This window comes from Anthropogastromicrobium sp. (assembly GCF_037349415.1).
Taxonomy (GTDB): Bacteria; Bacillota; Clostridia; order Lachnospirales; family Lachnospiraceae; genus Anthropogastromicrobium; species Anthropogastromicrobium aceti.
This window is the reverse complement of the sequence record NZ_JAXWCK010000060.1, coordinates 1-44,727: the sequence shown is the minus strand read 5'-3', so window position 1 is coordinate 44,727 and position 44,727 is coordinate 1. Positions and strand designations below refer to the sequence as shown.

At 43.1% G+C, this 44,727-nt stretch carries 40 protein-coding genes; 35 read left to right on the top strand and 5 right to left on the bottom strand.

Features of this window, described 5'->3' with window-relative positions:
* Nucleotides 1–135 precede the first annotated feature (135 nt).
* Both WJP93_RS13525 and ychF read right to left on the bottom strand, forming a co-directional pair.
* Entirely contained in the window at nucleotides 136–2,010 is a 1,875-nt protein-coding gene (locus WJP93_RS13525) for an ATP-dependent helicase (protein WP_337548758.1), read from the bottom strand.
* Between the two features lie 11 nt (nucleotides 2,011–2,021).
* Complete coding sequence (gene ychF, locus WJP93_RS13520; RefSeq protein ID WP_337548757.1) at nucleotides 2,022–3,119, bottom strand: redox-regulated ATPase YchF; 1,098 nt, start codon at nucleotides 3,117–3,119, stop codon at nucleotides 2,022–2,024.
* A gap of 343 nt (nucleotides 3,120–3,462) precedes the next feature.
* On the opposite strand from ychF, the gene rsmH reads away from it, so the two are divergent.
* From rsmH to WJP93_RS13435, 17 genes are all read left to right on the top strand, one after another.
* Nucleotides 3,463–4,398: a 16S rRNA (cytosine(1402)-N(4))-methyltransferase RsmH gene (gene rsmH, locus WJP93_RS13515; RefSeq protein WP_227101692.1), complete on the top strand. Its 936-nt coding sequence runs from the start codon at nucleotides 3,463–3,465 to the stop codon at nucleotides 4,396–4,398.
* Nucleotides 4,399–4,421: 23 nt separating this feature from the next.
* Complete coding sequence (locus WJP93_RS13510; protein WP_066563262.1) at nucleotides 4,422–4,937, top strand: hypothetical protein; 516 nt, start codon at nucleotides 4,422–4,424, stop codon at nucleotides 4,935–4,937.
* Complete coding sequence (locus WJP93_RS13505) at nucleotides 4,918–7,518, top strand: penicillin-binding transpeptidase domain-containing protein (RefSeq protein WP_337548756.1); 2,601 nt, start codon at nucleotides 4,918–4,920, stop codon at nucleotides 7,516–7,518. Before WJP93_RS13510 ends, WJP93_RS13505 begins: the two co-directional genes overlap by 20 nt.
* A 118-nt stretch (nucleotides 7,519–7,636) precedes the next feature.
* Nucleotides 7,637–9,391, top strand: coding sequence for a penicillin-binding transpeptidase domain-containing protein (locus WJP93_RS13500; protein ID WP_337548755.1), 1,755 nt, complete (start codon nucleotides 7,637–7,639; stop codon nucleotides 9,389–9,391).
* Between the two features lie 127 nt (nucleotides 9,392–9,518).
* On the top strand, nucleotides 9,519–10,886 hold the full coding sequence (murD, locus tag WJP93_RS13495; protein WP_118612988.1) for a UDP-N-acetylmuramoyl-L-alanine--D-glutamate ligase: 1,368 nt from the start codon (nucleotides 9,519–9,521) through the stop codon (nucleotides 10,884–10,886).
* 58 nt (nucleotides 10,887–10,944) lie between these two features.
* Nucleotides 10,945–12,087 (top strand): FtsW/RodA/SpoVE family cell cycle protein, encoded by a 1,143-nt coding sequence (locus WJP93_RS13490; RefSeq protein ID WP_337548754.1) that lies wholly within the window; start codon nucleotides 10,945–10,947, stop codon nucleotides 12,085–12,087.
* Between the two features lie 57 nt (nucleotides 12,088–12,144).
* Nucleotides 12,145–13,398: a UDP-N-acetylglucosamine 1-carboxyvinyltransferase gene (gene murA / locus WJP93_RS13485; RefSeq protein ID WP_262537112.1), complete on the top strand. Its 1,254-nt coding sequence runs from the start codon at nucleotides 12,145–12,147 to the stop codon at nucleotides 13,396–13,398.
* 114 nt (nucleotides 13,399–13,512) lie between these two features.
* The gene (locus WJP93_RS13480; RefSeq protein ID WP_337548753.1) at nucleotides 13,513–14,214 is read left to right on the top strand and encodes a hypothetical protein; all 702 of its coding nucleotides are present in this window, start codon (nucleotides 13,513–13,515) and stop codon (nucleotides 14,212–14,214) included.
* 145 nt (nucleotides 14,215–14,359) lie between these two features.
* Entirely contained in the window at nucleotides 14,360–15,505 is a 1,146-nt protein-coding gene (gene ftsZ / locus WJP93_RS13475) for a cell division protein FtsZ (protein WP_082868706.1), read from the top strand.
* A 69-nt stretch (nucleotides 15,506–15,574) separates the two neighbouring features.
* Nucleotides 15,575–16,444, top strand: coding sequence for a sigma-E processing peptidase SpoIIGA (locus tag WJP93_RS13470; protein WP_337548752.1), 870 nt, complete (start codon nucleotides 15,575–15,577; stop codon nucleotides 16,442–16,444).
* 237 nt (nucleotides 16,445–16,681) lie between these two features.
* A complete protein-coding gene (sigE, locus tag WJP93_RS13465; protein ID WP_262537374.1) occupies nucleotides 16,682–17,353 on the top strand; it encodes an RNA polymerase sporulation sigma factor SigE in 672 nt (223 codons plus the stop codon).
* 202 nt (nucleotides 17,354–17,555) lie between these two features.
* Entirely contained in the window at nucleotides 17,556–17,954 is a 399-nt protein-coding gene (locus tag WJP93_RS13460; protein WP_118612982.1) for a hypothetical protein, read from the top strand.
* 31 nt (nucleotides 17,955–17,985) lie between these two features.
* A complete protein-coding gene (locus WJP93_RS13455) occupies nucleotides 17,986–18,894 on the top strand; it encodes a DUF5685 family protein (RefSeq protein WP_118612981.1) in 909 nt (302 codons plus the stop codon).
* Between the two features lie 8 nt (nucleotides 18,895–18,902).
* Nucleotides 18,903–19,631, top strand: coding sequence for a J domain-containing protein (locus WJP93_RS13450; protein WP_337548751.1), 729 nt, complete (start codon nucleotides 18,903–18,905; stop codon nucleotides 19,629–19,631).
* A 174-nt stretch (nucleotides 19,632–19,805) separates the two neighbouring features.
* Nucleotides 19,806–21,224 (top strand): MBOAT family O-acyltransferase, encoded by a 1,419-nt coding sequence (locus WJP93_RS13445; protein WP_337548750.1) that lies wholly within the window; start codon nucleotides 19,806–19,808, stop codon nucleotides 21,222–21,224.
* Between the two features lie 25 nt (nucleotides 21,225–21,249).
* Nucleotides 21,250–22,701, top strand: coding sequence for a DHHW family protein (locus WJP93_RS13440; RefSeq protein ID WP_066563285.1), 1,452 nt, complete (start codon nucleotides 21,250–21,252; stop codon nucleotides 22,699–22,701).
* A 34-nt stretch (nucleotides 22,702–22,735) separates the two neighbouring features.
* Nucleotides 22,736–23,212: a small multi-drug export protein gene (locus WJP93_RS13435; protein ID WP_066563291.1), complete on the top strand. Its 477-nt coding sequence runs from the start codon at nucleotides 22,736–22,738 to the stop codon at nucleotides 23,210–23,212.
* Nucleotides 23,213–23,403: 191 nt separating this feature from the next.
* On the opposite strand, the gene sigG is transcribed toward WJP93_RS13435, so the two are convergent.
* Entirely contained in the window at nucleotides 23,404–24,180 is a 777-nt protein-coding gene (gene sigG / locus WJP93_RS13430; RefSeq protein WP_066563292.1) for an RNA polymerase sporulation sigma factor SigG, read from the bottom strand.
* Nucleotides 24,181–24,376: 196 nt separating this feature from the next.
* Between sigG and WJP93_RS13425 the strand changes: the two genes are divergently transcribed.
* From WJP93_RS13425 to WJP93_RS13400, 6 genes are all read left to right on the top strand, one after another.
* Complete coding sequence (locus WJP93_RS13425) at nucleotides 24,377–25,027, top strand: HAD family phosphatase (protein ID WP_227101704.1); 651 nt, start codon at nucleotides 24,377–24,379, stop codon at nucleotides 25,025–25,027.
* Between the two features lie 80 nt (nucleotides 25,028–25,107).
* Nucleotides 25,108–26,898: an oligoendopeptidase F gene (pepF, locus tag WJP93_RS13420; protein WP_262537126.1), complete on the top strand. Its 1,791-nt coding sequence runs from the start codon at nucleotides 25,108–25,110 to the stop codon at nucleotides 26,896–26,898.
* A 14-nt stretch (nucleotides 26,899–26,912) separates the two neighbouring features.
* Complete coding sequence (locus WJP93_RS13415; RefSeq protein WP_337548749.1) at nucleotides 26,913–27,683, top strand: nitroreductase family protein; 771 nt, start codon at nucleotides 26,913–26,915, stop codon at nucleotides 27,681–27,683.
* A gap of 63 nt (nucleotides 27,684–27,746) precedes the next feature.
* Complete coding sequence (locus tag WJP93_RS13410) at nucleotides 27,747–28,979, top strand: D-alanyl-D-alanine carboxypeptidase family protein (RefSeq protein WP_337548748.1); 1,233 nt, start codon at nucleotides 27,747–27,749, stop codon at nucleotides 28,977–28,979.
* Nucleotides 28,980–29,005: 26 nt separating this feature from the next.
* Entirely contained in the window at nucleotides 29,006–29,248 is a 243-nt protein-coding gene (locus WJP93_RS13405) for a DUF3343 domain-containing protein (RefSeq protein ID WP_337548747.1), read from the top strand.
* Between the two features lie 11 nt (nucleotides 29,249–29,259).
* Nucleotides 29,260–30,513, top strand: coding sequence for a polysaccharide deacetylase family protein (locus WJP93_RS13400; RefSeq protein ID WP_337548746.1), 1,254 nt, complete (start codon nucleotides 29,260–29,262; stop codon nucleotides 30,511–30,513).
* Between the two features lie 78 nt (nucleotides 30,514–30,591).
* On the opposite strand, the gene WJP93_RS13395 is transcribed toward WJP93_RS13400, so the two are convergent.
* The gene (locus WJP93_RS13395; RefSeq protein ID WP_337548745.1) at nucleotides 30,592–31,986 is read right to left on the bottom strand and encodes an aminopeptidase; all 1,395 of its coding nucleotides are present in this window, start codon (nucleotides 31,984–31,986) and stop codon (nucleotides 30,592–30,594) included.
* 203 nt (nucleotides 31,987–32,189) lie between these two features.
* On the opposite strand from WJP93_RS13395, the gene WJP93_RS13390 reads away from it, so the two are divergent.
* The 9 genes from WJP93_RS13390 to rpsA all read left to right on the top strand — a co-directional run bounded on the left by WJP93_RS13390 (nucleotide 32,190) and on the right by rpsA (nucleotide 41,701).
* Nucleotides 32,190–33,629 (top strand): carboxyl transferase domain-containing protein, encoded by a 1,440-nt coding sequence (locus WJP93_RS13390; protein WP_066563317.1) that lies wholly within the window; start codon nucleotides 32,190–32,192, stop codon nucleotides 33,627–33,629.
* Between the two features lie 79 nt (nucleotides 33,630–33,708).
* Nucleotides 33,709–34,461 (top strand): OadG family transporter subunit, encoded by a 753-nt coding sequence (locus tag WJP93_RS13385; protein ID WP_337548744.1) that lies wholly within the window; start codon nucleotides 33,709–33,711, stop codon nucleotides 34,459–34,461.
* A 32-nt stretch (nucleotides 34,462–34,493) separates the two neighbouring features.
* Nucleotides 34,494–34,859, top strand: coding sequence for a biotin/lipoyl-containing protein (locus WJP93_RS13380; RefSeq protein ID WP_337548743.1), 366 nt, complete (start codon nucleotides 34,494–34,496; stop codon nucleotides 34,857–34,859).
* 63 nt (nucleotides 34,860–34,922) lie between these two features.
* Nucleotides 34,923–36,071, top strand: coding sequence for a sodium ion-translocating decarboxylase subunit beta (locus tag WJP93_RS13375; RefSeq protein WP_066563327.1), 1,149 nt, complete (start codon nucleotides 34,923–34,925; stop codon nucleotides 36,069–36,071).
* Between the two features lie 201 nt (nucleotides 36,072–36,272).
* Nucleotides 36,273–37,700, top strand: a complete 1,428-nt coding sequence (locus WJP93_RS13370; RefSeq protein ID WP_227101711.1) for an oxaloacetate decarboxylase subunit alpha — start codon at nucleotides 36,273–36,275, stop codon at nucleotides 37,698–37,700.
* 128 nt (nucleotides 37,701–37,828) lie between these two features.
* Nucleotides 37,829–39,058, top strand: coding sequence for an NAD(P)/FAD-dependent oxidoreductase (locus WJP93_RS13365; RefSeq protein ID WP_337548742.1), 1,230 nt, complete (start codon nucleotides 37,829–37,831; stop codon nucleotides 39,056–39,058).
* 75 nt (nucleotides 39,059–39,133) lie between these two features.
* Nucleotides 39,134–39,799, top strand: a complete 666-nt coding sequence (gene cmk, locus WJP93_RS13360; protein ID WP_227101713.1) for a (d)CMP kinase — start codon at nucleotides 39,134–39,136, stop codon at nucleotides 39,797–39,799.
* Complete coding sequence (gene ispH, locus WJP93_RS13355) at nucleotides 39,799–40,665, top strand: 4-hydroxy-3-methylbut-2-enyl diphosphate reductase (RefSeq protein WP_337548741.1); 867 nt, start codon at nucleotides 39,799–39,801, stop codon at nucleotides 40,663–40,665. Before cmk ends, ispH begins: the two co-directional genes overlap by 1 nt.
* Entirely contained in the window at nucleotides 40,634–41,701 is a 1,068-nt protein-coding gene (gene rpsA, locus WJP93_RS13350; RefSeq protein ID WP_066563337.1) for a 30S ribosomal protein S1, read from the top strand. Before ispH ends, rpsA begins: the two co-directional genes overlap by 32 nt.
* Before the next feature lie 85 nt (nucleotides 41,702–41,786).
* Here the strand turns inward: rpsA and WJP93_RS13345 are convergent, their stop codons facing one another.
* On the bottom strand, nucleotides 41,787–42,908 hold the full coding sequence (locus WJP93_RS13345) for a ribonuclease H-like domain-containing protein (RefSeq protein ID WP_337548740.1): 1,122 nt from the start codon (nucleotides 42,906–42,908) through the stop codon (nucleotides 41,787–41,789).
* A 307-nt stretch (nucleotides 42,909–43,215) separates the two neighbouring features.
* On the opposite strand from WJP93_RS13345, the gene WJP93_RS13340 reads away from it, so the two are divergent.
* The 3 genes from WJP93_RS13340 to WJP93_RS13330 are packed head-to-tail and all read left to right on the top strand — an operon-like array spanning nucleotide 43,216 to nucleotide 44,691.
* Nucleotides 43,216–43,725 (top strand): hypothetical protein, encoded by a 510-nt coding sequence (locus tag WJP93_RS13340; RefSeq protein ID WP_337548739.1) that lies wholly within the window; start codon nucleotides 43,216–43,218, stop codon nucleotides 43,723–43,725.
* Nucleotides 43,722–44,312 (top strand): signal peptidase I, encoded by a 591-nt coding sequence (gene lepB / locus WJP93_RS13335; protein ID WP_337548738.1) that lies wholly within the window; start codon nucleotides 43,722–43,724, stop codon nucleotides 44,310–44,312. The genes WJP93_RS13340 and lepB overlap by 4 nt, the downstream gene beginning before the upstream one ends.
* A 19-nt stretch (nucleotides 44,313–44,331) precedes the next feature.
* Nucleotides 44,332–44,691 (top strand): hypothetical protein, encoded by a 360-nt coding sequence (locus WJP93_RS13330; RefSeq protein WP_337548737.1) that lies wholly within the window; start codon nucleotides 44,332–44,334, stop codon nucleotides 44,689–44,691.
* Nucleotides 44,692–44,727 lie beyond the last annotated feature (36 nt).

The window sequence follows — 44,727 nt, the reverse complement described above, 5'->3', positions numbered from 1 at the left end:
TGCTGAGAAAGTAGTACACGACGTATGAAATCCCATCAGCATAAATCCTGAACACTGTGGCTATATTTCAGTCTATAGGGTTGGATGACGCTACAAGAATCTAAGGAATCCCACGGTTTTAACCGTGGGAGTATGTCAAATTTCATTTAGTTCTTCTAAAAATCTGCTTGGAAACTTTTCCTTTCCAGAGGCTTCACCGACACAGTACAAATGAAGATGTTCCTTTGCTCGTGTAATGCCAACATAAAAAAGTCGGCGCTCCTCCTCAAGATCGGCATCAACAGCAGCACGAGCATGAGGAATATTGTCTTCATTTATATCAGGAATGAAAACAATCGGATACTCTAATCCCTTTGCACAGTGAAGTGTGCAAAGACAGACACCGCTTTCATTATTTGCATCCTTTGAAGCAGGGCTTTTTGCCTGCTTTTGCAGTTCATCTGTATAAGTGTCAATATAAGTAAACCACTCGGCAAAGGTGCGGCATGACTGGCTGCTTTCGTGAACGGCATTTAGCACATCAAGAAGTTCCTGTTCATTAATGTGATGCTCCTTAGCATAGTCTTTTAGATAATCCTGATACTTCATTGCATTGGACAGATAGTGGATTGCAGCATAGGGCGACATGCGTTTCATGATCGAAAGATCATATTCAAGACGGTCAAGGCGCTCAAGCATCCAGTCCTTATCCTGATAATATGCTTTTAATTGTGCTACGCTGATATCGGATGTAAAAGGCGCAAGAGCCTCACGCTTAATATATCGGTTAGGGCGATTCATAATGCGAAGCCAGTTCGCCCTTGTGTTTCCAGTACCAGAGACAAGGCGAAGATAAGCAATTATATCAAGTGAAATCCAATGGGCAAAAAGATTCGGTATGGCATCCTTCATGTGAAATGGTATTCCGCCTTTCATAAGCGCATCCATAACAAAGCGGATTCCAAGATTAGTACGAAATAAAATTGCCATTTGCTCATAAGCATAGCCTTGTGCATGATAATCGCGAAGCTGTGCTGTCAGATATCTGTTTTGTTCAGCAGGATCACGGCAGGGCTTTAACAGGACAGGGAAGGCTGCCTGATGAGAAGCACGGATTTTCTTTGGAAAACGAGCCGTGTTATGCACGATTAAATGATTGGCAGCTGCCACAATGTAGGCATCTGAGCGATAATTTATATCAAGCAGGATGCGGATGGCATTTGGATAATCCTTCTCAAAACCAAGCATGATCTCAGGCCTTGCACCGCGAAAGCGATAAATTGACTGATCATCATCGCCAACGATAAAAAGATTATTTTTCGGTGCAGCGAGCAATTGAATTGTTTTATACTGCACAAGATTTATATCCTGAAACTCATCAATTAGAATGTACGAAAAGCGCTGGCGCCAGGCATCTAAAATATCACGCCGTTTAGACAAAAGGTCATAGGTCATTGTCAAAATATCATCAAAATCGACTTTGTTAGCCTGACGAAGCTTTTTTTCATAAAGGCGGTAAACACGGCGAAACACATTTTCAGGGCAGCTTTTTGCATAGTAATAGTCAAGTGACAGACAGTTGCTTTTGACAGCAGAGATCTCTCCGAGCAGGTTAGAGGCAAGCTCATTAAAATCAGGTGCGTCCATATCAAGTTCATCGATGATACTCTCAATCATTTTATACTGTTCCTTTTGCGTCAAAATGTTGGAGGCATCATATTGGTAGGCATGCTTTAAAATGCGGTAGAAAACAGAGTGAAAAGTGCCAAAAGTAACGCCCGTGGAGCGTGCTGCATCCAAACGGGCGTTTCTCTTCTGGTAAAGGGTAAAAAAACGGCTCTGCATTTCTTGTGCCGCAGCTCTTGTAAAGGTGATAACAAGAATACGGGATCCCGGAATATTATAGCGCTCAAGGAGCGTCACAATCCTGTTTGTGATCACAGTTGTCTTGCCGGAGCCAGGTCCTGCAAGAACAAGAGCGGGGCCATCTTTATGCGCGATGGCCTGCGTCTGGGTATCAGAAAAAGCCATGAAAAACCTCTTTATACGTTGAAACGGAACAAAATGACATCGCCATCCTGAACCACATAGTCCTTTCCTTCAAGACGAACAAGACCTTTTTCTCTTGCGGTTACGTAGGACTGGCAGTCCATAAGATCCTGATAGCTTACAACCTCTGCGCGGATGAAGCCTCTCTCAAAATCAGAGTGAATCTTTCCGGCAGCCTGTGGTGCCTTAGTTCCCTTTGTGATGGTCCAAGCTCTTGTCTCATCAGCACCAGATGTCAGATAGCTGATCAGACCAAGCAGAGAATAGCTTGCAGAAATCAGCTTGTCAAGACCAGATTTTTCAAGACCAAGATCCTCTAAGAACATCTTCTTTTCATCATCGTCAAGCTCAGAAATTTCAGCTTCGATCTCAGCACAGATAACAAATACCTCACTGCCTTCCTTAGCAGCAAACTCGCGTACAGATGCAACGTGAGGATTGGAAGCACCGTCATCAGCCAAATCACTTTCAGATACATTTGCAGCATAGATAACAGGCTTGCTTGTTAAAAGATTTAAGCTTGCGATAAAAGCAGCCTCATCCTCATCATCCGGCTCAACAGTCTTAGCCTGACGGCCCTCTGTTAAAGCATCCATCAGCTTCTTTAAGGTAACAAGCTCCTTTGCAAGACTCTTATCATTCATAGCACTTCTTGTTGTCTTTGCAATACGGCGCTCAAGAACTTCCTGATCAGCAAAAATCAGCTCAAGCTCGATAGTTTCAATATCATCAACTGGATCAATATGACCATTTACATGGATGATATTAGAGTTTTCAAAGCAACGTACAACATGTACAATTGCGTCAACCTCGCGGATATTTGCAAGGAACTGGTTTCCAAGACCCTCACCCTTAGATGCGCCCTTTACAAGACCGGCGATATCAACAAACTCAACAACTGCCGGTGTAACCTTTGCGGAGTGATACAGCTCACCTAAATTTTTAATACGCTCATCCGGAACTGGAACAATACCAACATTTGGGTCAATGGTACAGAACGGATAGTTTGCAGATTCCGCACCTGCTTTTGTCAAAGAGTTAAATAAAGTACTCTTGCCGACATTCGGCAAGCCTACGATTCCTAATTTCATAGTAAAAATCCTTCCTGTCTGGTCATGTAGTACATGTGACCAGTAACATTTTTAATTCTAGCATATAAAAAAAAGAAATACAACCGTTTCTGTCGGAAGAAATTCTGAAAAAAGTATTGTCATTTTTAATAAACTAATATAAAATAGATTTCATAATCAGAGATAGCATTTTGCCGTTTTTGATAAATAATATAGCAGAAATGACGGGAAGAAAAAATGGTTCTTATGACGAAAGACAGGAGCCGTGTTTTTTGCCGTGCTTTTTTAACAAATACAGTTAGTGACCATGCACAAAAAAGTGAGTGGTTAATTTTAATACACAGCGAAAGAAAAAAGGAGTAACATGGAATTTGTTCATAAATCAATATTGCTGGATGAGGTGATAGAAAACCTAAACATCCGCGAGGATGGATGTTATGTAGATGGAACGCTCGGAGGTGCCGGCCATTCCTATCAGATCTGTACGCATCTGGGAGAGAAAGGAAGACTTGTCGGAATAGATCAGGATGCGGATGCTATACAGGCAGCGACAAAGCGTCTTGAACCATATAAGGACAAGGTAAGCATCGTAAGAAGCAACTATGTAAATTTTGACAATGTTTTAGATGAGCTTGGAATTGATAAGGTAAATGGAATACTCCTTGACCTTGGAGTTTCTTCCTATCAGCTTGATGAGGCTTCACGTGGCTTTACATACCGCGAGGACGTGCCGCTTGATATGCGTATGGATCAGAGAAATCCAAAGACGGCGGCTGATATTGTCAATGAGTACAGCGAGATGGAGCTGTATCGCATGATACGCGATTACGGAGAAGACCGCTTCGCAAAAAATATTGCAAAGCACATTGTTCGCGCACGCGAGAAAAAGCCAATTGAGACTACTGGTGAGCTGTGTGAGATAATTAAGGCAGCAATTCCGGCTAAAATGCGTGCCGGCACAGGTCATCCGGCAAAGCAGACATTTCAGGCGCTTCGAATTGAATTAAATCATGAGCTTGATGTGCTGACACAATCAATTGACGGTATGATTGACCGTTTAGCACCGGGTGGACGTCTTTGTATTATTACATTCCACTCGCTGGAAGATCGAATTGTAAAAACGAGATTTCGCACGAATGAAAATCCGTGCATCTGTCCGCCGGGCTTTCCTGTCTGTGTGTGCGGACGCATTTCAAAGGGAAAGGTGATTACAAGAAAACCAATTCTTCCTTCAGAACAGGAGATGGAGGAAAATAGCCGTTCAAAGAGCGCGAAGCTTCGCGTTTTCGAAAAGGCATAAAAAAGGTAGAAAGGACTGGAGTCATGCAGGAAGGGGAACCGAAAAATGGATACCGCGAGCAGGAAGCCGCAGGCGGAACCTATGCGCCAAAAAAAGTGCCAGAGCTTGAAAGACAGCGCCAGGCACGTATTAAAAGACTCCAGGAACTGGAGCGTCAGCAGATAGAACTGCATAAACAGCGAATTATAAATGGCACACTGAGCAGGCGTTATAATGCAAGAGCATATGATGGACTGACTGCCATAGTCGCTTTTTTGACGGCAGTATTGCTGCTTTGGTCAGCAATAGGCTATGTGGGGAGGAATGCACAATTAAATGCAAGTAATAAAAAGGTGGCATCGCTCAAGGAGACTTATCAAGAGCTGCAGACGGATAATGATAACCGTGAGGCACTTTTATATGCTTCTGTCGATGCAAAACAGATTTACCAGATCGCGACACAGAGGCTTGGCATGAGCTACCCTGAAAAGCATCAGGTAATCACCTATCATAAAACAGAGAGTGGGTACGTTGCACAATATGAAGACATTCCGCAGTGATGAGAATCAAATAAAAAATAAGACAAAGACAACGAAGTCAGCCGATAAAAAACGTAATGCAAAGAAAAAAAAACCTGCAAAAAAGATTTACAGAACTAATGCAAAGAAGGATACGGGCAAACTTGCAAACCGTATAAACAGCAGAATGAGACTTGTAGCAGGTTTAGTTGCATTTTGTATGGCTGCGCTTGTCGTTTACATTGGTATACGCGCTGCACTTACAAATGAAGTGTATGAGCGAAAGGCACTCAGCCAGATGAATTACAGCAGCTCAACTTTAGTTGCAAAGTCTGGCGAAATTTATGACACAAATATGACGCCGATTGCAGTCAGCAACCGTGTTTATATTTTGATTATTGATCCAAAGGTAATCATGGAAACAGAGGCAATTGAGGGGCGAAAGGGAACGCTTGAAACAACTGTTAAGGCGATTGCGCAGTGTTTTGACTTAGACGAAGCTGCGCTTACGAATACAATTACCCAGTCAGCCGATAAAAATTATATTCGTTATGTGCCAGAAGGTTGGACAAGCAAAAAATATCTTGTTACAGAAAGCCAAAAGGAAGCATTCGATGCGCTTGAAGAAAAGGTAAACAGCACAGAAAAAAAGAAAGAAACAAAAACAACCCAAGCCCAAAGTGTGCAGGAAACAGAAGGCGCCTCATCTGCAGATGAGGAGTTTGAAAGCCCTGAGGGTGCTAAGATTGTAGGTGTTTGGTTTGAGACAGAATACCAGCGCTATTATCCATATGGCAATTTAGCAAGTAAGGTCATAGGCTTTACGACAAAGGACAGCTCTGAGGGTATTTGGGGACTAGAGCGCTACTACAATGAAGAACTTCGCGGAACAAATGGCAGAAGCTACAGCTATATTGACAGCAGCAAAAATCTGATCCGCGATGTGATTGAGCCAACTGATGGCTACTCACTTGTCTCAACGATTGATATGAACCTGACAAAGATACTCAGTGATACAGCCTCAGAGTGGTTTTATGAGACTGATGAAAATGGAGAAAGGGTTCGTACGGCAAAAAGCTACAGTATCCTTGCAATGGATCCGAATACAGGTGCTATAAAAGCAATGGTTACGGACACAGATTATGATCTGAATAATCCAAATGATCTTTCTGTATTCTACACTGATGAGGAGCTGGCTGCATTTGCAGATAATGAAGTAAAATCAGAAGAGTATGAAAAGTATCTGGAAAAGGAGCAGGAAAAGTTAAAGGAACAGGCCGAAGCCTCAAAGGAGAAGGCTGATGACGATTCTTCTAATACACAGGATATAATAGAGATTGCAACGGCATCTCCGTATGCAGCATATTTGAATGAAAAGGGAGAGTGGGATCATAGCGCTTATCCTACAACGACAGATGTACAAAATGAGATTTGGCGAAATGGTATAATCAGTAACTCCTTTGAGCCAGGTTCTACTGGAAAGGTTCTTACATATGCAGCAGCGATTGAGGAAGGACTGATTACAGAAGATACGCAGTTTGATGACACTCATGGCTACTTAGACATTGGACGAACAATGGTAAAATGCCATAACTACGCGATAGGCGGCTGTGGTATTATTGATGCAAAGGAAGCCGTTGCGCAGTCTTGCAACGTTGCCTTTATGGAAATCGGAAAGCTTCTTGGACCAGAGCTTTTTGTTAAGTATCAGCAGCTTCATAATTTTGGTCAGAAGACAGGAATAGATCTTCCAGGTGAGGCTAGCTGTGAAGGACTTTTATATACAGCAGATCAGCTAGGAGAGATTGAGCTTGCGACAAGCGCATTTGGTCAGTGCTACAACGTTACCATGATTCAGATGGCAGCATCATTTTGTGCTGATATAAATGGCGGCTATTACTACAAGCCATACACCGTTGAGAGCATTCTTGATCAGGACGGCAATGTAGTAGAGTCTGTTAAGCCTACACTAGTGCGTCAGATTATAAGTGAGGAGACAAGTGCAACAGTGCGCCATGCACTTGAGTATGCTGTTACAAATGGAACTGTTTATGGTGTGCAGGTTGCAGACAAAGAAAACGGTGTCAAGATGGATGGCTATGATTTTGGCGGAAAGACAGGAACTGCTCAGAAGCTTCCGCGTTCAGAAGATAAATATGTCATTTCCCTGATTTCAGCAGCACCTATGAGTTCACCGCAGCTTGTGCTTTATGTTGTAGTTGATGAGTATGAAGGAAACGACGAAGATGGAAGTGCACCTGTACAGTATTTATCAGGACGTTTGTGGTATGCAATCAAGGATTACATCGGACTTTATTCTGAGTTAGATGCAGATGTAAACGAGTATGATTGGCAGAGTGCTTCTCCATCAGATGACAGTATGTCAGGAGAGTCACTCTTTACAGATTCAGAAGGAGATGATGCAGCTCTTCCAGTGCCTCCGGCAGTGGCCGCGCAAGAGCAAACAGATGCAGCAGCAGAAAATCCAGATGAAAATATCATTGATCCTGAGGCAGCAATTGCAGATCCGGCAGACGCAAACGCAGCACCAGATTCAAACGATGTCATAGATCTTCCGGCTCAGCCAGATGTACAGCCAGCGGCAGATGCAAATGCACAGTAAAAAAATAAAAAGAATCTTGAAATTTACAAAAGAATTTCAGGATTCTTTTTTTTATCGTCTGCCGCATATAGATAAATTAAGAAAACAGCAAAAACAAAGTAAAGGTAAGTCGGTGAAAATGGTCACGCAAGTTTTGAAAAAAGAGGCAGGAAACATGCTGCCGCGCCCGGTACGCACAATGCATAGAAGGGGAATACTTAGAATTGCATTGGTGCTTGTTACAGCATTGATCTTATTATGTGTGCGCCTAGGCGATTTGATGCTTGCAAAGTCAGAGCATTATAAAGAACTCGCATATGATCTTCATACAAGAGAGCGACAGCTAAAGGCAATGCGCGGTGAGATACAGGATAGAAATGGTAAGGTGCTTGCAGCAAACCGCACAGTCTGCACAATTTCTGTGATTCACAGTCAGATTAAGGATGCTGATGAAGTTGTGTCGGCGCTGTCAGAAACATTAAAAATGCAGCCAAAAGACGTGCAAAAAAAGGTAGAAAAAATCACGGCAAGAGAAATTATAAAGACAAATGTAGAAAAGAAAGTCGGTGATGCTATAAGAGAGATGGATCTTGCCGGTGTGAAGGTGGACGAAGATTATAAGCGTTACTATCCGTTTGGAAGTTTAGCTTCCAAGGTGCTTGGCTTTACAGGCGCTGATAATCAGGGCATTATCGGTCTGGAAGTATCATATGATGAGGTGCTTAAAGGAATTGGAGGCAGCATTTTGACATATACTGATGCAGCGGGAATTGAATTAAAAAATACAGCTGAGCAGCGTGTTGAGCCAATTGCCGGAAATACACTTCGTCTGACAATGGATTGGAATATCCAAAGTTTTGTCACTCAGGTATGCTTGGAGCTGATGGAAGAAAAGCAGGCAAATGAGGTTTCCTGCATAGTCATGAATCCACAGAATGGTGAGATTTATGCTATGGCAAATGTTCCAGAATTTGATTTGAATCGTCCGTTTGAGCTTCCAGAGGGTACTACATGTGAGAGTGAAGAAATGAGACAGGATTTATTAAATAAGATGTGGAGAAATGCCAATGTAAGCGATACATATGAGCCAGGTTCAACATTTAAGACTGTCACGGCAGCGGCAGCACTAGAAGCTGGTGTTGTAACTTTTAAGGATACATTTTCATGTCCTGGATTTTATATTGTGGAGGACAGACGTATTCGATGTCATAAGGTGAGTGGCCATGGCAGTGAAACATTTTTGCAGGGAATTCAAAATTCCTGCAATCCTGTCTTTATTCAGGTCGGTCTTCGGTTAGGTGCAGAGCGTTTTTACTCATATTTTGAACAGTTCGAGATTCTTGAAAAAACAGGGATTGATTTGCCCGGAGAAGCACGCACAATCATGCATGACCCTAAAAAAATCGGTGAGGTAGAGCTTGCGACCATTTCGTTTGGACAGTCATTTCAGCTGACGACACTTCGCCTTCTTACGACTATAAGCTCATTTGTAAATGGCGGTCACACTGTTGTGCCGCATTTTGGAATGGCAATCAGTTCATTTGACGGCACAAGCACACAAAAAATTGCTTATCCGCAGGGTACACAGGTACTTGATGAAGCAGTCAGCGCACAGATGCGTGAATGTTTAGAAAGTGTTGTGGCAGAGGGTGGCGGAAATAAGGCATACATAGAAGGTTATCGCATAGGAGGAAAGACGGCGACATCAGAAAAGCTTCCGCGCGGAACTGGAAAATATATTAGCTCCTTTGTAGGCTTTGCCCCGGCAGATGAGCCGCAGGTTATTATTATCATGACAGTCGATGAACCACAGGGTATTTATTATGGAGGCACAATTGTAGCGCCAAAGGTGAAAAAGATTTTTGAAAACATATTGCCATACCTTAATTTATAGTGATATACTCACCGTGAGTAAAGATTTCCTATGGTGAAGCAATTTACGAAAAGCGGTTCTACGATTGCTGTCTGAAAGGCAATTCATCTTACCGCTAGGCACTGTGGGACAGAAAGGTGAAAACATTATGAAAAATAAGGTATTAGTTGCAGGATGCGGAATCAGCGGTATCGGTGCAGCACGTATGCTGCTTGCTGCCGGAAAGTCTGTTATTTTGTATGATGGAAATGATAAAAAGAATAAGGAGGAAATCCGTGCACAGGTAGCAGATAACTCATCAGATGAGACACTTTCCATTGTGCTTGGTACGCTCTCGCAGGATGTTATAGATCAGTCTGAGTATTGTGTTATCAGTCCTGGTATTCCAACGGATCTTGCTTTTGTAGAGGAGTTAAAGAAAAATGGTGTGCCGATTTGGAGTGAGATCGAGCTTGCATACCATTATGCAAAGGGTCAGGTTATTGGTATCACCGGAACAAATGGAAAGACAACGACGACAGCGCTGACAGGTGAGATCATGGCAGCACATTTTGGCAAAGACAAGACGTTTGTTGTCGGAAATATCGGAACTGCCTATACAGGTAAGGCACTTGAGACAAAAGAAGACAGTGTGACAGTAGCAGAAATCAGCAGCTTCCAGTTAGAGACTGCACTGACATTTCGTCCGCATGTGAGTGCAATTTTAAATATCACGCCAGACCATTTAAATCGCCATAAAACTATGGAGTGCTACATTGCAGTCAAGGAATCCATCACAAAGAATCAGACAAAGGATGATTTTTGCGTGTTAAATTATGATGACGAAGTGCTGCGCTCTTTCGCACAGTCATGCCCGGCAACAGTTATATTTTTCTCAAGCCGTCACAGCTTAGATGAAGGCTTTTGCATGGATGGCAGCCGTTTAGTATATCGTCATGATGGAAAAGAAGAGGTTATTGGCACAACAGATCAATTTAACCTTGTTGGTCAGTGCAACTATGAAAACATCATGGCAGCTGCTGCAATCGGCACAGCAATGGGTGTTCCAATGGAAACAATTCGCCAGACTGCTTATAATTTTAAGGCAGTGGAGCATAGAATCGAGTATACAGCAACAAAAAAGCAGGTTCGCTATTACAATGATTCAAAGGGAACAAATCCGGATGCTGCAATTCAGGGTATCCGTGCAATGACAACGCCGACATGTTTAATTGGCGGCGGCTACGATAAAGGCTCAACTTATGATGAGTGGATTGAAGCATTTGGCAGCACAATCAAATATCTTGTGTTGATTGGACAGACATCTAAGGCAATTGCCGATTGCTGTGAAAAGCATGGCTTTACTAATTATGAGTTTGCCACATCAATGGAAGAAGCTGTTGAAAAATGTGCATCACATGCAAAGCCTGGTGAGGCTGTATTGTTATCACCGGCATGTGCAAGCTGGGGCATGTTTGACAATTATGAGCAAAGAGGACGCATTTTCAAGGAGCTTGTCAGAAAACTTCCAGATTAAGAATAAGACGATTGCTAAGAGCAAAAAATAAAACAGCAGGAAAATAAAGGAGTGTAGAATGACAAAACTGCATTCTGTACATCCGAAAAAGGGCAGAGGTCATTTTGATCTCTGCCTGCTTGTTATACTGATAATTTTATTATCAGGCGGACTTATTATTTTATACAGCGCAACGAGATACACCGATGCAAAAGAACATCCAGGCCAGCCTTTTTATACGATCACAAGGCAGGTGATCTTTTTGGCTGCAGCTTTCGTTTCAATGCTTTTTATGTCAAAGACAGATTATCACAAGCTGTTAAAGCTGGCGCTGCCGGGATTTTTATTAAGCATTGCACTTGGCATTCTAGTACTGTTTTTTGGAAAAGAAGTAAACGGTCAAAAACGCTGGTTTGCAGTAGGACCGATCTCCTTTCAGCCGGCAGAGTTTGCAAAGCTTATGCTGATTTTCATGCTGAGCTCATTTTTTCATAAAAACTATCGAAAATCAGCAAGCTGGAGTCTTATTATCAAGGCTGTTGGAATCACGCTTCCTATTTTTTTGCCGGTTGTGTCGGCAAACCTTAGCTCTGGGTTAATTATTGCCGGAATCGCCTTTGTGATGACTTATGTAGCGTCCGAACACAGACCATTTTTTTTAATAAGCACAGCGGCTGCCATTTTTACATGTGTGTTTGCTTTTCAATCAGGACTTCTTACAGCCATTCTTGACGAATATCAGATGAACCGCATTTATGCCTGGATTGATCCGGAAGAATTTCCTCTAAGCAATGGTTTTCAGGTTTTACAGGGGCTGTATGCGATTGGCGCCGGCGGACTTTTTGGAACAGGACTTGGAAATAGTCTGCAAAAGCTTGGATTTTTGCCAGAAGCACAAAATGATATGATTTTTTCTATTATATGTGAAGAACTTGGTCTGTTTGGTGCAGTTTTAATAATATTTCTTTTCCTTTTATTATTGTGGCGAATGATGGAGATTGCGCAGAATGCACCAGATGATGAAGGTATGTTTCTTGTCAGCGGCATTATGGGGCACATTGGTATTCAGGTGTTGTTAAATATTGCTGTTGTCACAAATACTATCCCCAATACAGGAATCAGTCTGCCATTTATCAGCTATGGCGGTTCTTCTATTTTATTTTTGCTGACAGAAATGGGTATTGTTTTTCGCGTATCATCTGAGTCAAAAGAGGCACAATAAAAATGAAGAACATATGATACTATAAGAAGGCAATGTCTTCTTAGAAGGAGGGAATCAGTGGCATATCTGGAAATTAGGCAGACAGGTCCGCTTTCGGGCACTTATCGCGTGCAGGGGTCAAAAAATGCAGTCCTTCCAATGCTGGCAGCCACACTTTTGGTTCCAGGAAAGACGACCCTGCACCGTGTACCGAAAATAAAGGATGTTAATGTAATGCTTGAGATTCTTCATCTTCTTGGCTGCTGCAGCTGCTGGGAAGGCGAAGCATTGACAATAGATGCAGGCAATGTCAACAACTGGGTGATTCCAGAGGAATTGATCGGACAGATGCGTTCCTCTGTTATTTTGCTTGCTCCAATTCTTTATCGAATGAAAAAAGCAGCAGTTGTAGAACCGGGAGGCTGTTCCATCGGGCGGCGTCCAATTGATATTCACCTGTATGTCCTTCAGGCGCTTGGTGTCAAGCTTCATTATGAATGGGAGGAACACATCTTTGCACAGGCCGATTATTTTTGCGGTGCTCACCTTTTCTTGAAATTTCCATCAGTGGGCGCGACAGAGCAGGCAATTCTTGCGGCAGTTACAGCAAACGGCATGACAGTTATTGATAATGCGGCAAGAGAGCCAGAGATAGCAGAGCTTTGCCGTATGCTTCGTGGTATGGGTGCAAAAATCACAGGAGATCAGACAGGACGCATCGTAATAGAGGGTGTGAAGGAGCTTTTTGAGAGTACGTGTGAAGTTGGCGCAGATCGTATTGTGGCTGCAACCTGCCTTAGTGCAGTGGCTGTTTGTTCAGGAGAAATTACACTGACAGGAGTAGACGCTTCTCATCTAAATGGCGTCATAGAACCGTTTGAAAAAATGGGCTGTAAGATTTGGTCAGATAAGGATACACTCACTGCAGCCAGAATGGATAAGCTGATGGCAATTCCTTATTTAAAGACTAGTCCGTATCCAGGTTTTCCGACAGATGTGCAGTCATTGATAATGGCAGTAATGTCATTTGCAGATGGTCAATCTGTAGTGGAGGAGGGAATATTTGAAGGAAGATTTCGTACGGCTTACCAGTTGCAAAAAATGGGCGCAGCGATTATAATAGAAAATAACCAGGCCATAATTTGGGGCAGCCATTTAATTGGAACAAAGGTGGAAGCTCCTGATTTAAGAGGCGGCGCCGCATTGGCGATTGCAGGGCTTGGAGCAGACGGTGTGACAACTATTTTTGGCTATGATCACATCGCCAGAGGATATGAAGATCTTGCAGGCATGCTTTTTATGCTTGGCGCACAGGCAGCTTTGCGGGAATGAGCTTATTTGCTGAAAGGAAGGTGGAACTGTAACATACAGTGCACAATAGGGAATTAGTCAGAGTATATGTTGGATGAAAAGTTAGCCAGACACAAAAAAAGAAAAAAGAGAATATTGACAGGCATCCTGGCGATAGTTGGGGTTCTGGCTATCGCCGTTACCGTTTTTTTTACTGCCTATGTTGCAGACTGCCAGATCACGGGAAGTCAGTATGGACAGGAAGAAGAGATTGAGAATGAGCTTTTTTCCACGCCTATGGACCAGCGCTTTTTCTATCAGTTTTTTAGAAAGCTGACCCACTCACAAAAGCAGTTAAATGGCGTGGCGTCTTATCGTATGGAGTTTTCTCCAGATCTGTCAGTAAAGGTGATTGTCACAGAAAATCCAATCATCGGAGCTGTAAGCTGGGAACACAATCGATATTATTTTGACAGGTATGGATATGTAATGGCAAAAAATATTGACATTTCAAGTACGGTTCCTGTTGTAGACGGAAGCAACTTTACAAATGTTTCGCTGTACGAACAGCTTGGAGGCGTAAAGAGCAGTCTGGCAGAGGATATTTTGCAGCTGACGCAGCTTCTTGATGACAATGAGATTGCGGTAGATTCAATTTCCTATGATGAAAAGATGCAGGCAGTGATTGCGCTTGGTGATGTAAAGGTAAGTCTTGGAAGCCGCGATAATATGACGGACAAGATCGCAGAGCTCTGTGCAATCTTGGACAGCGGAGAATTAAGCGGGCTAAAGGGAACGCTTCATCTGGAAAACTGTGGTGATGGAAGTACAAGCTCCTATATATTTGACAGAGAGTAGCAAAGAAACAGTCAAAAAAGGGATTGGCACAGAAAACGTCACAGAAATTTAAGAAAAATTTTTGAAGAAAGCCAAATTTCGGGTTGATTATTTTGCGGAATAATAATATAGTATTAAGGTAGAAAGTGTAAGGAGGAATATAACTTTGTTAGAGATTAAAATAAACGAATCAGAAGGTTCGGCAAAGATTGTTGTGGTAGGTGTCGGCGGAGCAGGAAACAATGCTGTAAACCGCATGGTAGATGAGGATATCGTAGGTGTTGAGTTTGTTGGCGTTAATACAGACAGACAGGCCTTACAGTTCTGCAAGGCTCCAACCGCGATTCAGATCGGTGAGAAGCTGACAAAGGGTCTTGGTGCAGGTGCAAAGCCAGAAGTAGGCGAGAAGGCAGCTGAGGAGAACCTTGATGATTTGAAGGAAGCCATTAAGGGTGCCGACATGGTATTTGTTACCTGTGGTATGGGTGGCGGTACTGGTACTGGTGCAGCTCCGATCATTGCCGGTCTGGCAAAGGAGATGGGAATCCTTACCGTAGGTGTTGTAACAAAGCCATTCTCCTTCGAGGGAAGAACTCGTATGAATAACGCACAGAGTGGTATTGAGAGACTTAAGGAATCTGTAGATACTCTGATCGTTATTCCAAATGACAAGCTTCTTCAGCTCGTTGACAGACGCACCACAATGCCAGAGGCGTTAAAGAAGGCAGATGAAGTATTACAGCAGGCAGTACAGGGTATTACCGACCTGATCAATATCCCAGGACTGATCAACCTTGACTTTGCAGACGTTCAGACTGTAATGAAGGACAAGGGTATTGCACACATCGGTATCGGAAATGCAACAGGAGACGACAAGGCAATCGATGCAATGAAGATCGCTGTTTCCAGTCCGCTGCTTGAGACAACTATCGAGGGCGCTACAAACGTATTGATCAATATTGCTGGTGATGTAAGTCTTCCAGAGGTTCATGAGGCAGCAAGCTATGTTCAGGAGCTGGCAGGTGAGGATGCAAACATTATCTTCGGTGCTACATACGATGAGAATGCAACCGATGAGGTTACCATCACCGTTATCGCTACTGGTGTAGAGGATAAGAACCTGGAAGGTGTACAGGCTCAGTCATCAAAGAAGGCATCTGGCGCAAAGGCAGCTGATTTTGCATATCGTGCACCAGCTTCCAAGGAGTTTTCTGCAAAAGAGCCAAAGTTTGAGGAGTCTGGATTTACTATTCCGAAGCCACAGAAGGAAGTAAAGGATATCAGCATTCCGACATTCTTAAAGAGAAACTAATGTATAAATAAAATTATACGAGAGAGAAGCACAGAAATGTGACTTCTCTTTCTTTTTTTGGTGGTGAATATGATCGCAATAGACCTTTATTTTTTTATGAATGCAGCATATGATCTGACCCTTCTTTGTGTGGTGGGAATTGTGGCGAGGAAGCGATTGTATTTTGGACGAGTGTTAGCAGCGGCTCTTTTGGGGGCGGCGTGGAGCGTAACTGCGTTAATTGCTGCTCTGTATTTTGTGCTGCCGTCATGTGCATTGTGGATTGTAAAAATGATTACGTATCTTCTCTGCCCCTATTTAATGTGTCTCATTGCATATAGGAGAAATATAAATGTGATGCAAAAAATATTTATGCGCGAATTTCTTCTGAAAAATATTGAGCTTCTTTTATATTTTTACGTAGCAGGAGCATTGATTAGTGGTCTGATGCTTTTACTAAAGTGGTCGGGCATACATATTCCATCATGGATTTTAATGCCGGTGTGCAGTATTTTGGCTGTTTTTTTGTGGCGGTATATTACAAAGAAAGAAGCACAGGAAAAACAGATTTATGAGGTTACGCTTATTTATCAAGACAAGACTTTTAATGTTAAGGCTCTTTATGACAGTGGAAATACGTTAATGACAAGAAAAAGCGAGCCAGTTCATGTGTTAGCACCTTCTATATGGAAGGAGCTTATTGGAGAAGATCCGTGGAAGGAGGATGGATTTGCAGTACCCTATCAGACAGTTAGTGAGACGTCTGTGATGCCGGGAATCTATTTAGATGAGATTCATTTAAAAGAAAAGGCGATTACAGAAAAGAAACAACAACTTGTAAAAGAAAATAGTAAAGAAAAAGTATTGGTTCTTAGACATGTGCCTACTGGTCTTGGCAGTATGGAGTTTGACAAAGCGGGAGAATGTCAAATGCTGCTGCATCGTGACACATTTGATTGAATGAAATGACCTTACAGCAAAAGGAAACAAAACATAGGGGACGAATTTTACAGACGACAAGCGAGTTCGACAGCCTTTTCATTTCATTTGTGGTAAGATGGGCTCATTCCTATATAAATGGTGCTGTAGATTTGGCACCAGATTTATTTGGAAAAAGGAGGAAAGCCTATGACAAAGTGGCAGACAAAAGAACAGACAAAGGCATGGCGTACCTTTTTACAGCATTTTTCGGCAGGCATGGGAGGCAAAGGCAGAATTTACTACATAGGTGGAACGGATGTGCTTCCACGGCCGTTAACACCAAAAGAAGAAGAACATTTAATTTCATGTATGGGAACAGTCGGGGAAAAAGAGGCAAAAAGCAGGCTGATTGAACATAATTTGCGTCTTGTCGTTTACATCGCAAAGAAATTTGAAAACACAGGAGTAGGTGTAGAGGATTTGATTTCAATCGGCACGATTGGTCTGATCAAAGGTATCAATACATTCAACAAGACAAAAAAGATCAAGCTGGCAACATATGCATCACGCTGCATCGAAAACGAAATATTAATGTACCTTAGACGAAACAGCAAGCGGAAAACAGAAGTCTCAATAGACGAGCCATTAAACGTTGACTGGGACGGCAACGAACTTCTATTATCAGATATTTTAGGAACAGACGAAGATATGGTATACCGTGATATGGAAGAAGAAGCAGAGCGTAGACAGCTCTCAAACGCATTGTCAAAACTTCCGTCACGCGAGCGCCGTATAGTAGAGCTTCGCTATGGAATAAACACAGACGATGACCGCGAAATGACACAAAAAGAAGTAGCCGACTTAATGGGCATATCCCAGTCCTACATCTCTCGCCTGGAAAAAAAGATCATGAACCGCCTCAGAAAAGATCTGGTACGCTACGGTTAAGCAAATTGCATGTTAAAAGTTTGATAAGAAAAGTCCTTGGGAAAACTCAAGGGCTTTTCTTTTTCCATGGCTACCCCCAGTTTCTTAAAACTTTACAAATTCTTAAGGAACGCATTCTTGTAAATTTCATCAAACAGGAATATACTATTCAACAGGCAAATTACTATTTAGAAAGGAAGGCAGCAACAGCTGCGTGATATGTATGGAACGTATAAAAAATTATTTGATTAATTTTATGAGAGGAAGATATGGCATTGATCAGATGTCACAGACATTGTTTATTGCAGCACTTATCTTCATTTTGTTTGCAGGGTTTACTCAAAATTTTCTCTTTGAAATGATTGGAATTGCCTTATTTGCATATGCTGATTACCGGGCACTGTCAAAGAATATCCCAGCGAGAAGAGCAGAGAATGCGCGTTACCAGGAAATGGTAAGAAATATCAAAGAAAAAATCCATCCGACAGGCGCAGATAAGACACATCGTGTTTATATCTGCCCAAATAAGTCCTGTGGTCAAAAGATCCGTGTTCCAAAGGGAAAAGGCAAAATTGAAATCACCTGCCCAAAGTGCGGACAGAAGTTTGTAAAGAGAACATAAAAACTGGAAATAAAAACAAGGGTATACAAATATGTTTGGATATGTTACAATAAACCGCGGTGAACTTAAAGTTCGCGAGCTTGAGACGTATGAGTCTTATTACTGCGGACTTTGCAGAGTATTAAAAGACCGCTATGGACTGGCAGGCTGTACAATGCTCAACTATGATATGACATTTTTGGGCATGCTATTGTCAAGCCTTTATGAAGAAAAGGAAGAACCGGCAAAGCGTGTTTGTCGTCCAGGCTTTAAACGTCCGCTGTTAAAGAAGAAATCAAAAAAGCAGCTTAGTCAGACGGCAGTAGTCACAGAGTCGCTTGGCTATGCGGCAGATATGAACTATATGCTTGCTTATCATAACCATATGGATAACTGGCTTGATGAGCATAGCTTTGCTTCATTAAATATGGTTCACCTGATGCAGAAAAATTATAGAAAGCTGGCAAAGAAATATCCGCGCCAGCATAAGGCAATCGCTTCTTATATACAAAAGCTTCATGTTTGTGAGGCCGCCAATGAAAAAAATATCGAGGCCGCAGCCAATCTCACAGGAGAGGCTATGGCAGAGATTTATGCAGCAAAAGACGATTACTGGCAGGATACTCTGCGTCAGATGGGCTACTACATGGGCAAATTTATTTATCTGATGGATGCCTATGATGATGTAGAGAAAGATAGTAAGGATGGCAGCTACAACCCATTTAAGGAGCTGTATAAACAAGAAGGCTTTGAAGAAAAGGTGCGTCAGTACCTTGAGTTAATTATGAGCTGCTGCTGCCGGGCATTTGAAGTACTTCCCATTATTGACAACGCAGAGATTATGAGAAATATTTTGTATGCGGGTGTATGGGCGAAGTATACACGTGTGACGCAGGAGCGAAAGAAACCGGAAACGACCGGTGAGGGAGAAAATAAGGCTGCAGAAAAAGCAGCAGAATGAGTGTGTTTATGGATCCATATCAGGTTTTAGGAGTGTCCCGCGATGCGTCGGACGATGAGATAAAAAAGGCATACCGGAATTTGAGCCGAAAGTACCATCCGGATGCGAACATCAATAATCCAAACAAGGCACAGGCCGAGGAGATGTTTAAAAAGGTACAGGCGGCATATGACCAGATCATGAAAGAGCGTCAGTATGGAGGCCATGGAACAGCAGGCAGCCAGTATGGACCAGGCAGTTCCCACTACGGTGGTTACTCAGGTGGCTACGGAAACTCTTCCTATGGAGGCGGTTCCTATCGAAATGGCTCTGAGTATGGAGATTTCGGCGGATTTGGAGGTTTTGGTGCGTCGGACCGCGAGGAAGAGCCTCGTATGCAGGCCGCACGAAACTTTATAAACTCAGGTCATTATCAGGAAGCATGTAATGTATTAAATTCCATTCAGGAACGAAATGCAAGATGGTATTATTACAGCGCGATTGCAAATTCAGGTATCGGAAATCAGATCAATGCGCTTGAGTATGCAAGAAAGGCAGTACAGATGGAGCCGGGAAATGCCGAGTATCGTCAGCTTGTGAGCCGTCTTGAGAACAATGGCAGATGGTATGCCGACAGAGGTACCCAGTATGGCTTTGGCACAGACGGGCGCTCAAATTGTCTGTCAGATCTTTGCTGCTGCATGTGTGCTTCAAGTATGTGTGGAGGCGGCTTCATGCCATGCTTTTTCTGTATTTAAATATTTATTGAAAATTTAGGCTGCAGACGCTGTAAAAGACGTTTGCAGCTTTTTTCTTAACAATTTTTTACGGTTGTGCAAAGATAAAGTTATTGACTTGACAAACCTATGTTGATTTAATAAAATGGCTCTGTATGTTAAATTAAGAAATAATTAAGGAGAAGGGATAAAGCGATGGTCTTTTCAAGTCTTTTGTTTGTGTTTTTATTTCTGGCATTAAACCTTGTCTGTTACTATTCGGTAAAGACGATTCGTCAGAAAAATATTGTACTGCTCGTATTTTCGCTCATTTTCTATGCGTGGGGCGGTGCTGCATATTTGCTTTTGCTTGCCGGAATGGCATTTTGGAGCTGGCTGTGTGCACTTATGATTGAAAAAAATGAGGAGCAAAAAACAAGAAAGCTTTGGATGTGGGCAGAGTGTCTTGTTTTGCTTGGTCTTCTTATCTTTTTCAAGTATATGAATTTCCTTACAGGAAATTTGAGCGCACTGATTGGTTTTCCAAAAGAGGCAACTAAGATTATTCTTCCAATCGGTATTTCCTTCTATACCTTCCAGCTGCTTTCATATGTAGTAGATGTATATAGAAAGGAAGTTGCTGCACAGCAGGCATATTGGAAGCTTCTTTTATACTGCAGCCTTTTCCATCAGTGCATTGCAGGTCCGATTGTACGTTATCAGACAGTTGCAGCAGAAATTGATGACAGAAAGGTAACACTTACAGATCTGACTAATGGTATTCGCCGTTTTTCAATTGGTCTTGCAAAGAAGGCAATTTTAGCAAATGGCTGTGCTTCTGTTGCTGATACACTTCTTGCTAATACACAGAGTGCGACAACAGCAGGGCTTTGGCTTGGAATGCTCTTTTACATGCTTCAGATTTATCTTGATTTTTCTGCATACTCTGATATGGCCATTGGTATGGGACAGATGGTAGGCTTCCATTATCTTGAAAACTTCAATTATCCATACAGCTCAGTGTCTGTACAGGATTTCTGGAGAAGATGGCATATCTCACTTAGCAGCTTTTTCCGTGATTACGTGTATATCCCGCTTGGTGGCAGCAGAGGAGGAGATCTTCTGACTGTGCGCAATATGTTCATTGTGTGGGCACTGACAGGAATTTGGCATGGCGCAAGCTGGAACTACATATTGTGGGGACTTTATTTCTTCGTATTTCTTGTATTGGAGCGATTTGTGTTAAAGAAGGTGCTCGAAAGACTGCCAAGAGCAGTAGGATGGATCTATGCAATGCTTGTAGTATACTTCGGCTGGGTATTATTTAAATTTGAGAATATGGCAGAGCTTGGAAACGTTCTTTCGGGTATGTTTGGTTTTGGTCATATGGCTGGAAATCTTTCCACACTCTATACATTGTTAAATAATATTTTCCTTCTTATAATTTCCATTATCGCAGTATTCCCAATTGGAAAGAATCTGCGTATGGCGGCATATCGCTATGAAAATAAAAGGAAAAAGGTTCCAACACTTTTGTACTATTTGGATGCAGTTACACCGGTAATATTGATTTTGCTGTCGCTTTTGGCACTTGTCGGAGACAGCTACAATCCATTCTTGTATTTCCAGTTCTAATTTAAGTCCGAAAGAAAGGTTTGTCATGGATAAAAAAGAAAAAGAAGAATTTATGAAACAAAAACGAGCGGCCTATAAAAAGGCTAGAACGTTTGGATTGTTTTTATTTATTGTGGTAATGGCATTTTGCTGTATTCTCGGATTGATGATTCCTGTTCGTCCAAAGGAATCGGTACTAGAAAAAAGAGAGTTAGCAAAGTTTCCGCAAATTACTGTTTCAGGTGTGTTAGATGGAAGTTACTTTTCTGATATTTCCACATGGTACTCTGATTCCTATCCGCTTCGTGATGTGTGGATGTCAGGAAGCAATGCTATGAAAAAACTTTATGGAATAAAAACAAAGCAGATTGTATCAAATAAGGGCACAGCAGATGAGATTCCAGTTGTGACAAAAAATGAAAATGAAGAGACATCTGAGGCTGTTACAGAAGAATCAGAGCAGGAATCTGTTCAGACAGAAGTAACTACAGCGCTAGCAGAAAGTACACCGGCCAAGGCAACAGCACCGGCACAGATTGTGCTTCCGACAGATGATCCGTCATATTCACTTCCTGCTATTACAGGTCAGACATTAAATGGTGTTTATGTAGAGGGAGATACTGGTTACGGTATGTATTTCTTTAACCAGCAGGCAGCTACAACATATATTGATATGGTTAACCGCACTGCAGATACCTTTGCAGGTACAGCAAATGTGTATACTATGCTTGTTCCAAACAGCGAAGCTTTTTATCTGACAGATGAGGAGCGTGCGCAGTTAGAGCCGGATTGGAGAAACGAGAAGGCGGCAACTGATTATTATGTGGCAAGCTTTAACTCAAATGTTAAAAATATTGATATTTACGATGTGCTTGCAGCTCATACAGATGAGTATATTTATTTTAGAACAGATCACCACTGGACAGGACTTGGTGCATATTATGCTTACACTGCGTGGGCACAGGAAAAGGGCGTAGATGCGCATGCGCTTGAAGAATATGAGCAGGTAACATTCCCAGGCTTTACAGGTTCATATTACACAGAGACGCAGGCAGCAGCAATGGAAGCAAATCCAGATACAGTCATTGCATATAAACCGCTTACATGTGACAGAATGACATTTACAGATACTGATGGAAATACCTTAAACTGGCCTATCATAAACGATGTATCAGGCTATCGCAGTACACAAAAGTACAGCTGTTTTGCAGCAGGAGATCAGCCATTTAGCTATATTGAAAACCCAAATGTCGCAAATGGACAGGCATGTATTCTTGTAAAGGAATCATATGCAGATGCATTCGTTCCGTATTTAACAGATCATTATCAGTTTATTTACTGGTTTGACTACAGAGAATACAACGGAAATATTACAGAATATATTCGTACTGTCACACAGACAGAGGGAATAAATACGGTCGATATAATGTTCTTAAATGGACTAGATCCAATCAGTTCGATTGAGTCAATGAACCGCTTAAACAGTCTGATGCAGTAACGCACACAGCCGTTAACAGATACGGCGGAAAGGTATGGTTATTTTATTTATGCAGTATTTGATTATTTTTCTGATTTCCATGGTGCCGCTCATTGAGTTAAGAGGTGCAATTCCGTATGCAATTGGATTTAAACTTCCGCTATTGCCATCTTACATCATCTGTATCCTTGGAAATATGCTTCCAGTGCCATTTATCTTTTTATTTGCAAGAAAGATTCTCGTGTGGGGAAGTGATAAAAAGTACATTGGCGGCTTCTTCAACTGGTGTCTTAAAAAAGGAGAGAAAGGCGGAAAGAAGCTTCAGGAAAAGGCAGGAAGAGGCCTTTATGTGGCACTGTTTTTGTTTGTAGGAATACCGCTTCCGGGAACAGGCGCATGGACAGGAACACTTGCAGCAAGCCTTCTTGATATGGATTTTAAAAAGAGCACACTTGCTGTTATGTGTGGTGTCGTGCTGGCAGGCATCATTATGGGATTAGTAAGCGGAGGCGTGTTCTCCTTCATTCGGTAAGCTTAAAGGATGCCCACGAATTGCTACGTTACTTCGTAACTCTCGCAATTCTAAAAATATTCGGATTCGCTGATTTTCTTCGAAAATCGCTGCATTCTCATATTTTAGCGGGTCCCAAGCTCAAAATCCCTGTCGTGCAAGCATGATCGGATTTGTAGCTTTTGACCCTGGCATCCTATGTAGGGGGTATCTCAGCTGAGATATCCCTTCATTGTTTTTAAGGCACTTTTTTCAAGGCGAGAGACCTGTGCCTGGGAAATGTGTATTTCCTGTGCAATCTCCATCTGAGTCTTTCCTTCATAAAAACGCATTTTGATAATGCGCTGCTCCCGCTTAGGGAGCTTTTTTAATGCCTCACAAAGTGCAATCTCCTGAACCCAGTTATCCTCTTTATTTTTCTTATCACTGATTTGATCCATGACATAGAGCGTGTCACCGCCGTCACTGTAAACGGGCTCATAAAGACTGAGCGGACTTTGAATCGCATCAAGCGACTGAATAATTTCCTCGCGGTTGATGCTTGTACGCTCAGCAATCTCATCAAGAGTTGGCTCACGGTCAAGCTCCCTTGTCAGTGCTTCCCTTGCGGAAACAGTTTTATAAGCGATATCGCGAAGGGAACGAGAGACACGTATACTGTTATTGTCCCGCAAAAAGCGTCTTACCTCACCGATGATCATCGGAACTGCGTAGGTTGAAAATTTAACCTGATGACTAAGATCAAAATTGTCAATTGCCTTCATTAAGCCAATGCAGCCGATCTGAAACAAATCATCAATATTTTCACCGCTTGAAGAAAAGCGGCCAATCACACTTAAAACGAGACGTAAATTTCCAGTAATGTAAAGCTCACGTGCCTGTTGATCTCCATTTTTGATTCGGTGGAACAAAGTTTCCTTCTCACTGCTGTCAAGCAGAGGCAACGTTGCCGTGTTGACTCCGCAGATTTCCACTTTGTAGCCTGCCATCTGTATCCTTCCTTTCCGCAGCAGTCGCTGCCGCCATAAATTATGCATTAAAAGGATGCACAGAAAGAAGGGGCTTTATACGCGCGTTTATTGCGAAAGACTTTCGGTGCAGGAAAATACCTTGCAATTAAAAATAAAATTCTGTATGATTATAGTGTGGGGCAGCAAAACGTCCCGTGCTGCAAAGGAGAAAATTATGGATACTGTCTTTTTTGACATGGATGGAACACTGATTGACACAGAAAAATATTACAATGTGTGTTGGTGTGAAGCAATTGCAAAATTTGGTTATACCATTACAAAAGAAGAGGCACTTGACCTTAGAAGTCTTGGCCGGCCGCATGTGTATCGCTTTTTTGAAGAAAAATATGGAAAGGGTTTTCCGTATGATGAAATGCGCGCATATAGAAAAAAGATCATGGAAGAAATGCTTAAACGAGATGGCATTACTGTAAAGCCCGGTGCAAAAGAAATTCTTTTATGGCTAAAAAGCCGTCAGATACGCTGCATGATCGCAACGGCAACAGATCTTGAGCGCACAAACCGTTACCTTGAAATGGCAGGATTGTCATCTTATTTTGACGAAATAATAAGTGCTGTTATGGTAAAAAACGGAAAGCCGTCACCAGATATTTATCAGCTTGCATGTGAAAAAGCAGGCCGTATACCGTCAGATTGTATTGCAATCGAGGATTCGCCAAATGGTGTACGTGCTGCGGCCGCAGCAGGATGCCGTGTTTTCATGATTCCTGACTTAGATGAGCCAGATGAGGCAACGCGCGCGCTGTGCGAAGGAGTTTTTCCTAGTTTGTCAGAGCTTCGCACGCACTTTGTAAAAATTTTGTAAGTTGCAAGTAACCGTTTTCTGCGGTATGATAGAATAATGTAAGGGCAAAAAGCTCTAAAATTTTTTGAAGGGAAGCATATATGGAAGTAAAAGATAGAAAAGATATTGATGTAAAAGATACATGGAACCTTGAAAGCATTTATGCAAACAATGAATTGTGGGAAGAGGATTACGCCGCTCTTGAAAAGGACGCAGCAGAATTTGCAAAGTTAAAGGGGGCAATTGAAGCAGACGTTAGTAAGATCCCGGCAGTTCTCGATGCTTACTATGGACTGCATCGCCGTTTAAGCAAATTGAGTGTTTACGCAAGAATGCGCTTTGATCAGGACACGACAGACAGCACTTACCAGACAATGTCAGCAAAGATCGGCAGCCTTGGCGTAAAGATTGGCGCAGCTAGTGCCTTTGTAGAGCCGGAGATTCTTTCTTACAGCAAGGAGCAATTAGAAGCTGCAGAAAAAGAAAATGAGCGCACTGCTTATTATGGAAGAAAGATTGAAGAGATGCTTCGCGGACAGGAGCACACATTAGATGCAGAAAAGGAAGAGCTTTTAGCTGCAGCAGGAGACATGGCAGAGGCACCAGATGATATTTTCAGCGTGTTAATGAATGCTGATATGAAGTATCCTGATATCGTGCTTGAGGACGGCACACATCTGCCGCTGACAAACAGCACATATATTTCCTACATGGAGTCACCAGACCGTGCAGTAAGAGAAGGTGCATTTAAGACACTTTACGGTCAGATTGCAAGCTTAAAGAATACATTTGCAGCAATATACCGCGGCAACTTAAAGCAGGCAAAATTTTATGCACAGTCAAGAAAATATTCATCAGCACGTGCTATGTATTTGGCAGATTCAAATGTGCCAGAGAGCGTTTATGACAACTTATTAAGTGCTGTTCACGAGGCACTTCCTATGATGTACCGCTACGTTGCTGTTAGAAAGAAAGTGCTTGGCGTAGACAAGCTTCACATGTATGATGTTTACACACCAATCGTTGCCGCACAGAATCAGACATACGAGTTTGAGCAGGCAAAGCAGATGGTGCTTGAGGCATTAAAGCCGATGGGAGAGGATTATCTTTCTCATGCGCGTGAGGGTCTTGAAAACCGCTGGATTGATATTTATCCAAACAAGGGAAAGAAAGGCGGCGCATACTCTTGGGGCTGCTACGACTCACAGCCATTCATACTGCTAAACTACACAAAAAATCTTGACAGCGTATTTACACTGATTCATGAGATGGGTCATTCCATTCATTCCTACTATTCAATAACTGCACAGGATTACGCATACTCTGATTACAAGATCTTTGTAGCAGAGGTCGCTTCTACATGCAATGAGTGCTTATTGATGCATGATCTTTTGGAAAAGACAACAGATAAGGAGCAGAGAAAATATCTGTTAAATCATTATCTGGACAGCTTTAAGGGAACATTGTTCCGTCAGACGATGTTTGCTGAGTTTGAGAAGACTGCACATGATTACTGTGCACAGGGAAAGCCTCTGACAGCAGAAGCATTAAGTCAGATGTATCTGGAATTAAATCAGAAGTATTTTGGACCAGATATGGAAAAGGATGAGGAGATTGCATACGAGTGGATGCGTATTCCTCATTTCTACACACCATTCTACGTATATCAGTATGCAACAGGATACTCCGCAGCAGTTGCGTTGTCTGCAAAGATCTTAAAGGAAGGAAAGCCGGCAGTAGATGCCTACATGAGCTTCTTAAAGGGCGGTGAGAGCAAAGATCCGATTGATCTTTTAAAGATGGCTGGTGTAGATATGACAACAGAAAAGCCGGTAGCCGATGCACTGGCATTATTTGGAGAGTTAGTAGCAGAGTTGGAAGCACTTGTCTGAAAGGCTGGTGAAACATGACACAATACGAAGCAATAGGCAGACGCCATTCCGTCAGGCGTTTTCAGATGACGGCAATTGATCCGCATATTATGAAGCAGATTAATTGCTTTATTCAGACACTTGCACCGCTGCATCCGCAGGCAGCGTACAGGATCGCCGTTGTGGAGGCATACAATACACAAAAGCATGTTTTTAAAGGCATGTTTTTGGTGCAGGCACCATATTATCTGGTGCTTTCAGCAAAGGATCATCCATTTGCGGCAGTCAATGCCGGATATGTGATGGAGCAGCTGGTTTTATATCTGGTATCAAAGGGCTTTGCTACATGTTATCTTGGAGATGCAAAGTCAAAGCCGGATCTTGACCAGTATCAGCCGATGATTGTTGTAGCATTTGGAAAGGCGGCGGCCACAGCAGTAAAAAAGCCGGCTAGCCGCAAAAAATTAACAGAGCTTGTGAATCAGCCGCCGGTAGCGCAGCAAAATGCCCGAAAGATTATCGAGGCAGCAAGGATTGCGCCATCTGCATTCAATCTCCAGCCTTGGCGTTTTATGCCGCAGGATGGGAAAATTCATGTCTTTATGAAAAAAGAAAGTCTTATGCAGACAAAGCGAATGAAAGAGCTGACGCTTCTTGACATGGGTATTGCTATGTGTCATATGGCGCTTGCGGCAGAAGAACTTTGGCTTGATTGGCGTCTGTCAAGAGAAGATACGTCAAAGGAGCCGATATGGAAGGGCTGCCAATATGTGGCAACACTTTACTATGAGATAAAAAGCTTTTGATTTTGTTTGTTCATAAAATTTTCGCGCCGCGCATAAAGTATGTTAGAAAATGCAAAGCGGTGGGTGAATCCTATAAACACAAGTAATAAAGCAAAGAAAATAAGACGAAGCATGATGGCAGGACTGGCAACATTTGCTGTGGCAATCCTGCTGTTTGCACAGATCGTGTTGTCTGCGGATGAAGCAAAAATGCCAGCGCAGGAATCACTCTATGCCAGATCAGCTGCATTAATTGATGGAGATACTGGCAGACTGCTTTACGGTAAGGAGGAAGATGTGATCCTGCCTATGGCAAGCACGACAAAGATTATGACATGTATTCTTGTGCTTGAGATGATGGAGCCAGAAGAAATATGCACAGCATCTGCCTATGCTGCCTCACAGCCGCAGGTGCATCTTGGCGTGCAAAAAGGCTGGTCATTTCGCTGCGAGGATCTCTTATATTCATTGATGTTAGAAAGCCATAACGATACGGCTGTTATCTTAGCAGAGGCAGCTGCAGGAAGTGTAGAGGGCTTTGCTACATGGATGAATAAAAAGGCAAAAGAGATCGGGCTTAGCCAGACACATTTTGTAACACCAAACGGGTTAGATAATGAGGCACATTATACAACGGCAAGAGAGCTTGCGCTTCTTCTTCGCTATTGCATTCGTACCTCGCCAAAAAGCAAAGAATTTTTAAAGATCACGCGTACAGCGCAGTATGAATTTACCGATACGACAGGTGCTTATTCATTTTCAGTGTATAATCATAACGCATTTTTGCAGATGATGGACGGTGCACTGACAGGGAAGACAGGATTTACAGGAAAAGCAGGGTATTGTTATGTCGGTGCCCTAGAAAGAGATGGGCGTCTTTATATAGTATCGCTTCTTGCATGCGGTTGGCCGGGAAATAAAAGCTATAAATGGGCTGATACAAAAAAGCTTATGAACTATGGGCTGTCAGCTTATGAAACAAAAAAGCTTGAGACACCGGCAGTACCCAAAATGAGCGCATCAGTTATTGATGGTGTATATGACTGGACTAAGCAGACAAAGTCACAGGTAAAGTTAATCTGTCCCGATGCACCAGATAAATATCAGGTGCTTGCAAAAGATGGAGAGAAAATTGAAATTCAAATCAGAGCCAGAAAAGAGCTTGCATCGCCCGTATTAGAAGATGAAGTTTGCGGTGAAGTCTCCTTTTGGCTTAGTGAGGTATGTTTAGGTACATATCCAATTTATCCGGAACAGGCAGTAGACAAACGCGCATTTGTCTGGTATATTATGCGTGTACTTTCTTTGCTGCTGTAATTTGTAGAAAAATCAGGCGGTATAAGGTGAGTAGATTAAACAGAGAAAAAAAGTTGATGGTTGTATTTCCTACAACGACAGATGCCATGCATATGCAGCAGGCAGCCACAAAGTATAAGCTTCCAGGTCGCATGATACCGCTTCCGGGCGGAATAGAGGCTGGATGTGGGCTTGCATGGTGCACATTGCCAGAACAAAAAAATATGCTTGAGGCATTGACAGAAGAGCTTGGAATTAACACACAAGGTTTTTTTGAAAAGGAATGGTGAAAGGAACAATGATGAGAAATTGGAAATTGAGAAGCAGTGTAATTGTACTTGCAGCAGTAATGATGGCTTCGTCAGGCTGCGGCAAAAAAAATAATGATACAGCAAGTCTTCCGCAGCTGCCAAGCCAGACACAAACACAAGAACAAACAATTGAGCAGACTATACCTGTAACGACAGAGGAAGAAGCAATTCCAGTTCCGGTAGCGCCAGGAGAAGTGAATGTATCGTCATCTTCGTCAGCAAGCGCGTCAAGCTTGGCAGCTGCATCGTCACAGGCTGTACAGGCAGAAGATGGCTACGAGCCGCGAGATGAAGAAGTTTATGCGACACAAAAGGTTAATATTCGCGAGACAGCTTCTACAGACGCAGCAAAGGCAGGCTCTCTTGAGGCGGGTGCATCCATTCACAGAATAGGCTACACTGCAGAGTGGAGTAAGGTAGAATATAACGGTACAACATGTTACATTGCAAGTGAATATCTTTCAGATAAGGCACCAGAAACTGTAAATCAGCAGGTACAGGCACCAAGCGCAGCTACGGAGCTTTGGAGTGGTGATTTAGGTACACTCAGTACAAATGAGTTCAGCGGAATTGCAGACTATAGGGATCGCGATGCGTTAAATGTTCCGAATGGATGCTATTACTTAAAGAAGCTGTATGGAAAGTATAATGCAAAGTTTATTGAAGATACATCAAAGAAAGTAATTTATCTTACTATGGACGAGGGATATGAGGCAGGCTTTACACCTCAGATTCTTCAGACACTTCGCGAGAAGAACGTAAAAGCAACCTTCTTTGTCACAAAAGAATTTTATGACAGCAATCCAGAGTACATTAAACAGATGATTGATGAAGGTCACACTGTAGGAAATCACACCTGCAACCACAAGAATATGCCATCGCTTTCACTTGAGGAGCAGACAAACGAGATCATGGTTCTTCACAACCTGGTTAAAGACAACTTTGGTTACGAGATGAAGCTGTTTAGATTCCCAGAGGGTTCTACAAGTGAGCAGTCATTAGGTCTTGTAGAAAGCCTCGGCTACCAGAGCGTATTCTGGAGCTTCCACTATTTAGATTACAACTCCGATGCTCAGAAAGATCCGGCAGAGGCATTGCAGCTTTGCATGGACAGCATTCATCCTGGTGCAATCTATCTGCTTCATGCAAAGTCAGCGACAAACACACAGATCCTTGGAGAATGGATAGATGCAGTGCGCGCCGCAGGCTATGAATTTGGAGGTGGACTGCCGACTACGTGGTAACCATAAAAAAATCCCCTGATAGAGGAGAAATCCTCTACCGGGGGATTTTTTGTGTGTTTAAAATTTGAGTAATTTTATTTACTTCTCTGCGCGAAGGAATGCCTCGTATCCGCGACATGTCTCGTAAACGTCGATCTTACTTACAACTTCCCACGGTGCGTGCATGTTAAGAACCGGAACGCCACAGTCGATAACTTCCATGTTCAGGTTTGCAAGGATATAAGCGATAGTTCCGCCACCTCCCTGGTCAACCTTTCCAAGCTCGCTAGTCTGGAAGAATACGCCTGCATCGTCCATTACCTTTCTAAGGTAAGCGATATACTCTGCATTAGCATCATTGCAGCCGCTCTTTCCGCGAGCACCGGTATACTTATTGAATGTGAAGCCTCTTCCACAGAAAGCACTGTTCTTTCTCTCATTTACCTCTGGGTAATTTGGATCAAATGCAGCACTTACGTCAGATGAGAGCATCTTGGAGTTTTTCAGACAGCGGCGAAGAATAAGATCGCTGTATGATGCGCTAGTCAGTGCAATAAGCTCAGCAACGATATTCTCGAAGAAACGGGAATGCATACCAGTAGCACCGTTGCTTCCAACCTCTTCCTTATCAACAAGCAGACAGCAGCTTGTATGTACAGGATTCTCTACCTTGAGCATAGCAGCAAGAGAAGTGTAGGAGCATACACGGTCATCATGGCCATAGCCCATGATCATGCTGCGGTCAAGTCCATAATCTCTTGCAGGACCAGCCGGAACGATCTCAAGCTCAGCAGACAGGAAATCTTCTTCCTCAATGTCATACTTTTCCTTTAACATAGAAAGGATCAGCTCCTTAACAGGCTCCTTGCAGTCATCAGAAGCATTCATAACAGGACGGCTTCCAACAGTCAGATTTAACTTCTCGCCCTCGATTGCCTTAGAGAGAGTCTTTGCCATCTGATCACCAGATAAGTGAATCAAAAGATCAGAGATACCAAGTACCGGATCAGACGGATCCTCACCGATTACAACATTGACAACAGTGCCGTCCTTCTTTGCAACAACGCCGTGAAGAGCAAGCGGAAGAGCAACCCACTGATATTTCTTGATTCCGCCATAGTAGTGTGTATCAAGAAGAGCAAAATCCTCATCCTGATAAAGCGGATTCTGCTTAACATCAATACGAGGAGAGTCAATGTGTGCACCAAGGATATGCATACCCTTTTCCATCGGCTCAGTACCAACTACAAATAAAGCAATTGTCTTGCCCATGTTGTTAGCATAAACCTTATCGCCAGCCTTTAATGGTGTACCAGCCTCGATACAGTCATTTAAGTTCTTGTATCCAGCAGCCTCAGCCAGACGAATACTTTCCTCTACGCACTCACGCTCTGTCTTGCAGTCGGAGATGAATTTGATATAATCAGTGCAGAGTGCATTTACCTGTGCGAGCTTTGCTTCATCGCAGGATTTCCATGCATTTTTACGTTCCATAACAAATACTTCCTTTCTTTTTGGGAAAACATAGAGTATCCCTTATCATTCTTATTCATTATACCATAGGAAATGAAGTTTGTCTTATTAAAAGTACAAAAAATTGCAAATTCTTGTTGAATTATTTGCTCAAAAACGATACAATGTTAAATGGCAGAAGATGGTTTTAACCATTAGAATAAAAAATTAAACGGAGGACGAATATGAGTACAACATCACAGAATTCAGCAAGCAGCCGTATAAGTGCTTTGCTTGATGACAACAGTTTTGTTGAGATCGGCGGATCAGTTACTGCCAGAAATACCGATTTCAATTTGCAGAACAAAGAAACACCTGCAGATGGAGTATTAACAGGATATGGTACTATTGATGGTGCCCTTGTCTATGTTTACAGCCAGGACGCAACTGTTCTGGGCGGTTCCATCGGAGAAATGCACGCAAAGAAGATTGTAAAGCTTTACAGCCTTGCAATGAAGGTAGGTGCACCGGTAATCGGTCTGGTAGACTGTGCAGGAATGAGATTAGAGGAGGCTACCGATGCATTAGAGGCATTTGGTAAGCTGTATGAGTGCCAGGCACTTGCATCTGGCGTAGTTCCACAGATCACAGCAGTTTTCGGAACCTGCGGCGGTGGTATGGCAGTAGTTCCGGCTCTGACTGATTTCACATTTATGGAGGCAAAGAACGCAAAGCTGTTCGTTAATTCTCCAAATGCATTAGAGGGCAACAAGACTGAGAATACAGCAAACGCAGCATTCCAGAGCAGCGAGGCTGGTATGGTAGATGTAGTTGCACAGGAAGATGAGCTGTTAGAGAGCATCCGCACCTTAGTAAGCATTCTGCCGGCAAACAACGAGGATGACATGTCCTACAGCGAGTGCACAGATGACTTAAATCGTGCATGTACAGATCTTGAAGCATCAGCAGCAGATCCGGCACTTAGCCTGCCAATGATCTCTGATGATAACTTCTTCTTCGAGGTAAAGAAGGATTACGCAAAGGATATGGTAACTGGCTTTATCCGCTTAAACGGAAACACCATCGGCGCAATTGCAAACCGTACTGCTTTATATGACGAAGAGGGCAAGGAGGCTGAGACCTTCGACGGTACCTTAAGCGCAGAGGGTGCTGAGAAGGCAGCAGAGTTCGTAAACTTCTGTGACGCATTCTCCATCCCAGTTTTAACATTGACAAATGTTACCGGATACAAGGCAACAAAGTGCCAGGAGAAGAGAATCGCAAAGGCAGCTGCAAAGCTGATTTATGCATTCCATGATATGACTGCTCCAAAGGTAAATGTAATCGTAGGCGCAGCAAACGGAACAGCATCCTTAGCAATGAACAACAGTGCAGATATGACATATGCATGGCCGCAGGCTACCATCGGCATGATGGATCCAGTAAGTGCAGCAAAGATCATGTATGCAGATGAGATTGCAAAGGCAGATGATAAGAATGCTCTTATAAGCGAGAAGGCAGCAGCTTACGCTAAGCTTCAGGCAAGTGCAGAGTCTGCAGCTAAGAGAGGTTATGTAGACAGCATTATCGCTCCGGAAACTACAAGACAGATCGCTGCAGCAGCATTTGAGATGCTGTTCACAAAGAGAGAGGACCGTCCGGCAAAGAAGCACGGTACCGTTTAATCCAGAAACACAGTACCGTGTGAACACATCGCGGATTAATGATCCCCTATGTGTGTACGGGGTGGAATGAGAGGTAGATATGAAAAGAAAGTTAGCAGTATTATTAAGTGTGCTGCTGTGTGCGTTTGGGCTGACTGCCTGCTCCTCATCCAGTGCTTCTGATACAGCAAGTGAGGACATGGCTGTCTACAAGACAGAGGCAGTTGCACTCATTGATACACTTGTAAATGAGCAGAAAACACTTGACGAGTTAAAGGCTGAGGCAAATGACGAGGATGAGGCCGCTGCATTTGAGGCTGGTTTTTCAGCGTGGGAAGATGCAAAGGAAGAACTCGGCGCAGTTAGCGAGATCAAAGAGGATTCTGCTGATGTCAGCTACGAAAACCAGAACAAGCTTTATGTTGTCAGTGTAGACGGAACCTTTGACAAGCGTGATGCAGTTGTCACTGTTACCTTTGATAAGAAGGGAAATTTAAGTTCTGTTGCATTCAACGGTGTTTATACACTGGGTGAGAAGATGTCAAAGGCAGCCTTAAATACCGTTATGGGTCTGGCAGTCGTATTCATTATGCTGATCTTCATCAGCTTGATCATCTACTGCTTCAAGTTTATCCATGAGGCAGAGGAAAGAGCAGCTGCAAAGAAGAAGGCTTCAGAGCCTGCTCCGGCACCTGCACCAGTAGTAGAAGAAACAGTAGAAGAAGAGGACGATCTTGAGCTTGTAGCTGTTATTGCAGCAGCAATCGCAGCAAGCGAAGGTACCGATCCGAATGGTCTGGTAGTTCGTTCTATTAAGAGAGTTGGCAAGACAAACAACTGGAAAAGAGCATAAAAGCAGCCGCAAAGCGGCAGAAGGAGATTAAGATGAAAAATTATACCATTACTGTAAATGGCAATGTATATGAAGTAACTGTTGAAGAAGGAACCGGATCCGCAGCAGCTGCAGCACCAAAGGCAGCTCCTAAGGCAGCACCGAAGGCTGCTCCAAAGGCAGCAGCACCGGCTGGCGCACAGGGTGCTGTAAAGATCAGCGCTCCAATGCCAGGTAAGATTCTTGGTGTTAAGGCAAACGCTGGTGACGCTGTAAATAAGGGTCAGGTAATCGTTGTTCTTGAGGCTATGAAGATGGAGAACGATATCGTAGCACCTCAGGACGGAACCGTAGCTTCTATCAATGTAACAGCAGGACAGTCCGTTGAGTCTGGCGCAGTACTTGCTACAATGAACTAATGAAGCTCCTACGTAAGTAGGTGAATCCTGCATATGCAGGAAATATACGGGAGGTATTAGACAATGAGTTATGTAACTGAAACATTAGGCAATCTAATCCACCAGACCGCGTTCTTCAATCTGTCATGGGGCAACCTGTTAATGATCCTTGTTGCACTGGTATTCTTATACCTGGCAATCAAGAAGGGATACGAGCCGTTACTGCTTGTGCCGATTGCATTCGGTATGCTGCTTGTTAACATGTATCCGGAAATCATGGCAAACCCGGAAGACACTTCAAACGGTGTTGGAGGATTACTGCATTATTTCTATATTCTGGACGAGTGGAGTATTCTGCCGTCTCTGATCTTCATGGGTGTTGGTGCGATGACTGACTTCGGTCCGCTGATCGCAAACCCAATCAGCTTTTTGATGGGTGCTGCTGCACAGCTTGGTATCTATCTGGCTTACTTTATGGCAATCCTTATGGGATTCTCTGATAAGGCAGCTGCAGCAATCTCTATCATTGGCGGTGCTGACGGCCCGACCTCTATCTTCCTTTGCGGTAAGTTAGGACAGACACAGTACATGGGACCAATCGCCGTTGCTGCATATTCTTACATGTCTCTTGTTCCGATCATTCAGCCGCCGATCATGAAGGCACTGACTACAGAGAAAGAGAGAAAGATCAAGATGGAGCAGCTTCGTCCAGTATCAAAGCTGGAGAGAATCCTGTTCCCGATCATCGTAACAATCGTTGTTGTTTTGATTCTTCCAAGTACTGCACCGCTTATCGGTATGCTTATGCTTGGTAATTTGTTCCGCGAGAGTGGTGTTGTTAAGCAGCTTACTGAGACAGCTTCCAACGCACTTATGTATATCGTAGTTATCCTTCTTGGTACTTCTGTAGGTGCATCTACCAGTGCAGAGGCATTCTTAAAGATGGATACCTTAAAGATCGTTGCACTTGGTATGATCGCTTTCGCATTTGGTACTGCAGGCGGTGTCCTTCTTGGAAAGCTTTTGTGCAAGGTTACAAAGGGCAAGATCAATCCGCTTATCGGTTCAGCAGGTGTATCTGCCGTTCCGATGGCAGCGCGTGTATCACAGAAGGTTGGTTCAGAGGCAGATCCGAGCAACTTCCTTTTGATGCATGCAATGGGACCAAACGTAGCCGGTGTTATCGGTACGGCCGTTGCGGCAGGTACGTTTATGGCAATATTTGGAGTATGATGCCAGGGGATCGAACTCAAAAGCCGATCGTGCTTGCACGATGAGGTTTTTGAGCTTGGGACCCGCAAAAACATGAGGATGCAGCGATTTTCAAAGAAAATCAGCGAATCCGAATGTTTTTAGAATTGCGAAAGATGCGAAGCAACGGAGCAATTCGTAGGCATCAGTTAAAGTATACTGATAAAATTTGGAGGTAATATAATGGCAGAGCAAGTAAAAAGGCCAGTAGGAATTACAGAGACGGTCTTAAGAGATGCGCATCAGTCTCTGATGGCAACTAGAATGACCACAGAGCAGATGCTTCCAATCGTTGAGAAAATGGATCAGGTAGGATACCACTCCGTAGAGTGCTGGGGTGGCGCTACATTTGATGCCAGCCTTCGTTTCCTGAAGGAAGATCCGTGGGAGAGACTGCGTAAATTGAGAGCAGGCTTCAAGCATACAAAGCTGCAGATGCTGTTCCGTGGACAGAACATCTTAGGCTACAATCACTATGCAGATGACGTAGTAGAGTACTTCGTACAGAAGTCAGTTGCAAATGGTATGGATATCATCCGTATCTTCGACTGCTTCAACGATCTGCGTAACTTAAAGACAGCAGTAAACGCAACAAAGGCAATCAAGAAGGAGAACCCAAATGCTGAGGCACAGATCGCACTGTGCTACACCCTTGGTGATGCTTACACACTTGATTACTGGAAGAAGATTGCAAAAGAGATCGAGTCCATGGGTGCAGATTCTATCTGTATCAAGGATATGGCAGGTCTTCTTGTTCCGTATAAGGCAACTGAGCTTGTTACAGCTCTTAAGAGCGCAACAAAGCTTCCGATTCAGATTCATACCCACTACACCTCTGGTGTTGCATCCATGACATATATGAAGGCAGTTGAGGCTGGCGCAGATGTTATCGATACAGCAATGAGCCCATTAGCTATGGGTACCAGCCAGCCGGCTACTGAGGTTATGGTAGAGACCTTCAAGGGAACTCCATACGATACAGGTCTTGATATGAAGCTTCTGGGAGAGATCGCTGACTACTTCCGTCCGATTCAGGAGGAAGCTCTTAAGTCTGGCCGCATCAACCCGAAGGTTATGGGTGTTAACATCAAGACTTTGATGTATCAGGTACCAGGCGGTATGCTTTCCAACCTGGTAAGTCAGTTAAAGGAAGCAGGCGCTGAGGACAAGTACTATCAGGTACTTGAGGAAGTTCCGAGAGTACGTAAGGACTTCGGAGAGCCGCCGCTTGTTACTCCGTCTTCTCAGATCGTTGGTACTCAGGCAGTTCTTAACGTTCTTCAGGGCGAGAGATACAAGATGATGACCAAGGAGTCTAAGAAGATCTTAAGAGGTGAGTTTGGACAGACTGTTAAGCCATTTAACAAGGAAGTTCAGAAGAAGGCAATCGGAGACGAGAAGCCGATCACCTGCCGTCCGGCAGATCTGATCAAGCCACAGTTAGACAAATTCCGCAAGGAGGCAGCTCAGTATATCCAGCAGGACGAGGATGTACTGACCTATGCACTGTTCCCGCAGGTTGCTACTGAGTTCTTCAAGTATCGTGAAGCACAGCAGACAAAGGTAGATCCAGCTGCTGCGGATACAAAGAATAAGGCATACCCGGTATGATACTAGAATTGCGAAAGCTGCGAAGCAGCGGAGCAATTCGTAGGTATCATTTACAGTAAAATAATAAAAAGGGACTCTTGGAAAACAAGGGTCCCTTTTTTGAAAAAAGGATTGTGTGAAAATTTTTTATGAGCAAAGTAATAGTAATAGGCGGCGGTGCCGCTGGAATGATGGCTGCATTAAAGGCAGCCGAGAATGGTCATGATGTGACACTGCTTGAGAAAAATGAAAAGCTTGGCAAAAAGCTTTTTATCACAGGAAAGGGTCGATGCAACGTGACAAATGCCTCCGATATGGAGACAATCATGAGCCAGATCGTGACAAATCCACGTTTTCTTTACAGTGCATTTTCTGACTGCAGCAACACAGATGTCATGGAACTTATTGAAAACGGCGGATGTCCGCTTAAGATAGAAAGAGGTCAGCGCGTATTCCCAGAGTCAGATAAGTCCTCTGATATCATAAGCTGCTTTTCGCGCCTTTTAAAAAAGGCTGGCGTAGAAATTATATTAAATAAGGAAGTAACGCATATCATCACCGAAGAAGGACGTGCAGCAGGCGTGTCACTTTCCGATGGAAAAAAAATAAGCGCCGATGCCATAGTGCTTGCAACAGGCGGTCTTTCCTATGCGTCAACAGGCTCCACGGGAGACGGACACCGCATGGCAAGAGAGCTTGGTCATACAGTGACACCATGCTTTCCGGCATTAGTGCCAGTTAACACAAAAGAAGACTGGTGCCGCACACTGCAGGGATTGTCACTTAAAAATGTTACCTTCACTGTAAAAGACGGCAAAAAGAAGCTGTATGAGGATTTTGGAGAGATGTTGTTCACTCATTTTGGCATCAGCGGACCACTTGTATTAAGTGCAAGTAGTAAAATCGTCAAAAAGCTTGATAAAAATCCGCTTTCAGCTTTTATAGACTTAAAGCCGGCGCTTACAGACGAGCAGCTTGATGCAAGACTTTTGCGAGACTTCTCACAGGAAAAAAATAAGCAGTTTAAAAATGCATTAAATGGCTTATTCCCGGCAAGACTAGCAGAGCAGATCGTCATTTTGTCAGGCATAAATCCAGACAAGGAAGTAAACGCCATCACAAAAGAAGAGCGTGCCCATCTTGTTTCTTTAACCAAAAATCTCCCATTGACCATTATTAGTGTCAGGAGTTATAATGAAGCTATTATCACGCAGGGCGGCGTCAAAGTGCAGGAAGTACAGCCAAAGACCATGGAGTCAAAGCTTGTACAGGGACTGTATTTTGCAGGCGAACTACTAGATATTGATGCCCTCACAGGAGGCTACAACCTGCAGCTTGCATGGTCCACGGGAAGCCTGGTAGGGGATAGTATTGTATAAATACGTGAATAGCGTGACAAACACTTCACCGAAACGCCTCGCAGAAGAATCGTAAAAAGAAAAGGAGACAAACAAATGGGTTTTAACATCGCAATTGATGGTCCGGCAGGAGCCGGAAAAAGCACCATCGCAAAGCTTGCAGCAAGCGAGCTTTCCTATATATATGTAGATACAGGCGCCATGTACCGCGCAATCGGTCTGTATGTATATCGTAAGCATGTGCCAGAAGAAGATACAAACGCTATTGGAGAGACTGCGAAAGAGACAGAAGTTTCCATTCGTTATATCGACGGTGAGCGCCATGTATATTTAAATGGTGAGGATGTAAGTGAAGAAATCAGAAAAGAGCATATTGGTCATATGGCATCTGTAGTTGGCGCAGTACCGGCTGTAAGAGAGCATCTCTTATCACTTCAAAGACAGATTGCACAGGAAAATGATATCATCATGGATGGAAGAGACATTGGTACATGTATTCTTCCTAATGCAGATGTAAAGATCTTTCTGACAGCAAGTGCCGAAGAAAGGGCAAGAAGACGCTACTTAGAGCTGCAGTCAAAGGGCGATAATACGCCATATGACGTTGTGCTTGCCGATATTAAAGAGCGCGACTACCGTGACACGCACAGAGATATCGCACCGTTAAAGCAGGCTGATGATGCTGTATACCTTGATACGTCAAACATGACAATTGAAGAAGCAGCAGCAAAGGTAGTAGAGCTTGCAAAGGCGGCACGCTGATGGAAGTAATTCTTGCAAAAAGCGCGGGCTTTTGCTTTGGCGTGCGCCGCGCAGTAAACGAAGTTTATCGTTGTCTTGAGGAAGAAAAGGATACACCAATCTATACCTTTGGTCCAATCATCCACAACGATGAAGTGGTCAACGATTTAAAGAATAAAGGTGTGCAGGTAGTTGACACATTAGAGTCGCTTGCAGCACTTAAAAAGGGCATTGTCATAATCCGCTCTCATGGTGTTAGCCGTGACACCGAAACAAAGATGCGTGAGCTTGGCATGCGTGTTATTGACATGACATGTCCGTTTGTAAAAAAGATTCACCGTCTTGTAGAAGAAAAGTCAAAAGAAGGCTACCAGATCGTCATAGCCGGAAATCCTGTGCATCCAGAGGTTGTAGGCATTGTAGGATGGAGCACAGACGGCGCATCAGTTGTAAAAGATGCGGAAGAAGCACAAAAGCTGGTATTAGACCCTAAAAAACCCGTTTTTGTGGCAGCACAAACGACATTTCACTACATTAAATTTCAAAATATAGTTGACCAATTAGAAAAAAAAGAGTACAATATAAATTACGTTAACACTATCTGCAATGCAACCAGAAACCGGCAGGAGGAAGCAGCTAGTCTCGCAGCCTCAGTAGATGGAATGCTGGTCATAGGTGGGAGTCATAGCTCCAACACGCAGAAGCTGTTTGAAATATGCAAAAAAGAATGTAATAATACCCATTACATACAAACCGCTGAGGACCTAGACACCAATTGGTTTTTGACAGCAGACAGGGTGGGTGTTACAGGAGGGGCATCAACCCCGAATATAATCATTGAGGAGGTTCTACACCATGTCAGACGAATTCGGACAATTATTAAGTGAGCAGAAAGAAGTTGCAATTAGCCAGGGCGCAGTTGTATCCGGTCAGGTTATTGCAGTAAAGGAAGACGAGATTGTCCTAAATATAGGATATAAAGCAGATGCTGTCATTAGCCGCAACGAATTTACCAACATCCCGAATGCAAATCTGTGCGACCTTGTAAAGGTTGGCGATGAGATCGAGGCTAAGGTTGTTAAGATGAACGACGGCGAGGGCCAGGTTCAGCTTTCTGTACGCAAGCTGCAGGCAGAGAGAGGAAGCAAGGTTCTTGAGGACGCATTCGAGAACAAGACTGTATTAAAGGCAGTTGTTACTGAGATCTCCACTGGTGGATTAAGTGTAGTAGTTGATCAGACCAGAGTATTTATCCCGGCAAGCCTTGTATCCGATGTATACGAGAAGAATCTTGAGAAGTACAAGGGACAGGAAGTTGAGTTTATCGTTACTGAGTTCAACCCGAAGAAGCACAGAATTATCGGTAACTGCAAGGAGCTGATCATCGAGAAGAAGAAGAAGATGCAGGAAGAGCTCTTCGCAAAGCTTGAGGTTGGTCAGACCGTTGAGGGTACTGTAAAGAACGTTACAGATTTCGGTGCATTCGTAGATTTAGGCGGAGCAGATGGTCTGCTTCACATTTCTGAGATGAGCTGGGGCCGTATCGAGAATCCTAAGAAGGTATTCAAGAGTGGTGATAAGGTTAAGGTTCTTGTAAAGGCAATCGATGGAAATCGTATCGCACTGAGCATGAAGTTCCCGGAGGAGAATCCGTGGAAGGATGCAGAAGAGAAGTTTGCAGTAGGTACTGTTGTTACTGGTAAGGTAGCACGTATGACTGACTTCGGTGCATTCGTAGAGTTAGAGTCAGGTGTTGATGCACTGCTTCACGTTTCTCAGATTTCCAGAGAGCGCGTAGAGAAGCCACAGGATGTTCTGTCCATCGGTCAGGAAATCACCGCAAAGGTAGTAGACCTGAACGTAGATGCAAAGAAGATCAGCCTGAGCATGAAGGCTCTTGCAAACGATGAGGATCAGGAATAATCCGTAAGAAATACATCAAATAAAGTGAATTTAAAAAGACCGGGTAGAAAAAACTACCCGGTCTTTTTTGATTAAAGCAAGCGGTTCAAGAAAATAATTCCGGCGGTGCTTCCTGCGCCTCCTCAGAAGGAACAGGTACAGCACATCTCAGTGCATCTTCGAGTACATTATGTGCATAGGCGAGAATAAAATCAGGATCAGCTATATATTCTGTAAAAAGCTGCTTGGAAGAATACTCCTCTTTATAAAGATCAAACATATCCTCATGCGAGAGCGGAAGAAAAGTACTGCTTTTCTTTGTGTAGCAGGTAGAAGCACTTGCCTGAACACGATGCTCCGGGTCTACATATTGGCCGACCTTCTTATGAACAGCGCGGTCCTCATCAGGAAGATAATAATAATCCTTATAATTATCAAAGAAATACTTTAATTCCCCGACAAAAGCACGAATCTCAATAATGATCTGGTTCGCACGGATCGATAAACGGCAAAGCGGCAGCTCACGCGTCACAGCTACCGGGACCTTAACAGAACAATCCACCACAATAGTAAGAGAGGACGATGCAGTGCTTAACGAATAGCCGGCAAGTGTCCACTCACTGCGGAATATATCAAGATAAGACAAAAGCGGCATAATCTGAGGAAGAGCCTTTAAATCATCCTCATTGTGAAGAAGAAGCACCTGATAAAGACGCTTATCACCAGTCTCAAGATAATCATGATAAACAGCGATCATCTCCTTGCCGGTAGCCTGATCTAGTCTTGAAATATTTAAATAGCTTTCAAGTGTTGCAAGTTTTAAGTTCTCAAGCTGCAGAAGTGTCTTTACAGGACGCAAGTGGCGGTACAGATCAAAGCTGCGAATATTGTCAAGCGCATCAGTATTAAGACCATAGGCAGCAGCACATTTCTTTAAGAATGGAATATCAAAGGTTTCACCATTAAAAGAAACAACAACTTGATAATTCTTTATAAAAGAAAAAAAGTCCTCAAGGATCTCCTGCTCAGAATTAAGCGAATCAGAAAACCACTGTCTGATATGCCACTCCATCTGCTGATGATAGACCGCACCAATCAGATAAATAGAAGAGGTAGCAGGTGTGAGTCCTGTCGTCTCAATATCAAGAAATACAAGATCCTTTAAGGGTGCAATCGCATGAGAATCATAAAATTGCGGGATCGAAAACGTTTTGCTTATAACAACCATTGAAATTCCCCCGTTATATAAAAAATCACATTAACTACAAATCTTAAAAATTTCTTACATTATAGCATAAGAGAGGAGAGAAGTCAAACCTATTCCTATTATGTGATTTGCAGTAAACAGTGATATATATATGAATTATGATTATAGATAATTACAACAAAAATGAAAAAAATCACAAGAAAGTATGAAAAAAAAACAAAAATGGTACTTTACAAAATGTTTGAAATGTGCTACTGTTTAAGTAAGCGAAAAAAGCATGTTCATCAGTTCAGCTGGAAACAGTGAAAACTTGGAAGGAGTATGGAATATGCAGGGAGATGACAGCAAAGAGGGCAAAGACAGCAAACGTTTAAGTCGCGCGGAGCTTCTTGAAATGCTTATTGAGCAATCAAAAGAAGTCGAGTCACTTAAAAAGAAGGTTGACGAGCTTCAGAAACAGCTTGATGATCGGACGATTCAGTTGCAGCAGACAGGTTCGATTGCAGAAGCAGCTCTCGCATTAAACGACATATTCAAAGCTGCAGATCAGGCAGCATCCCAATACATCGAAAGTATCAAGCGTATGGAGCACGAAAAGAATGTAGAGTTCCAGGCGCTTCGCCAGAAGACACTCGATGCATGTGCTGTGATGAGAGAAGATACACAGGAGTATTGCAGGCGGCTTCGTTATGAGAGCGAGGCAAAAAGAGACGCTCTGTATGCTCAGTTAGAAAAAGAAAAAGAAGAGATCGAGAAAAACAATTCTAGTGAAGGCAGCGATCCAACCACATGGACGTGCCTTGAGACATCTCCCAGTGTAGGTGGAGGTGTCTCATGAAAAGAAATAAAAAACAACCACTTGAAGTGCCGCCGATAGAGACTCTTGAAAAAGAGCTTCACAGAGAGCTTTACAAAAAGAGCTACAGGAGCACGCTTCGAAGCACGGTTTATACACTCATTACAGTGGCGGCAGTAGCAGTACTGGTAGCTACTTTGGTGTTACCTGTTTTACAGATCTATGGTACGTCCATGACGCCGACCTTATCAGATGGAGACATAGTTGTCTCTGTTTCTGGTTCGGAATTTGAAGCGCAGGACATAATTGCATTTTACTACAATAATAAGATCTTAGTAAAACGTGTGATTGCAACAGCAGGACAGTGGGTAGATATCGACGAAGAGGGAAATGTTTCAGTTGATGGAACACCCCTCGATGAGCCATACGTATTTGAAAAGGCGCTTGGCGAATGCGATATAGACTTGCCATATCAAGTGCCTGAAGGAAGAGTATTTGTTATGGGTGATCATCGAAGCGTTTCAGTTGATAGCAGAAGCACATCTGTCGGATGTGTGGCACAGGAGCAAATTGTTGGAAAATTAGTATTTTGTGTCTGGCCATTTACAAACTTTGGCCGGATCAAGTAGGAGAAAGGGGGCGTCTGTTTTGGAAAATCCGTTAAGAAAACAGATTCGTTCAATCATGAAGGATCATAAGAAACGTCAAATGTGGTATCGAATAGTTACCACATTGGCGGTTGTTGTTGTGTTTGTAACGACATATATGCTGATTCTACCAGCTATAACGATGGAAAACAAAGCAGAGTGCGGTATTACAGAGCACAAACACGACGCAAACTGTTACAGCTCGCATTATGAGAAGGAGAAAGAGCTTGCCTGTACGACAGATTCACTAGGTGTACATAAGCATACAGATGCCTGCTACGATGCAGAGCATAAGCTGATCTGTGGTTATGCAGACTTTGTGATTCATGAACATGACGCATCGGTTATGCAGACTTTGTGATTCATGAACATGACGCATCCTGCTACGACAAAGACG

Excerpts from the sequence above, each read along its gene's own strand:
- ispH (WP_337548741.1), top strand. The coding sequence starts at position 39,799 with ATGGAAGTAATTCTTGCAAAAAGCGCGGGCTTTTGCTTTGGCGTGCGC.
- WJP93_RS13395 (WP_337548745.1), bottom strand. The coding sequence starts at position 31,986 with ATGGAACGTAAAAATGCATGGAAATCCTGCGATGAAGCAAAGCTCGCA.
- WJP93_RS13385 (WP_337548744.1), top strand. The coding sequence starts at position 33,709 with ATGAAAAGAAAGTTAGCAGTATTATTAAGTGTGCTGCTGTGTGCGTTT.
- WJP93_RS13450 (WP_337548751.1), top strand. The coding sequence starts at position 18,903 with ATGGATCCATATCAGGTTTTAGGAGTGTCCCGCGATGCGTCGGACGAT.
- WJP93_RS13445 (WP_337548750.1), top strand. The coding sequence starts at position 19,806 with ATGGTCTTTTCAAGTCTTTTGTTTGTGTTTTTATTTCTGGCATTAAAC.
- WJP93_RS13440 (WP_066563285.1), top strand. The coding sequence starts at position 21,250 with ATGGATAAAAAAGAAAAAGAAGAATTTATGAAACAAAAACGAGCGGCC.
- sigE (WP_262537374.1), top strand. The coding sequence starts at position 16,682 with ATGGGAGGCAAAGGCAGAATTTACTACATAGGTGGAACGGATGTGCTT.
- rpsA (WP_066563337.1), top strand. The coding sequence starts at position 40,634 with ATGTCAGACGAATTCGGACAATTATTAAGTGAGCAGAAAGAAGTTGCA.
- pepF (WP_262537126.1), top strand. The coding sequence starts at position 25,108 with ATGGAAGTAAAAGATAGAAAAGATATTGATGTAAAAGATACATGGAAC.
- WJP93_RS13345 (WP_337548740.1), bottom strand. The coding sequence starts at position 42,908 with ATGGTTGTTATAAGCAAAACGTTTTCGATCCCGCAATTTTATGATTCT.
- WJP93_RS13500 (WP_337548755.1), top strand. The coding sequence starts at position 7,637 with ATGGTCACGCAAGTTTTGAAAAAAGAGGCAGGAAACATGCTGCCGCGC.
- WJP93_RS13415 (WP_337548749.1), top strand. The coding sequence starts at position 26,913 with ATGACACAATACGAAGCAATAGGCAGACGCCATTCCGTCAGGCGTTTT.
- WJP93_RS13390 (WP_066563317.1), top strand. The coding sequence starts at position 32,190 with ATGAGTACAACATCACAGAATTCAGCAAGCAGCCGTATAAGTGCTTTG.
- WJP93_RS13470 (WP_337548752.1), top strand. The coding sequence starts at position 15,575 with ATGATCGCAATAGACCTTTATTTTTTTATGAATGCAGCATATGATCTG.
- WJP93_RS13455 (WP_118612981.1), top strand. The coding sequence starts at position 17,986 with ATGTTTGGATATGTTACAATAAACCGCGGTGAACTTAAAGTTCGCGAG.
- lepB (WP_337548738.1), top strand. The coding sequence starts at position 43,722 with ATGAAAAGAAATAAAAAACAACCACTTGAAGTGCCGCCGATAGAGACT.
- WJP93_RS13370 (WP_227101711.1), top strand. The coding sequence starts at position 36,273 with ATGGCAGAGCAAGTAAAAAGGCCAGTAGGAATTACAGAGACGGTCTTA.
- WJP93_RS13375 (WP_066563327.1), top strand. The coding sequence starts at position 34,923 with ATGAGTTATGTAACTGAAACATTAGGCAATCTAATCCACCAGACCGCG.
- WJP93_RS13460 (WP_118612982.1), top strand. The coding sequence starts at position 17,556 with ATGGAACGTATAAAAAATTATTTGATTAATTTTATGAGAGGAAGATAT.
- ychF (WP_337548757.1), bottom strand. The coding sequence starts at position 3,119 with ATGAAATTAGGAATCGTAGGCTTGCCGAATGTCGGCAAGAGTACTTTA.
- WJP93_RS13510 (WP_066563262.1), top strand. The coding sequence starts at position 4,422 with ATGCAGGAAGGGGAACCGAAAAATGGATACCGCGAGCAGGAAGCCGCA.
- WJP93_RS13340 (WP_337548739.1), top strand. The coding sequence starts at position 43,216 with ATGCAGGGAGATGACAGCAAAGAGGGCAAAGACAGCAAACGTTTAAGT.
- WJP93_RS13525 (WP_337548758.1), bottom strand. The coding sequence starts at position 2,010 with ATGGCTTTTTCTGATACCCAGACGCAGGCCATCGCGCATAAAGATGGC.
- murD (WP_118612988.1), top strand. The coding sequence starts at position 9,519 with ATGAAAAATAAGGTATTAGTTGCAGGATGCGGAATCAGCGGTATCGGT.
- WJP93_RS13425 (WP_227101704.1), top strand. The coding sequence starts at position 24,377 with ATGGATACTGTCTTTTTTGACATGGATGGAACACTGATTGACACAGAA.
- WJP93_RS13380 (WP_337548743.1), top strand. The coding sequence starts at position 34,494 with ATGAAAAATTATACCATTACTGTAAATGGCAATGTATATGAAGTAACT.
- WJP93_RS13365 (WP_337548742.1), top strand. The coding sequence starts at position 37,829 with ATGAGCAAAGTAATAGTAATAGGCGGCGGTGCCGCTGGAATGATGGCT.
- rsmH (WP_227101692.1), top strand. The coding sequence starts at position 3,463 with ATGGAATTTGTTCATAAATCAATATTGCTGGATGAGGTGATAGAAAAC.
- WJP93_RS13400 (WP_337548746.1), top strand. The coding sequence starts at position 29,260 with ATGAGAAATTGGAAATTGAGAAGCAGTGTAATTGTACTTGCAGCAGTA.
- WJP93_RS13505 (WP_337548756.1), top strand. The coding sequence starts at position 4,918 with ATGAAGACATTCCGCAGTGATGAGAATCAAATAAAAAATAAGACAAAG.
- WJP93_RS13490 (WP_337548754.1), top strand. The coding sequence starts at position 10,945 with ATGACAAAACTGCATTCTGTACATCCGAAAAAGGGCAGAGGTCATTTT.
- sigG (WP_066563292.1), bottom strand. The coding sequence starts at position 24,180 with ATGGCAGGCTACAAAGTGGAAATCTGCGGAGTCAACACGGCAACGTTG.
- WJP93_RS13435 (WP_066563291.1), top strand. The coding sequence starts at position 22,736 with ATGGTTATTTTATTTATGCAGTATTTGATTATTTTTCTGATTTCCATG.
- cmk (WP_227101713.1), top strand. The coding sequence starts at position 39,134 with ATGGGTTTTAACATCGCAATTGATGGTCCGGCAGGAGCCGGAAAAAGC.